Origin of the sequence: Salinivibrio sp. IB872, from assembly GCF_001995345.1 — a bacterium.
GTDB lineage: Bacteria > Pseudomonadota > Gammaproteobacteria > Enterobacterales > Vibrionaceae > Salinivibrio > Salinivibrio proteolyticus.
This window is the reverse complement of the sequence record NZ_MUFO01000004.1, coordinates 57,672-115,342: the sequence shown is the minus strand read 5'-3', so window position 1 is coordinate 115,342 and position 57,671 is coordinate 57,672. Positions and strand designations below refer to the sequence as shown.

General features: G+C 50.3%; 51 protein-coding genes, 5 tRNA genes, 1 other RNA gene, 1 pseudogene and 1 other annotated feature (2 of these 59 cut by a window edge). Of the genes and pseudogenes, 30 read left to right on the top strand and 28 right to left on the bottom strand.

The features are described from left to right. Together BZJ18_RS03280 and BZJ18_RS03275 are read right to left on the bottom strand one after the other, a co-directional pair. Window positions 1-374 carry the start of an HD-GYP domain-containing protein gene (locus tag BZJ18_RS03280; RefSeq protein WP_077455321.1) on the bottom strand. The gene continues 889 nt to the left of window position 1, outside the view, so 374 of the gene's 1,263 nt are visible here — the first part of the coding sequence; it begins with the start codon at window positions 372-374; its stop codon lies off the left edge, out of view. A gap of 415 nt (window positions 375-789) precedes the next feature. After that, window positions 790-865: transfer RNA gene (locus BZJ18_RS03275), tRNA-Phe, on the bottom strand. Between the two features lie 367 nt (window positions 866-1,232). Between BZJ18_RS03275 and BZJ18_RS03270 the strand changes: the two genes are divergently transcribed. From BZJ18_RS03270 to BZJ18_RS03215, 12 genes and pseudogenes are all read left to right on the top strand, one after another. After that, window positions 1,233-1,490 (top strand): STAS domain-containing protein, encoded by a 258-nt coding sequence (locus BZJ18_RS03270; protein WP_077455320.1) that lies wholly within the window; start codon window positions 1,233-1,235, stop codon window positions 1,488-1,490. A 22-nt stretch (window positions 1,491-1,512) separates the two neighbouring features. Next, window positions 1,513-1,824: pseudogene (locus BZJ18_RS03265) on the top strand (response regulator); the annotation flags it as partial. Between the two features lie 44 nt (window positions 1,825-1,868). Further along, a complete protein-coding gene (locus BZJ18_RS03260; protein WP_077455318.1) occupies window positions 1,869-3,983 on the top strand; it encodes a chemotaxis protein CheA in 2,115 nt (704 codons plus the stop codon). A gap of 9 nt (window positions 3,984-3,992) precedes the next feature. Continuing rightward, on the top strand, window positions 3,993-4,490 hold the full coding sequence (locus tag BZJ18_RS03255; protein ID WP_077455317.1) for a chemotaxis protein CheW: 498 nt from the start codon (window positions 3,993-3,995) through the stop codon (window positions 4,488-4,490). A gap of 11 nt (window positions 4,491-4,501) precedes the next feature. Beyond that, complete coding sequence (locus tag BZJ18_RS03250; RefSeq protein WP_069588433.1) at window positions 4,502-4,972, top strand: chemotaxis protein CheW; 471 nt, start codon at window positions 4,502-4,504, stop codon at window positions 4,970-4,972. A 3-nt stretch (window positions 4,973-4,975) separates the two neighbouring features. Next, complete coding sequence (locus BZJ18_RS17680; RefSeq protein WP_077455316.1) at window positions 4,976-7,375, top strand: methyl-accepting chemotaxis protein; 2,400 nt, start codon at window positions 4,976-4,978, stop codon at window positions 7,373-7,375. Between the two features lie 2 nt (window positions 7,376-7,377). Continuing rightward, complete coding sequence (locus BZJ18_RS03240) at window positions 7,378-8,223, top strand: CheR family methyltransferase (protein ID WP_241824905.1); 846 nt, start codon at window positions 7,378-7,380, stop codon at window positions 8,221-8,223. 1 nt (window position 8,224) lies between these two features. Next, window positions 8,225-8,875 (top strand): chemotaxis protein CheD, encoded by a 651-nt coding sequence (locus BZJ18_RS03235; protein WP_077455315.1) that lies wholly within the window; start codon window positions 8,225-8,227, stop codon window positions 8,873-8,875. Then, window positions 8,875-9,927: a protein-glutamate methylesterase/protein-glutamine glutaminase gene (locus BZJ18_RS03230; protein ID WP_077455314.1), complete on the top strand. Its 1,053-nt coding sequence runs from the start codon at window positions 8,875-8,877 to the stop codon at window positions 9,925-9,927. The genes BZJ18_RS03235 and BZJ18_RS03230 overlap by 1 nt, the downstream gene beginning before the upstream one ends. Next, complete coding sequence (locus BZJ18_RS03225) at window positions 9,917-11,080, top strand: methyl-accepting chemotaxis protein (protein WP_077455313.1); 1,164 nt, start codon at window positions 9,917-9,919, stop codon at window positions 11,078-11,080. The genes BZJ18_RS03230 and BZJ18_RS03225 overlap by 11 nt, the downstream gene beginning before the upstream one ends. 8 nt (window positions 11,081-11,088) lie before the next feature. Next, window positions 11,089-11,388, top strand: a complete 300-nt coding sequence (locus BZJ18_RS03220) for an STAS domain-containing protein (RefSeq protein WP_077455312.1) — start codon at window positions 11,089-11,091, stop codon at window positions 11,386-11,388. A gap of 7 nt (window positions 11,389-11,395) precedes the next feature. Beyond that, entirely contained in the window at window positions 11,396-13,087 is a 1,692-nt protein-coding gene (locus tag BZJ18_RS03215; protein ID WP_077455311.1) for an ATP-binding SpoIIE family protein phosphatase, read from the top strand. A gap of 117 nt (window positions 13,088-13,204) precedes the next feature. Here BZJ18_RS03215 and BZJ18_RS03210 read toward each other — a convergent pair. The 7 genes from BZJ18_RS03210 to mutY all read right to left on the bottom strand — a co-directional run bounded on the left by BZJ18_RS03210 (window position 13,205) and on the right by mutY (window position 16,299). Further along, a tRNA-Asn gene (locus tag BZJ18_RS03210) sits at window positions 13,205-13,280 on the bottom strand. Between the two features lie 4 nt (window positions 13,281-13,284). Then, a tRNA-Phe gene (locus BZJ18_RS03205) sits at window positions 13,285-13,360 on the bottom strand. Between the two features lie 2 nt (window positions 13,361-13,362). Next, window positions 13,363-13,438, bottom strand: a tRNA-Thr gene (locus tag BZJ18_RS03200). 45 nt (window positions 13,439-13,483) lie between these two features. Beyond that, window positions 13,484-13,559, bottom strand: a tRNA-Phe gene (locus tag BZJ18_RS03195). Window positions 13,560-13,695: 136 nt separating this feature from the next. Then, a complete protein-coding gene (gene mltC / locus BZJ18_RS03190; protein WP_077455310.1) occupies window positions 13,696-14,838 on the bottom strand; it encodes a membrane-bound lytic murein transglycosylase MltC in 1,143 nt (380 codons plus the stop codon). 97 nt (window positions 14,839-14,935) lie between these two features. Continuing rightward, window positions 14,936-15,214 carry an oxidative damage protection protein gene (locus BZJ18_RS03185; protein ID WP_069588452.1) on the bottom strand — a complete coding sequence of 93 codons (279 nt, stop codon included), beginning with the start codon at window positions 15,212-15,214 and terminating at the stop codon, window positions 14,936-14,938. After that, the gene (gene mutY, locus BZJ18_RS03180) at window positions 15,211-16,299 is read right to left on the bottom strand and encodes an A/G-specific adenine glycosylase (RefSeq protein ID WP_077455309.1); all 1,089 of its coding nucleotides are present in this window, start codon (window positions 16,297-16,299) and stop codon (window positions 15,211-15,213) included. Before mutY ends, BZJ18_RS03185 begins: the two co-directional genes overlap by 4 nt. Window positions 16,300-16,505: 206 nt before the next feature. Between mutY and trmB the strand changes: the two genes are divergently transcribed. Beyond that, window positions 16,506-17,222 (top strand): tRNA (guanosine(46)-N7)-methyltransferase TrmB, encoded by a 717-nt coding sequence (gene trmB / locus BZJ18_RS03175; RefSeq protein ID WP_077455308.1) that lies wholly within the window; start codon window positions 16,506-16,508, stop codon window positions 17,220-17,222. A gap of 94 nt (window positions 17,223-17,316) precedes the next feature. Beyond that, the gene (gene glsB / locus BZJ18_RS03170) at window positions 17,317-18,237 is read left to right on the top strand and encodes a glutaminase B (protein WP_069588473.1); all 921 of its coding nucleotides are present in this window, start codon (window positions 17,317-17,319) and stop codon (window positions 18,235-18,237) included. 116 nt (window positions 18,238-18,353) lie between these two features. Here glsB and hemL read toward each other — a convergent pair whose 3' ends face one another. Continuing rightward, window positions 18,354-19,646 (bottom strand): glutamate-1-semialdehyde 2,1-aminomutase, encoded by a 1,293-nt coding sequence (gene hemL / locus BZJ18_RS03165; protein ID WP_077455307.1) that lies wholly within the window; start codon window positions 19,644-19,646, stop codon window positions 18,354-18,356. A 214-nt stretch (window positions 19,647-19,860) separates the two neighbouring features. Between hemL and erpA the strand changes: the two genes are divergently transcribed. Next, window positions 19,861-20,202 carry an iron-sulfur cluster insertion protein ErpA gene (erpA, locus tag BZJ18_RS03160; protein WP_069588460.1) on the top strand — a complete coding sequence of 114 codons (342 nt, stop codon included), beginning with the start codon at window positions 19,861-19,863 and terminating at the stop codon, window positions 20,200-20,202. An 87-nt stretch (window positions 20,203-20,289) separates the two neighbouring features. Here erpA and BZJ18_RS03155 read toward each other — a convergent pair whose 3' ends face one another. Beyond that, entirely contained in the window at window positions 20,290-21,615 is a 1,326-nt protein-coding gene (locus BZJ18_RS03155; protein WP_077455306.1) for a peptidoglycan DD-metalloendopeptidase family protein, read from the bottom strand. A gap of 244 nt (window positions 21,616-21,859) precedes the next feature. Here BZJ18_RS03155 and tyrS point away from each other — a divergent pair, with 244 nt between their 5' ends. Next, complete coding sequence (gene tyrS, locus BZJ18_RS03150; RefSeq protein ID WP_077455305.1) at window positions 21,860-23,047, top strand: tyrosine--tRNA ligase; 1,188 nt, start codon at window positions 21,860-21,862, stop codon at window positions 23,045-23,047. Window positions 23,048-23,142: 95 nt separating this feature from the next. Here tyrS and BZJ18_RS03145 read toward each other — a convergent pair whose 3' ends face one another. The 7 genes from BZJ18_RS03145 to gltB form a co-directional block, all read right to left on the bottom strand. After that, window positions 23,143-23,703 carry a flavodoxin family protein gene (locus BZJ18_RS03145; protein ID WP_077455304.1) on the bottom strand — a complete coding sequence of 187 codons (561 nt, stop codon included), beginning with the start codon at window positions 23,701-23,703 and terminating at the stop codon, window positions 23,143-23,145. Window positions 23,704-23,778: 75 nt separating this feature from the next. Further along, entirely contained in the window at window positions 23,779-24,390 is a 612-nt protein-coding gene (locus BZJ18_RS03140) for a TRIC cation channel family protein (RefSeq protein WP_069588476.1), read from the bottom strand. Between the two features lie 20 nt (window positions 24,391-24,410). Further along, complete coding sequence (gene btuF, locus BZJ18_RS03135; RefSeq protein ID WP_077455303.1) at window positions 24,411-25,247, bottom strand: vitamin B12 ABC transporter substrate-binding protein BtuF; 837 nt, start codon at window positions 25,245-25,247, stop codon at window positions 24,411-24,413. 10 nt (window positions 25,248-25,257) lie between these two features. Then, complete coding sequence (locus BZJ18_RS03130) at window positions 25,258-26,235, bottom strand: cobalamin biosynthesis protein (RefSeq protein WP_077455302.1); 978 nt, start codon at window positions 26,233-26,235, stop codon at window positions 25,258-25,260. 21 nt (window positions 26,236-26,256) lie between these two features. Then, the gene (mtnN, locus tag BZJ18_RS03125) at window positions 26,257-26,949 is read right to left on the bottom strand and encodes a 5'-methylthioadenosine/S-adenosylhomocysteine nucleosidase (RefSeq protein WP_077455301.1); all 693 of its coding nucleotides are present in this window, start codon (window positions 26,947-26,949) and stop codon (window positions 26,257-26,259) included. 100 nt (window positions 26,950-27,049) lie between these two features. Then, window positions 27,050-28,462: an FAD-dependent oxidoreductase gene (locus BZJ18_RS03120; protein WP_077455300.1), complete on the bottom strand. Its 1,413-nt coding sequence runs from the start codon at window positions 28,460-28,462 to the stop codon at window positions 27,050-27,052. An 11-nt stretch (window positions 28,463-28,473) separates the two neighbouring features. Beyond that, on the bottom strand, window positions 28,474-32,940 hold the full coding sequence (gltB, locus tag BZJ18_RS03115; RefSeq protein ID WP_077455299.1) for a glutamate synthase large subunit: 4,467 nt from the start codon (window positions 32,938-32,940) through the stop codon (window positions 28,474-28,476). Between the two features lie 626 nt (window positions 32,941-33,566). Between gltB and BZJ18_RS03110 the strand changes: the two genes are divergently transcribed. After that, window positions 33,567-35,345 (top strand): GGDEF domain-containing protein, encoded by a 1,779-nt coding sequence (locus BZJ18_RS03110; protein WP_077455298.1) that lies wholly within the window; start codon window positions 33,567-33,569, stop codon window positions 35,343-35,345. A 20-nt stretch (window positions 35,346-35,365) separates the two neighbouring features. After that, window positions 35,366-37,714: an aerobic respiration two-component sensor histidine kinase ArcB gene (gene arcB / locus BZJ18_RS03105; protein WP_077455297.1), complete on the top strand. Its 2,349-nt coding sequence runs from the start codon at window positions 35,366-35,368 to the stop codon at window positions 37,712-37,714. A gap of 64 nt (window positions 37,715-37,778) precedes the next feature. On the opposite strand, the gene arcA is transcribed toward arcB, so the two are convergent. Then, window positions 37,779-38,498 carry a two-component system response regulator ArcA gene (arcA, locus tag BZJ18_RS03100; RefSeq protein ID WP_069589785.1) on the bottom strand — a complete coding sequence of 240 codons (720 nt, stop codon included), beginning with the start codon at window positions 38,496-38,498 and terminating at the stop codon, window positions 37,779-37,781. A 435-nt stretch (window positions 38,499-38,933) separates the two neighbouring features. On the opposite strand from arcA, the gene BZJ18_RS03095 reads away from it, so the two are divergent. Continuing rightward, window positions 38,934-39,365, top strand: coding sequence for a DUF3293 domain-containing protein (locus BZJ18_RS03095; protein WP_077455296.1), 432 nt, complete (start codon window positions 38,934-38,936; stop codon window positions 39,363-39,365). Window positions 39,366-39,375: 10 nt separating this feature from the next. After that, entirely contained in the window at window positions 39,376-39,873 is a 498-nt protein-coding gene (locus tag BZJ18_RS03090; RefSeq protein ID WP_069589782.1) for a putative 4-hydroxy-4-methyl-2-oxoglutarate aldolase, read from the top strand. A gap of 25 nt (window positions 39,874-39,898) precedes the next feature. Here BZJ18_RS03090 and BZJ18_RS03085 read toward each other — a convergent pair whose 3' ends face one another. Further along, on the bottom strand, window positions 39,899-40,372 hold the full coding sequence (locus tag BZJ18_RS03085; protein ID WP_069589780.1) for a hypothetical protein: 474 nt from the start codon (window positions 40,370-40,372) through the stop codon (window positions 39,899-39,901). Between the two features lie 185 nt (window positions 40,373-40,557). Beyond that, window positions 40,558-42,276: a bifunctional isocitrate dehydrogenase kinase/phosphatase gene (gene aceK / locus BZJ18_RS03080; RefSeq protein ID WP_077455295.1), complete on the bottom strand. Its 1,719-nt coding sequence runs from the start codon at window positions 42,274-42,276 to the stop codon at window positions 40,558-40,560. Between the two features lie 156 nt (window positions 42,277-42,432). Further along, window positions 42,433-42,558, top strand: a sequence feature (Thr leader region). A gap of 24 nt (window positions 42,559-42,582) precedes the next feature. Between aceK and thrA the strand changes: the two genes are divergently transcribed. The 3 genes from thrA to thrC are packed head-to-tail and all read left to right on the top strand — an operon-like array spanning window position 42,583 to window position 47,284. Then, a complete protein-coding gene (gene thrA, locus BZJ18_RS03075) occupies window positions 42,583-45,042 on the top strand; it encodes a bifunctional aspartate kinase/homoserine dehydrogenase I (RefSeq protein ID WP_077455294.1) in 2,460 nt (819 codons plus the stop codon). A 2-nt stretch (window positions 45,043-45,044) separates the two neighbouring features. Then, a complete protein-coding gene (thrB, locus tag BZJ18_RS03070; protein ID WP_077455293.1) occupies window positions 45,045-46,004 on the top strand; it encodes a homoserine kinase in 960 nt (319 codons plus the stop codon). Continuing rightward, window positions 46,001-47,284, top strand: coding sequence for a threonine synthase (gene thrC / locus BZJ18_RS03065; RefSeq protein ID WP_077455292.1), 1,284 nt, complete (start codon window positions 46,001-46,003; stop codon window positions 47,282-47,284). Before thrB ends, thrC begins: the two co-directional genes overlap by 4 nt. Before the next feature lie 47 nt (window positions 47,285-47,331). Here thrC and grcA read toward each other — a convergent pair whose 3' ends face one another. Beyond that, window positions 47,332-47,709, bottom strand: a complete 378-nt coding sequence (gene grcA / locus BZJ18_RS03060; RefSeq protein ID WP_069589774.1) for an autonomous glycyl radical cofactor GrcA — start codon at window positions 47,707-47,709, stop codon at window positions 47,332-47,334. A 411-nt stretch (window positions 47,710-48,120) separates the two neighbouring features. Between grcA and BZJ18_RS17675 the strand changes: the two genes are divergently transcribed. Together BZJ18_RS17675 and ung are read left to right on the top strand one after the other, a co-directional pair. Beyond that, window positions 48,121-48,246, top strand: a complete 126-nt coding sequence (locus tag BZJ18_RS17675; protein WP_268794307.1) for a hypothetical protein — start codon at window positions 48,121-48,123, stop codon at window positions 48,244-48,246. 53 nt (window positions 48,247-48,299) lie between these two features. Continuing rightward, a complete protein-coding gene (gene ung / locus BZJ18_RS03055; RefSeq protein WP_077455291.1) occupies window positions 48,300-48,983 on the top strand; it encodes a uracil-DNA glycosylase in 684 nt (227 codons plus the stop codon). Between the two features lie 102 nt (window positions 48,984-49,085). Here the strand turns inward: ung and BZJ18_RS03050 are convergent, their stop codons facing one another. Further along, on the bottom strand, window positions 49,086-49,265 hold the full coding sequence (locus BZJ18_RS03050; RefSeq protein ID WP_069589769.1) for a DUF3545 family protein: 180 nt from the start codon (window positions 49,263-49,265) through the stop codon (window positions 49,086-49,088). A gap of 237 nt (window positions 49,266-49,502) precedes the next feature. Between BZJ18_RS03050 and BZJ18_RS03045 the strand changes: the two genes are divergently transcribed. Together BZJ18_RS03045 and yaaA are read left to right on the top strand one after the other, a co-directional pair. Beyond that, the gene (locus BZJ18_RS03045) at window positions 49,503-50,927 is read left to right on the top strand and encodes an alanine/glycine:cation symporter family protein (protein WP_077455290.1); all 1,425 of its coding nucleotides are present in this window, start codon (window positions 49,503-49,505) and stop codon (window positions 50,925-50,927) included. Between the two features lie 72 nt (window positions 50,928-50,999). Beyond that, complete coding sequence (gene yaaA, locus BZJ18_RS03040) at window positions 51,000-51,773, top strand: peroxide stress protein YaaA (RefSeq protein ID WP_077455289.1); 774 nt, start codon at window positions 51,000-51,002, stop codon at window positions 51,771-51,773. 93 nt (window positions 51,774-51,866) lie between these two features. Here the strand turns inward: yaaA and serA are convergent, their stop codons facing one another. The 5 genes from serA to zapA form a co-directional block, all read right to left on the bottom strand. Beyond that, complete coding sequence (gene serA / locus BZJ18_RS03035) at window positions 51,867-53,096, bottom strand: phosphoglycerate dehydrogenase (RefSeq protein ID WP_069589766.1); 1,230 nt, start codon at window positions 53,094-53,096, stop codon at window positions 51,867-51,869. A 351-nt stretch (window positions 53,097-53,447) separates the two neighbouring features. Beyond that, the gene (gene rpiA / locus BZJ18_RS03030; RefSeq protein WP_077455288.1) at window positions 53,448-54,107 is read right to left on the bottom strand and encodes a ribose-5-phosphate isomerase RpiA; all 660 of its coding nucleotides are present in this window, start codon (window positions 54,105-54,107) and stop codon (window positions 53,448-53,450) included. 54 nt (window positions 54,108-54,161) lie between these two features. Beyond that, window positions 54,162-54,764 (bottom strand): 5-formyltetrahydrofolate cyclo-ligase, encoded by a 603-nt coding sequence (locus BZJ18_RS03025; RefSeq protein WP_077455287.1) that lies wholly within the window; start codon window positions 54,762-54,764, stop codon window positions 54,162-54,164. A gap of 29 nt (window positions 54,765-54,793) precedes the next feature. Continuing rightward, window positions 54,794-54,976, bottom strand: a non-coding RNA gene (gene ssrS, locus BZJ18_RS03020) — 6S RNA. 4 nt (window positions 54,977-54,980) lie between these two features. After that, window positions 54,981-55,286, bottom strand: a complete 306-nt coding sequence (gene zapA, locus BZJ18_RS03015) for a cell division protein ZapA (protein ID WP_077455286.1) — start codon at window positions 55,284-55,286, stop codon at window positions 54,981-54,983. Between the two features lie 419 nt (window positions 55,287-55,705). Between zapA and BZJ18_RS03010 the strand changes: the two genes are divergently transcribed. From BZJ18_RS03010 to BZJ18_RS03000, 3 genes are all read left to right on the top strand, one after another. Next, the gene (locus tag BZJ18_RS03010; RefSeq protein ID WP_077455285.1) at window positions 55,706-56,281 is read left to right on the top strand and encodes a UPF0149 family protein; all 576 of its coding nucleotides are present in this window, start codon (window positions 55,706-55,708) and stop codon (window positions 56,279-56,281) included. Between the two features lie 63 nt (window positions 56,282-56,344). Then, entirely contained in the window at window positions 56,345-57,535 is a 1,191-nt protein-coding gene (ubiH, locus tag BZJ18_RS03005) for a 2-octaprenyl-6-methoxyphenyl hydroxylase (protein WP_077455284.1), read from the top strand. Beyond that, on the top strand, window positions 57,532-57,671 hold the beginning of the coding sequence (locus tag BZJ18_RS03000) for an FAD-dependent 2-octaprenylphenol hydroxylase (RefSeq protein WP_077455283.1). Its footprint extends 1,093 nt past the window's final position; only the first 140 of its 1,233 coding nucleotides appear in the window; the start codon lies at window positions 57,532-57,534; its stop codon lies beyond the right edge, outside the window. Before ubiH ends, BZJ18_RS03000 begins: the two co-directional genes overlap by 4 nt.

The following is a 57,671-nucleotide window of genomic DNA, read 5'->3' as shown; positions in this document are numbered from 1 at the left end:
GCGCGAAGCTGTGCCATAGAACGTTGATAGTGTTGCTGTACTTTCTGAATACGGGCGCGAAAACGGCGCTGCTCTTCTATCCGTTTCTGCTTTTCTTGCTCCATGGCTGCTTTTTCACGGTGCACGGCGTTGGGATCCACCTCGTCAGGATTTTCCGTTTTCTCAGCAAGTGCAGGGAGAGGCGTCGAAATGCTTTTATCTGGGTAGTAATACACGAAACTAATCGGGAGCGAGCGAATCACCTTGGCTTGTGCATCGCTCTCAATTTGAAAACGATTCAGCATAAAAGGGTGATCACGCCACTTCAGTGGGAGTTTTATATATAAACCGGCTTGTAGCCGTTCGGTCGAAAGCTTAATGCTACCTGCTGCCATGCTCACTCTGGGAGATTTGCGCCTGTTTGGTCCGTGAATGAATGTGGTGTTACGCCATACTACCAGTACAGTATGTGGTTTAATGCGGGGTGCCACACAGACTATTGATATCTCTGATATCCCCACTCAATCATGTTGCCACTGATGTATTACAAAGATAGCCGACTTTAATTGATTCGGCGGGCGCTTTTCCCTAGCTAGATAGGAAAACCAACATGAAGCGTGATGGACAGATGATAAACGTGAGTGTGGAGATAACGAGATAAAAAACAGATAAAAAAATCCCCACTCGTGAGAGCAGGGATTCTCATAAACATGGTGCCCGGAGGCGGAATAGATTGCGGCCTGCAAGGCCACCGACACGGTGTCGGCATAAAAAAATCCCCACTCGAGAGAGCAGGGATTTTCATAAACATGGTGCCCGGAGGCGGAATCGAACCACCGACACGGGGATTTTCAATCCCCTGCTCTACCGACTGAGCTATCCGGGCTAAGGAGCGCTATTTAATAGTATTAACTGCATAATGTCAAAGTAAATTTCAGCTTAAACGCCTAACAAACAATATTCATTACTGATTACACCCTGTTTTGTACGAAGTGTGAGCATTCTCGCTAATTTCAAATCCGGCATGCGGCATGCATTTCTTCATACGCCTTTCTTTCGTCGTCCCATCCAATGTTTAAGCGACTGTATTTTTTGTCTTTGCTGTCCAGCTTTCTTGTTTTAAATGAACATCTTCCTGAACATCCTCTTTTTTTGCTATGGCTAAAAAATCATCACTTGGTAGATAGTTGCTACACTTATAACGCGAAACAAAAAACATGTTTTTTTAAACAAACAGTTAGAGCAGCTTTGTGATGGAAATTACCCTTGGAGAGTCATTAGATATCACCCAGATTCAATCAATTAAAGAAGAAATCGCAAACAAAATCGGCGACGAAAAGCAGTGCACCCTAGACGCGGGCAGTGTCAATCGGATTGATGGGGCGGGCTTGCAGTTATTACTTTGTTTGGTTCGAACCCAAGAGGAACTGCAGTGGCAAAATGTGTCTGAAAGCCTGTATAGCGCCGCGCAAACCGCAGGCATGGTCGAGCTACTAAAGCTCAATCGTTAATACATGGAGTTGGGGTAAGAGGATGGCAAATATACTTGCAGCAGATGATTCAGTATCCATTCGGCAAATGGTGAGTCATACCTTGAAAGAAGCCGGTTACCAAGTTGAAACGGCAAACGATGGCGCAGACGCATTGCGCAAAGCGAAGACTAAAAAATTCGACCTCATTATTTCAGACGTCAATATGCCAGTGATGGATGGGTTGGAGTTTGTGCGACAAGTGCGCGGCGTGCCGCAGTACAAATTTACTCCCATCTTGATGTTGACCACCGAAACATCAGCAGAGAAAAAGTCGGCCGGTAAAGCTGCCGGAGCGACGGGCTGGATCGTTAAGCNACACTACAGCGCGTGTTGTAAGGCGCATCGACGGAGGATTCTATGGCCATGGACATGGACCAGCTACGGCGTATTTTTTATGAAGAATGCCGCGAGAATCTGGAAGTGCTGGAGCGAGAGTTATTGGCTCTTGACCCTGAAGCCACTGACCTAGAATCAATTAACACCATATTCCGCGCAGCCCACTCGATTAAAGGGGGGGCCGCGACATTTAATCTCGATGATATCAGTCATTTCACCCATGACATGGAAACGCTGCTTGATGAAGCGCGTGAAGAGAAGCGGCAGCTAGATAGTCACACTATTGATGTGCTGCTGCGTGGTGGGGACTGCATTTTGTCTATGTTGGAGTCGTATGAAAACGACACTGACTACGACAGCTCTGAACGTGATGCGGTGACCGAAGCGCTAAACGCCATCATGGGAAATGAGGCCGCAGCGCCCTCCGAAGCGCAAGCACCTGACGTCGCTGATGTCCCGGCTGTCTCGGTAGCGGGCGAATGGCTGGTTGGTTTTGAGCCTCACCCAGATATGTTGTTTTCCGGCAATGATCCGGTACGTATTCTTCGAGAGCTTGAAGCACTCCCCGGTGGGGCGGATATTGTGTGTGATCCCTCTGCTCTGCCAGATTTTACCGAACTCGATCCCGAGCAATTGTTTTTAAAATGGCAAGTGCGCGTTGATGGGCATATTCCCCGTGAAGATATCGAAGCGATTTTTGATTGGGTCGAAGATGAGTGTGAGCTGAGTATTACGCGCAATGAGGAAGCATCGGCAGGATCTTCTTCTGCGGCAACGGCTTCAGCTTCAGAGAATACAGTGGCTTCTGATAGTGCGCTTGTGGCATCAGCGCAACCTGCTGAGGAACAAACATCGGACAAGGCTCAGACAGCCAGCAAATCCAGTGGCAAAAAAACGGCGCCCAAACCTGCAGCGAAAAGTGATGCTAGCGTTTCCTCCATTCGTGTTGAGATCGACAAAGTCGATAACCTGATCAATTTGGTCGGCGAATTAGTGATCACACAATCTATGCTGGCTGAACTCAGTAGTAACTTTTCTCCAGAAAAACTTGAGCAACTCCAGTCAGGTCTCGAGCAGTTGATGCAAAACACTAAAGAGCTACAAGAGAGTGTGCTCGATATCCGCATGTTGCCGATTAGTTTTGCCTTTAACCGTTTCCCTCGTTTGATTCGCGACCTGTCATCACAGTTAGGTAAACGTGTAGAGCTGATGATTGAAGGGGAAAGCACTGAACTGGATAAAACGGTTTTAGAGCGTATCTCCGACCCGCTGGTGCACTTGGTAAGAAATGCGGTCGACCATGGCTTAGAGTCCCCCGAAGAGCGAAAAGGAAAAGGCAAACCCGAAATCGGGTTAGTGCATTTGAATGCCTATCATCAAGGCGGCTCTATTGTGATTGAAGTTAGCGATGATGGTGCCGGACTGAACAAAGAAAAAATCTGGCAAAAAGCGCTGGATAAGGGCCTCATCTCAGATGACTTACCGATTGATGAGTTGATGGACACGCAAGTGTTCAATCTTGTGTTCGCACCGGGCTTTTCAACCGCTGATCAGGTATCAGACGTATCAGGGCGTGGTGTGGGGATGGACGTCGTACGCCGTAATATCGAGCAGTTGGGCGGTAATATCGATGTGCACTCAGCACCCGAAAAAGGCAGCATATTCAAAATCAGTTTGCCATTAACGCTGGCGATTTTGGACGGACAACTCGTCAAGGTGGCGGGCCAAGTTTATGTGGTGCCACTTATTTCTATTATCGAATCCATTCAAATTGATAGCCAACAAATTAAAACCGCGTCTGGCGTACAGCTTTATCGCCTACGCGATGAAAACATCCCTATTTTGCGCTTAAAAGAAGAATTTGGGTTAGGGCACTGTGGCGAGGATCTCGATAAGCAATTGCTTTGCTTGGTTGAAGCGGGCGATAAGAAAGTCGGGCTGTTGCTCGATGAATTACTGGGTCAGCAGCAAGTCGTGATCAAAAGCTTAGAGTCTAATTATACCCGCGTGGCAGGTATTTCCGGTGCCACTATTTTGGGTGACGGCTCGGTATCACTCATCCTCGATATCCAAGGACTCATTACGCAATTCTTGTCGCGCGTCAGTGACGCTAGCGGTCATATCGCCGCGGCATAAGGAGAGGCCATGCAGAATCTGATGCAGTCGGAAGACGTGGTGGACATTGACGACCGCGTCGATCGTTTACAAGGCAGCGATTACCTGAGCTTCGATTTAGCGGGTGAGCTTTATGGCGTGGATATCCAAACCGTCGAAGAGATCCGAGTTTGGGAGCCGCCAACACTATTGCCGCGTTCTCCGGAATTTATTCTCGGCGTCATTAACCTGCGCGGCATGATTGTGCCTGTCATGGATCTACGTGTGCGGTTTAACACCAAAAAAGCGGACTACCACCGTGAAACGGTCGTGCTGATTTTACGCGCCAGTGAAGCCGCGAACCACAAGGTCATGGGCGTTGTGGTGGATGCGGTATCAGATGTGGTGGATCAAGGTGAAGGGCAGATTATGCCACCTATCGGTGATTCCCAAGTGATTGCCTACGTAAGTGGCCTGCTCAATGTTGACCAGCGGGTAATGTCATTAATCAATGTTGATGAGTTGCTGCGTATCGAGCACTGGATATAGGTGAAATAAATATGGAGCAATCACGAGAGTATTTGAGTTTTTTACTGGAAGACGAAGAGTACGGCGTGCACATCTTGGATGTGAAAGAGGTTCGCGGTTGGTCACAGGTGCGACGTATTCCTAATTCGTTGCCGCACATGTTAGGTGTGCTGGAGTTACGGGGAGAATACATCCCCATCATGGATATTCGCCAGTGTTTTGGTATGCCGCCAGCCACGCTGACCTCAATGAGCGTAATTATCATCGTAAGAGACAAGCAAGGTATCTCATTGGGCATCGTGGTCGACGCCGTTGCAGAGGTACATAACTTGAGTACAGAGCAAATTAAAGCCCCGCCTGGGCTACATCGACGCGAAGAGTGGTACATGGAAGGGATCGCCTCGGTGAATGATAGGCATGTGGTTCTGATTAATTTAGAGCAGTTATTTGACTTTGATCAGTTACAGCAAACAGCACAACCCGAGATCGCGAACGAGGACTAGAATATGGCGTGGTTTAAAAGGGAAGTACAGCAAGAGCAACAAACCCAACAAACAAAGCAGAATGTGCAGCTTCTTGCGGCACTCAATGTCGCGCCTGCTGCACTCATTATGCTCGACAATCAACTGCAAATCACACTGATTAACCGACGGGCATTGCAGTTGTTGCAATGTTATCAAGCGGCGATTCGAGAGCGTGGTAATACCGAATTCACTGCCCAAAGTGACATGCTTTTTGGCAAACCAATGAGTGCAGTATTGCCGTCAGACTTGGTCGATTATCAGCAATGGCAGCAGCTATTAGACGACAAGCCCTCGGTACAAAACATTGAAATTGGCGCTGGGAAGCTGCGCGTGTCTGCCAGCAAAGTGACGGATGGGCAAGGCTTTAGTGTTGAGCTTAGTGATATAACCGCACGCGCTCACCAGAGCGAAGAGCATAGCTTGCTAAAAGGCGCATTGGATAATACCCACAGTGCGTTTGTTATTTTAGGAACGCACGGCGAGATCACGCATGTGAATGAGCAAACCGTCCGCTTATGTAAGCAGCATGAGCAGACATTTCGCAGTAAAAACAATGCGTTTGTCGCGAATCGTGACGATATTATCGGTAAGCAAATCGATTATCTGTTTCCACAGCTTCAATGTGACATATTCCTGTCGCCGAATAACTTACCCATAAACCGTGATATTCGCTTTAAATCAGCCCGTTTTGAGTTTCATGCGACGGCAAGTTACGACCGACATGGTAGCCATATCGGCACTACCATAGAGTGGCGTGATGTGACAGAACGTCGCAAGAAAGAAGCTGAGCGTTCGCTACTGGCGGCTGTGGTAGAGGGCATGACAACTAATGTGATGCTGGCGGATAAAGACGGCATTATTCGCTACCTCAATCCTGCAGTTACTGAGCTGCTTAAGAGCCGCGAGGATGAGATGCGCGAGGTCTTCCCTGGCTTCTCTGTAGACAAGCTAGTCGGTACTAGCATTGATCAATTCCATAAAAACCCGTCGCACCAACAGTCTGTGATTGCCAACCCAGACCGGATGCCATTGAAAGCTGAAATTAAGGTCGCAGCGCTCGAATTTGCGCTCAATTGCATTGCCCTTTATGACGATAACGGTGAATACATGGGGGCAGGGTTGCAATGGGAAGACATTACCGAACAAATGGATAGCCTGCGTCAGGTAGAAGACCTTATCGAAAAAGCGGCCGATGGTAACCTTAGTGATCGAATGAATACCAGTAAGTACAGTGGTTCGATGGCCAAATTGGGTAACGGAATTAACCAATTACTCGATAGTGTTGTCGACCCATTGAATGAGTGTATTCGCGTGATGCGTGGCGTATCGAAAGGTGATCTGAAAATCAATATGCCCGAGGATTACAAAGGGGACTTTGAAGATCTGAGCCAAGCGGTGAATGCTTCAATCAACAACTTGCGCAATATGGTAGAGAAGATCACCCATTCTTCAGGACGTGTGGCGTCTGCATCCGCTGAAATTGCCGAGGGTAATAACGATCTGAGTGAACGTACTGAAGAGCAAGCGGCCAACTTACAGGAAACCGCGGCGAGCATGGAGCAGATGACGGCTACGGTGAAGCAAAATGCGGAAAGTGCCGCCTCTGCGAACACCCTAGCGTCTAAAACCAGCGAAAAAGCACACAAAGGCGGTGAAGTGGTCAAAGAAACCGTTGAAGCCATGGCCGAAATCAATGATGCGAGCAAGAAAATTGCTGACATCATTGGCGTGATTGATGAAATCGCCTTCCAAACCAACCTATTGGCGCTGAATGCGGCCGTTGAGGCGGCGCGAGCGGGCGAGCAAGGTCGAGGTTTTGCCGTTGTCGCGGGCGAAGTCCGTAATTTGGCGCAGCGCAGTGCTGGTGCAGCTAAAGAAATCAAAGAACTGATCAAAGACAGTGTCGAGAAAGTCACTCAAGGCTCGAAACTGGTCGATGAATCTGGGGAGATGTTGGAAGAAATTGTCTCTTCGGTGATGGAAGTATCTCAGCTTATCGACAAGATCAATGCGGCGAGCCAAGAGCAGGCAACTGGAATCGACGAGATCACCCGTTCGGTGGCGCGTATGGACCAAATGACGCAGCAAAACGCAGCTTTGGTGGAAGAGGCCGCAGCATCTAGCCAGTCAATGCGCGATGAGAGTGCTGAATTGATTAATCTAATCGGTTTCTTCCAAATCGATATTGATGCCGAAAAGTTAGTCGATAAGCAACTTGCACAATCGAATGCGAAACCCGCTTCACCCCGTTCATCGGTCGCGGCTAAGAAAGAACCAGCGCCTTATCGCAATGGAGAAGCCGCGCCAGCAGCACGGCTAAAAGCGGTGAATTCGGGAAAAAGCGCGGCGTCTGAAGTCAGTGATGAGTGGGAGGAGTTTTAAGCGTGAGTGCGCCGGTGAGCTCGTCATCTGCGAGTGCATACTCGTTCAGCCAAACGCAATTTAAGTTTGTGCAGACATTTATGCTGAATGAAACCGGTATTTCGTTGGCGGACAAAAAGAAAAGTATGGTGTATAGCCGTTTGGCGCGCTGTTTGCGCCGAACGGGCGTGGCAACCTTTGATGATTATTTTGCGTTGGTGGAGAAAAGTGCTGACGAGCGAGTGGCTTTTATCAATGCACTCACCACCAATAAAACGCAATTTTTTCGCGAGCGTCATCACTTTGATTTCCTCGCCCATCAGTTGATCCCCCTGTGGCAACAACGTAAGCAAAAGCGGGTGAGGATTTGGTCGGCAGGGTGTTCCACCGGTGAAGAGCCTTACACCATTGCGTCAGTATTGGCGGGTCACGGCATGATTGGTGGTCAAATGGATGTTCATTTATTGGCAACGGATCTCGACACCCAAGTACTAAACACAGCGAGTAACGGCACCTACAGCTTGGATGTTGTTAACACCATCCCACCGGAGTATCTCAAACCGGGATTTCTAAAAGGAAAAGGGATTAAGCAGGATTTATTTAAAGCCAAACGAGCGCTACGCGACATTATTAGCTTTAAGCAACTTAATCTAAAAGGTGACTGGCCTCACAAGCATGCAATGGATGCGATTTTTTGTCGTAACGTGATGATTTATTTCGAGCGCGAGACGCAGCAATGGTTAATTGAGCGCTTTTGGCGCCAATTAGCGCCGGGCGGCATTTTATTTATCGGCCACTCTGAAGGCATTGGAAAAATGGCGGATAAATTCGACAACCTCGGCCATACCATGTATCGCAAACGGGAGTGATATGCACCAAGCACTAGAACTGCACCATCATGCCCAAGAAAAAACCGTAAAGCGTTTTTTTAGTCCAGAGCATGACAGGCACATGGTGAAATTGAAGCCGGGAGAGATTTACGTCAGCTCGGACGACGAGCTTATCGCGACAGGATTAGGGTCGTGTATTGCTGCATGTATCTGGGATCCTCTCGCCAATATTGGCGGCATGAATCACTTTATGTTGCCACTTAAAGATGACCAAGCGGCGAAAGAATGGAGTGCAGAGCAATACATGTCTCATGCGGCCCGGTACGGCAACTATGCCATGGAGATCCTCATCAATACCTTGTTGCAACAAGGGGCGATAAAAAACCGTTTACGCGTCAAGCTCTTTGGTGGGGGCAATATCATGGGGCAGAACATCGCTATAGGGCGCAAAAACATTGAGTTTGTTCGTCGCTATGTTGCCAATGAAGATCTGACCTTAGTCTCGGAAGACCTTGGCCAGTCTTTTCCTCGCCGCGTGTTGTTTGATCCCAGAACTGGAAAAGCTTGGGTGAAGAAAATTCAGTCTCTCAGTCAAAAAGAGCTGGTGGCAGAAGAGGCCCAATACAATCAACGCTTGCTGCAAGAATCTCGAGATGACAGCGCTGATAATCAAGATGTGGAGCTGTTTTGATGAGTAAGTATCGCTATAAAGTACTGATCGTTGATGACTCACCGCTCTATCGAACATTGATTCGGGAGTGTCTTGAGAGTGATCCTGCCCTTGAGGTCATAGGGGCGGCGGAAGATCCTTATGAAGCACGGGAAAAAATTAAGAAGCTAAATCCGGATGTGATTACGTTAGACATTGAAATGCCGAAGATGAACGGTATTCAATTTCTTAAAAACTTGATGCGCTTACGGCCAATGCCTGTGGTGATGGTGTCGACCTTGACCCAGCATGGGGCTGAGGTCACTTTAACGGCGCTGGAGATTGGTGCGGTCGACTATGTGCCTAAACCGTCTGCCAACATTGCCACCGCCATGACCCAAGAGCGGGATGAGCTGGTGAGTAAAGTGAAAGCGGCGGCCCAAGCCAACATTGGTCAACCTCTGTGGGGTAAACAAGCAGCACCCGTGCAGGTCAATCGCCATCATTATAATCGCAAAGGATATGAAGTTATTGCGCTGGGTGCTTCCACTGGCGGTACGGAGGCGCTAAGAGGGGTGCTTGAACGACTGCCCGAACACATGCCGCCCATCGTGGTTACCCAGCACATCAAGGCGGCTTTTTGTGGGCCTTTCGCTCAGCGGTTAGACCGAGCTTGCCGTTTATCCGTCGAAGAAGTAACGGCTGATCGCATGCCGCTTATTCAAGGGCATGTTTATGTAGCGCCAGGCGATCGCCATCTTACGGTGGTCAATCGACAAGGTCATTTATATTGCCAACCGACGGATGAAGCGCCGGTTGAGCGTCACCGCCCGTCTGTTGATGTGATGTTTTCCTCTGTTGCAGAAGCCGTCGGTGCTAAATCGGTGGGGGTCATTTTAACTGGCATGGGGAGAGACGGAGCATCCGGTCTTCTAAAAATGCATCAAGCCGGTGCATTAACCGCGGCGCAGGATCAAGCCAGCTCTGTGGTGTGGGGGATGCCACGTGTCGCAATTGAACTCGGGGGCGCATCACAAGTCCTTCCGCTCTCTAATGTGGCAAATTTCTTAGTGGAGACAGTCTATGGCAAGTGATTCTAAGTCCCTAATATGGCCACCGATATTGACGTTACTTCTTACGATTGGTTTTGCGTTATGGTCGATGACGTGGCAAGTCGGTGTGTTTGCTGTGCTGGTCTTGGTATTAATGGGTGGACAGCTTCTTCATTTATCGAAAAAGCGCGCTTCGGTTGGTATGGAAGAAGGGGCCGACATGGTGGAAAAGGATGCCCCTGAACAACTGCTACGCCGTATTCATCATATTTTATCGATTGAGTTGGTACCAATCCGTGAGCAGTTAGCGCGTCAACGTGAGGTGATTGATGAATCGGTTGAAAGCCTAAATGGAAGTTTTTTTAGTATGCAAAGTGCCTGTCAGGAGCAGGTTGCGACTGCGACCAGTATGGCAAATGAACTGCTGCATAACGAAGAAAGTGAGTATAGCCTGACCAAAGTGTTACCCGAAACTGAACGTGCGATTGATGCTTACATCGACATTATGGTCAAGGTCAGTGATAAAAGCGTGTCGTCCATTTATACCATTGAAGAAATGTCGAGCAAACTCAATGAGGTATTTGAGCTGTTGGATGATGTGCAAGCCATGTCCGATCAAACCAACTTGCTCGCATTGAACGCGGCCATTGAAGCGGCGCGCGCTGGCGAAAATGGACGCAGTTTTGCGGTCGTTGCCCAAGAGGTTCGTTCGCTCGCGATTAAAGCAACGGATCTCAATACTGAAATCCATAAGCATATCGATCTCGCCCAAGAAAGTGTCGATAAAACCAAGGATACCGTAGGGGAAATTGCTTCTTTAGATATGACCGAGTCAATTCGGTCGAAAGAATACATTGACTCGTTACTCGAAGGGGTGAAATCGGTCAACGATCAGGTCGGCCAGGAAATAGAACGGGTCTCCATGCTCGGGGAGCAGGTCCAGCAAGAAATTGGCTCGTGTATTAAGAACCTACAATTTGCAGACATTATCACGCAACAAGGTGGGCACATACTCGACAATCTGCATATTTTGGAAGAATTGAACGCACTGATTATTGAAACCATGTCGGAAAAGGATATCGATTGGCATGCGCTAAATGAAAAGGTCAATGCCATTGAAGAAAAAGCAGGCTCTGCCAAACGTGCCCCTGCAAAACAACAATCCCTTGATGAAGGTGAAATTGAATTATTTTAGAGGTGCCAATGAGAATTCGACGGGACGAACAAAAGGATGGGAAACAGGTGATCTTGCATGTGAAAGGCGAGTTCAACTTTACGATGGTGCAAGAGATCCGAGATGCTTATGCCGATCTGACTGATCAGGAGGTGATTGTCGACCTCCGAGAAGCGACCTATATGGACAGTGCGGGGCTCGGCATTCTTTTGAACATGCAGGACTATTTAAACAAATCTGATGGTTCAATTCGGCTAATCAACTGTCCGGATGCGATTAAGCGTGTGTTGTTTATCGCCAAATTTGAGAAAAAATTCAAAATAGAGTGAGTCGCCTATGAACGTGTTGGTGGTCGATGATGAGCCGGCGTTGGTGCACTATATTGCAGCAGCCTTAAAGGACGAAGCTGATAATATCAGCATGGCGATGAATGGTAGCGAGGCGCTTCAACTGTTGGGATCTATCTCGCCGGAAATGTTTCCAGACTTGATCATCTCTGATGTCAATATGCCGACGCTTGATGGGTATCAAATGGCGCAGGAAATACGTAGGCGTTTCCGGCAAAAGTTGCTACCTATCATATTTTTAACGGGTGTTGATGACCAAGATATTTATGCAAGCTGCATGCAATACGGTGATGACTTTTTGAGTAAGCCGGTGAATGTTGCGACGCTTATCGTTAAAGTCCGGACCCACTTTCGTCATACCTGTCTGTTCCGCGAAGTCACTTTCCAACGCGACCAGTTGAAACAATTTCAAGAGGCTACCGTCTATGAGCACGAGATGGCAAGCCAAATTTTTGAACGTTTAATGTCATTTAGCTTATCGGGTGTATCAGGGATTGATAGTTACTCAGGCTCATACAGTTTGTTTAATGGCGATGTCACCATGATATTACCCAGGCCTTTGGGTGGGCTATATATCCTGATTGCAGATGCCACAGGGCATGGACTTCCTGCGGCAATAAGTACTATTCCCGCAGTGAAAACCTTTATCACAACCGCTCAACGAGGCTTACCGGTGGGCGATATTGCCAGTGAAGTTAATACTCACTTACGCAACTTTATGCCCGTTGGCACTATGCTCGCTGGTGCGGTTTTGGAAGTGATGCCAGATGGATTAACTGTAAATATGTGGAGTGGTGGGATGCCGGATGCTTACAGTCTTGATCAATATGGGCAAGTGTTAGAAACCCATCACGGCCGACACATGGCACTAGGGGCGCAAGACAGGGCGAGCTTTGATGCGACTATCACGCGGTTACAGTTTAGAGAAGGGCAGCGTCTATTCTTAGCCACAGATGGCGTAATTGAAGCGAGAAATCAGTCTGATAAGCCGCTGTCTGAAATTGGACTTATTCGTGCGCTAAGTGGTTGCCAAGGCAGCTTAATTGAGCAAGTAAAGCGTACACTTTCAGCCTTCGCAGGGGATGCTGGCGTTACCGATGACATTTCCATGTTAGAGCTTTCTTTTCCGATTGCTTGCCCTGAAAGGCAGGACAATACAGTTTCACTGCAACCTTATTCTGTCGTCCCATCGTGTACTCAAATTCGTTTTGATACCGAGTTACTGAAAAAAGCCGATTTAATCGCTGATTTAAGGGAGCGAGTAAAAGGCATCGTGGGAGAAAGTACTGATCTTGATTTAATTTGCACTGTGATATCAGAGCTTCTCAATAATGCGCTCGATTATGGTATTTTGGGCCTCGAGTCCGTATCGAAAAACGATGTGGATGGTTTCTTTAATTACTATCTATCACGGCAAGAAAAACTCGATGCGCTAAGTGGTGAGCATTACATTGAGTTGGAGTTAGCTTTTCAGCCCAAGGTACAGCGTTTTATTTTGAAGATGGCGCACTCAGGGAAGGGCTTTGATTATGAACGTCAAATCCGAGAAACCAACTATGATGCGGAGAGCTTGTCTGGGCGAGGGATTACGTTGATTAAATCGATATGCGAGCAGTTTAGCTACAGTGATCAAGGTCGAGCCGTTGAAGCGGTTTTTAAGCTTAACAATGGCCAAGCGTAACGGATAGGCCTGTAACTGGGGAGGGACGCCTAGTCGGGGGCGCCTAGCCCAGTGACATATTTGGCGATAGCCAAACAAAAAAAGCGCCAACCTTTCGGTTAACGCTTTCTTTAAATGTGGCTCCCCCAACTGGACTCGAACCAGTGACATACGGATTAACAGTCCGCCGTTCTACCAACTGAACTATGGGGGAATAATGGTGCCTCGAGGCGGAATCGAACCACCGACACGGGGATTTTCAATCCCCTGCTCTACCAACTGAGCTATCGAGGCAATGGTGCCGGCTGCCGGAGTCGAACTGGCGACCTACTGATTACAAGTCAGTTGCTCTACCAACTGAGCTAAGCCGGCACACAAATTGCGAAATACTGTGTGTCACACCATTATTTCATTATATGGTGCCCGGAGGCGGAATCGAACCACCGACACGGGGATTTTCAATCCCCTGCTCTACCGACTGAGCTATCCGGGCCAACGGGGCGCTATTAAACGGATTTTCCGTCTCACCGTCAACTGTTTTTTTGAAAAAAGTGCGCTAATCGTGTTGTTTGGATAAAAAGGCAGCGAAATGCCATAAAAGTGCACAATTTTCAGGGTTTCATCAGGGCTTATTGGGGTAAATTCGCAAACTCTTTTTGGTAACGCGTTACCTTTTGTAGGTAGCGCCGAGACTCCGAAGAAGGGTGGCGGTGGGTAAGCGCCCAAAACACCTGATTAGGTTTTAGACTATTTAAGTCTCGCATGGCGCGATCGCGATTGCGATCAAAGGTTCGTAGCACATTTCCCGTTCCACCGTTGTAGGCGGAAATCATACTGTAGTGCAAAGAGAGTGGATCGCGTACGGCTTTAAGATACCGGTTTTTAAGGATGTAGAAGTACGCAGTGCCAGTATCAATATTTTTCTCTGGGTCAAAAAGGTATTTCGGGGTGGGCTGGCCAGGACGCTTTTTCACTAATTTAAACACATCGCGTCCTGCGGTTTTGGGGACAACTTGCATTAACCCGTAAGCATTCGCCCAACTTACCGCATAGGGGTTGAAGCTGCTTTCCGTTTTGATAATCGCATAGATAAGCTGTTCTGAAATATCATAGCGCTTGGCGGCGCGGCGGACGATATCAGCATACTGATAACTTCGCTTCGCGACGTGATCACTCACCATAGGGATGGTGACGTAATACATATTCTGAAAACGGACTTGTTTTTTCTTCAGACGGTGGTCGAGTAAGTATTCGGCAAAGCGATTCGCGCGCCACTGCCAGCTAATGGCTTTACCTTCGTGGTCCACCACTTGTCCTTCCAAAAAGGGGCGACCTTCGAGCGGCACCTCAGCCGCCGAGTAAAGATCGACAGAGGCAGGGTCTTGAGGTGTGAGTAGGGTGGTGATAATTGCCTGTTTTAAATGCGATTTTGGATTGTCTGTGGCGACGGTTTCAACTTGAATAACACCGCGTTCAAAATCAATCCGAGCCCGACTTTTATAGTTATCTGTGTATTTAACGTAGTCGCGTTTGCCCGACACAAAGACTTGATTCTCACCCCAGCGCACTTCAATGTTGCCAGTAAACTGACCGATTAATTGGTTGAGCGCGTCAATGTCTTTTTCAAATTGACCGGGGAGAGGAGCGAGGTTTTTCGCAAATCGGTTGGTCGTTTTATAGCTGACGCCCACGTACTGCTCGACGCTTTCGCGGCTACAACCTGTGATCAGTAAACTTAGACAGCAAATCAGTAAACAGATTAATCGCGTCATCTTTCATCGCGTTAGCATAAAAAAACACCCGCATTTAGCCTAACACAATGCGGGTGATTTGCAGTGATAACGCAATCTGCTTGTGGCGCAGCGCGCGTTATTGGTTATCTTCCGGTGGCACGTAACCATCGATCTGCACGTCTTGGCCTTCGAAAAGGAATTTCACCATCTCAGCCTCGATCAATTTACGGTGCTCGGGATCCATCATATTGAGCTTTTTCTCATTGATGAGCATGGTTTGCTTTTTCTGCCAGTCAGCCCACGCTTCTTTTGAGATGTTATCGTAAATACGCTTACCCAGCTCACCGGGATAGAGTTGAAAATCAAGGCCATCAGCTTCTTTCTGGAGGCGTTGGCAAAATACGGTACGGCTCATAATCTAGGTTCCTCATTATCGCCTGTTTGGGGGCGTTGGCGTTCGTGATTAAGCAAGGTTAACAGCTTTTTCACCGGGGCCGCCAATCCAACTTTTGCGGGTTGTGACAAGTTATACCAAAGCCCTTGATTGGCTTCCATGACGATTTGAGGGCGTTGCGATACCGTGACGCTGATCGGCACGATATCTAAGTGAAAGTGGCTAAAGGTATGGCGAAACGCAGTTAATACTTCGGTGCGTAGCGGGACGAGGCCTTGTAGCTTCTCTTGAATTGCTTGCTCGGCGTGTTGCTCTTCAGCTTGGGGTAAACACCATAGTCCCCCCCAAAGGCCACTGGGTGGGCGCTGCTCTAGCCAGATTTCGTCTTGATACTGAATCAGTAAAAAACTGGTCTGTTTGACCGGTAGCGTTTTTTTCGGTTTTTTTCCGGGAAAATCGAGTTGGCGTCCTTGCGCACGCGCTTCACACCGCTCCGCGACGGGGCAAAGCTCGCACTTCGGCTTGCTGCGGGTACAGATCATAGCGCCCATATCCATCATGGCTTGATTGTACTTATCCGTGTCTGTTGTGGGTGTCAGTGTTTCTGCCAACGCCCAGAGCTTGTTTTCAACCGGTTTTTTCCCCGGCCATCCTTCGACGGCAAAGCAACGCGCGAGTGTGCGTTTTACATTGCCGTCGAGTATGGGATGTGGCTGTTTAAGCGATAGGGAAAGTACCGCACCTGCGGTGGAACGTCCCACCCCGGGTAAGGCCATCACGGCCTCTAATGTGGTAGGAAAAACGCCGTCGTATTGCTCGGCAATCACCTTTGCGGCCTTGTGTAAGTTGCGTGCCCGCGCGTAGTAGCCAAGCCCTGTCCACAAATGGAGAACCTCGTCTTGATCCGCGTTCGCCAAGTCCGTCACAGTTGGGAAGCGCGCCATAAAGCGCTCAAAATAAGGAATAACCGTACTGACTTGTGTCTGCTGAAGCATGATTTCACTTAGCCAGACTTTATAAGGCGTCTTGTTTTGCTGCCACGGCAAGGTTTTACGTCCATATTGGTCGTACCATGCCAAGATGGCGTCTGAAAAGGATTGACTCACTGCGATCTCTCTTATTGTTTTGCTCACACGTGCACGGATGCAGGGCACAGGGTACACTAACGACAGGGATCACCAATAGGATCACTTGATCCCAACTTGCGCTGGCGTGAAAACTTTGCATAATGCGCAGTCCGTTTAGATTTCCAACAATCTTGGGTCTTGCGCGAACCATTGAGTCCCAATCACTGCATCACAGGCATACAATCATGACTGAAGTCACTAAAACCGAACTGACCGAGGATGGAAAAGTCATTCGCAAAATTCGCAGCTTTGTGCGTCGCGAAGGCCGGTTAACCAAAGGCCAAGAACAAGCGCTGAATGAATGCTGGCCAACCATGGGCATTGATTTTGAGGCCACTGAATTGGATTGGCAGCAGGTGTTTGGCAATGGCAATCCTGTGGTGTTAGAGATTGGCTTTGGTATGGGGGCTTCCTTGGTTGAAATGGCGAAAAACGCGCCAGAGAAAAACTTTATTGGCATTGAAGTACACACCCCGGGTGTGGGTGCATGCCTGATGGCAGCGCGTGAGGCCGGTGTGACTAACCTGCGTGTGATGTGCCATGATGCGGTGGAAGTGTTTGAACAAATGCTGCCGAAAGAAAGCTTGGATACGGTGCAACTCTTCTTCCCCGACCCGTGGCATAAAAAGCGCCACCACAAACGCCGCATTGTTCAGCTCCCGTTTGCTGAAATGGTCCGAGATAAGCTTAAAGTCGGTGGTGTATTCCATATGGCAACGGACTGGGAAAACTACGCCGAGCATATGATTGAAGTAATGGACGCTGCGCCACACTATCAAAACATCGCCCAAGAGGGGTATTATGTTCCGCGCCCTGATGATCGTCCGCTTACCAAATTTGAGCAACGCGGTCATCGACTCGGTCATGGTGTGTGGGATATTAAATACACACGCACGGCGTGATTGACTGACGCCTTGTGGGCGCCACTTTTCGATGTGCACTGAAAGCCAACCTTGGGTTGGCTTTTTTGTCCCAAGCTGTAAAGGGAGCAAGCAAGTGAAACCCAGTTCTCAATTATTATCTGACATCCTGGATGATGTGCGTCCGCTGATCGGCAAAGGCAAAGTTGCCGACTATATTCCCGCACTGGCCGACGTGCCGAATCATAAGTTAGGCATCGCGGTATGTTACAACGACGGTGAGATCATTCGCGCCGGGGATGCAGATGAAGCCTTTTCGATTCAATCGATCTCCAAGGTGTTGAGCCTAACCCTTGCGATGCAAAACTACAAAGCGGATGAGATTTGGGCACGTGTTGGCAAAGAGCCCTCTGGACAAGCCTTTAACTCGCTTATTCAGCTTGAGATGGAACAAGGTATCCCGCGTAATCCATTTATCAATGCAGGGGCACTGGTGGTCAGTGACATGCTGCATACGCGTCAATCGGCACCGCGCCAGCGGATGTTGGAGTTTGTTCGCGCGCTGGCGGCAAACCCTCATATTTGCTATGACAAAGTGGTCGCGGACTCGGAAATGCAGCACAGTGACCGCAATGCCGCAATCGCCTATTTGATGCGAGCATTTGGTAATTTTGAAAACGAGGTCGTGCCGGTACTGACCAATTATTTTCATTATTGTGCGCTGAAAATGAGTTGTGTGGACTTGGCGAAAGCGTTTTTCTATCTTGCCAATCAGGGTAAGCCGTTGGGGCGCGCGCGCGCGATCCTCACCAAAACCCAGAGCAAACAATTGAATGCGCTACTGGCTACGTGTGGCTTGTATGATGGTGCGGGTGAATTCGCCTACCGTGTTGGGATGCCGGGCAAATCCGGCGTGGGCGGCGGCATTATTGCGGTCGTTCCCGGTGAAATGTCGATTGCAGTATGGTCGCCTGAGCTTGACCCTTCCGGCAACTCGTTGGCAGGAACGGCTGCCCTTGAGCTCCTATCAGCACGAATTGGGCGCTCGATATTCTAGTTTTTGGCGGTGATGAGGCCTAACACCATCAGCGCAAGTGAAAAAAAGCCCCGCGAGATCTCGCGGGGCTTTTTGCTTGTGACTCAAGCACAGATGTCATCCAAGGTTGCGCGTGCTTATGCCTCAGCGGCTAGGGTAGCAAAGGCATGGTCGGCCGCCGACAAGGTGGCGTCGATCTCTTTTTGCCCGTGCGCTAAGCACGTGAAGCAGGCTTCATAAGCGGACGGTGCAAGATAGACACCTTGCTCTAGCATTAAGTGGAAGAAGCGCTTAAAGCGTTCTGTATCACATTGCTGTACGTCTTTGAAACATGTGACCGTGTCGTTATCGGTGAAGAAGAAACCGAACATTGCACCGGCTTGGTTGGTGGTCAGTGCAATGTCGTGTTTGTCCGCAAGGGCTTTAAAACCATCGGCCAGTTGCTTGGTGATACTGTCCAGATAATCATGGTTGCCTGGCTGACGCAATGCGCTGAGACAGGCGAGGCCCGCTGCCATAGCCACAGGGTTACCCGCGAGGGTACCGGCTTGATAGACTGGGCCAGTCGGCGCGATATACTCCATTACATCGCGACGACCACCAAACGCTCCCACAGGCATACCACCCCCGATGATTTTACCCAGTGTGGTGAGATCGGGTTTCACCCCATAGTAAGCTTGAGCGCCGCCGAGTGCCACGCGAAAGCCGGTCATCACTTCATCAAAGATCAGCAGAGCGCCGAACTCGTCGCAAAGGGCGCGTAGTCCTTCCAAAAAGCCTGGCTGTGGCGGGACGCAGTTCATGTTCCCTGATACAGGCTCAACGATGATACAGGCGATATCGTCTGGATAGGTTTCAAAGGTCTGACGGACAGAGTCGAGGTCGTTATAGGTACATGTCAGCGTGTGTTTCGCAAAGTCAGCAGGCACCCCCGGTGAGTTAGGCTCACCCAAGGTGAGAGCGCCAGAGCCCGCTTTAACCAACAGGCAGTCGCCATGACCGTGATAGTTTCCTTCAAACTTGATGAACTTATCCCGCTTGGTAAAGCCGCGCGCCAAACGAATCGCACTCATGGTCGCCTCTGTGCCTGAGTTGACCATGCGGACCATTTCCATCGACGGCACCAGCTCTGCCACTAATTCTGATAATGTGATTTCACTTTCTGTCGGGGCGCCAAAACTTAGGCCACGATGAGCGGCATCAATCACAGCCTCACGAATAGCAGCATGGTTATGACCCAAGATCATCGGGCCCCATGAGCCGACGAAATCAATGTAGGCTTTACCGTCGGCATCGAAAATATAAGCGCCATCGGCGCGCTCCATAAAGACAGGGTCGCCGCCGACGCCGGCAAAAGCACGTACGGGAGAATTCACGCCACCTGGAATGGTGCGTCTTGCTTGTTGGAAAAGTTGTGCTGATTTGGTCATGACATATCCTGTTATGTAAGGCGTAAGCCTAAATTGCGTTGGGGCATTTTAACCAAAGATACGGATCACTGGCGAGATGGAGTATGATTTGATTGACCCCTGAGTGGCAATTTATACGTACTGATCACACCCTCGATCAATCGGGTAATACTTGAACACTTTACTCAGGTATTAGATAATTCAACGCTAAGCACGATGAGCATGTGAGGTAACAATGAGCGATGCACCTTTGCCGTTAGAGTTCTCAGAAGCAGCGGCGACTAAGGTTAAAACGCTGATTCAGGAAGAAGAAAACCCAAATCTGAAACTGCGTGTTTACATTACAGGTGGTGGCTGCAGCGGCTTTCAATATGGCTTTACCTTCGACGAAAACGTGAATGAAGGCGATATGGAAATCGAAAAAAGCGGCGTGAAGTTAGTGGTTGACCCCATGAGCTTGCAATACCTAATGGGCGGTGTGGTGGACTATACCGAAGGGCTCGAAGGCTCACGTTTCTTTGTTAATAACCCGAATGCGACCACGACGTGTGGGTGTGGCGCATCCTTTAGCGTATAATGGGTTCACGAGACGTCTATAGCGGATAGTTTTGGCTATCAAACACAAACGGCGCCGACAGGCGCCGTTTGTGTGTGTGCAGCTCGGTTATCCGCCGTTATTGGCGTGATAGCTGAGCGGTCCGACTGAGGCAAGCAGTTGATTAAACTTACTTAGCTGCGCCATGCGTGACTCAGCGAGGCGTACAAAGGCTTGTTTTTCTTGCCCTTGCAGTGATTTAGCTTCGGGTAATTGCACCGTGCGCGGGTTTTTATGGACACCATTCACCAAAAACTCATAGTGCAGGTGCGCCCCTGTTACCCGGCCTGTAGCTCCCAAGGTACCAATGATATCCCCTTGTTTGACTCGCTGACCCGTTTTCACTTTGCGTTTGGTCAAATGCAAATACTTGGTGATGTAGGTTGAGCTGTGGCGAATAAACACATAATTACCATTAAAGCGGTTGTATGAGGCTTTCATGACCACGCCATCCCCCGCGGCTTTGATAGGGGTGCCAACCGGAGCGACATAATCTGTCCCTCGGTGGGGCTTTACGCGTCCTGTCACTGGGTGTAAGCGACGCGGATTAAAGTTCGAACTGACATAACGGAAGTTCACAGGAGAGCGTAAGAAGGCTTTTTTCATCGCTTTGCCCGTGGGGGTATAATATTTGCCATTCTTGGCACGTACTGCGGTGAACGTATCCCCTCGGTTGGTAAAGGTGGCAGCCAAGATGTTACCACTCCCAATATGTTCACCTTCAACAAACTCTTCTTCATAAAGCACAGAGAAGCTATCGCCCTCTCGAATATCGAGTGCAAAGTCTACGTCCCAGCCAAAAATCCCGGCAAGCTGCATAATCTGATTCGGATCTAACCCCGCATCGGTAGCGGCCTGCCAGAAATTTGATTTGATGGTAGCGCGGGCGAAGTTCAGTTGTGTATCAATGTTTTTTGTCTCGATGCGTGACTGATATTTATCATCGACCTTGCTCACGATCAGGGTTTCATTGGTGCCGCGTGGCTGAATGAGTTGCACCAGTTCACCGCTTTCATCAACGCCCAAACGCACTTCATCTCCTGGCTTGAGATAGGCCAAGCTTTTGGTACCTTCATCCGCGTTAACCAGACGATAGAGTGTGGTTGGACTCAAACCGGCGCGATTAAACAGCAAGGCCATGCTTTCACCATGCTGGACTTCATAACTTTGCCAGTTGATATGGCGTTTAAACTGCGCTGGCATTTCACCTTCAGGCGGCAGCAGAGAGACGGCATCGACGGGTAAGGGGTAATGTTTGCCAAGTTCGAAGTTTGGCTCAGGGCGTGGCGTGCTTGCGCCATCAGGGACAAGGATGAGTAATACCACGAACGCGCTTAGTGCACCTATCGTGAGTTTATGTAATTTAGGTAAAGCTGCGAGTTTTTTTAACGGCATGAAAACTATGTTGAATCACTGCGAATACAAAATATGACAGTCAGATTCCCAATCGGTTTATTGGGGATGATGCCCTGATAATAATTTGACACGGTTAACACAAAGACCACAAACATCTGTTGCCGGCAGCCACTGTGCACACCTTGCACACTGGCTATAAGTCTAACTGGTTTCAAAAACTGTCGCTATTCGAGTAGTATGTCGGTTTATCACATTTTTGCCTATTTTGTAGGAGCGAGAGACTATGGCGAGCCTGGAAGCCGCGCTAGCAGAACTAAAACGTGGCGTTGATGAAGTAATCCCTGAAGACGAGCTGGTTGCCAAGCTTAAAGAAGATCGTCCTCTGCGTATTAAATTGGGTGCAGATCCGACGGCACCGGATATCCACCTTGGGCACACAGTGATCCTAAATAAGCTGCGCGCGTTTCAGGAGCTCGGCCATGAAGTCATCTTCTTGATCGGAGACTATACCGGCATGGTCGGTGATCCGAGTGGTAAAAACACGACCCGTCCACCGTTGACGCGTGAGCAAGTGCTGCAAAACGCAGAAACCTACAAAGAGCAAGTGTTTAAAATTCTCGATCCGGCCAAAACCCGCATTGAGTTTAACTCGACGTGGCTTGGTGAGTTGGGCACTGATGGCATGATCCGCCTTGCGGCAAGCTCAACCGTGGCCCGTATGCTAGAGCGTGATGATTTTAAAAAGCGTTACAGCAGCAACCAACCCATTGCGATCCACGAATTTATCTATCCGCTGCTACAAGGGCATGACTCTGTCGCGTTGGAAGCAGACGTAGAACTGGGCGGTACGGATCAGAAGTTTAACCTGCTGATGGGACGTGAGCTACAAAAGCAAGCTGGACAGAAACCGCAAGTTGTTATGACTATGCCGCTGTTGGTGGGGCTGGATGGCGTGAAGAAAATGTCCAAGTCCGCCCATAACTACATCGGTGTGAGCGAACGTCCGGATGATATGTTCGGTAAGATCATGTCTATCTCTGACGATTTGATGTGGGATTACTACGAGCTGTTGTCATTCCGTCCTTTAGAGGAAGTGACTCAGTTCAAGAAAGATGTCGAAGCGGGCAAAAACCCACGTGACATTAAAATCTTGCTAGCGAAAGAGATCATCGCGCGTTTCCATTCAGACGCGGATGCGGATGCGGCCGAGCAGACCTTTATCAATCGTTTCCAAAAAGGGGCGATGCCTGACGAGATGCCAAGCTTTAGCTTTGAGCAAGGCATTGCGATTGGTAACCTTTTGAAAGATGCCGGCTTGGTTAGCTCAACATCAGATGCGCTGCGTATGATACGTCAAGGCGCGGTGAAAATTGACGGCGAAAAAGTCGAAGATACTAAGCTGGTGCCTGCGGCAGGCGAAGCCGTTTACCAAGTGGGTAAACGTAAGTTCGCTCGGGTGACGCTAGGTTAATTATCCGTTGAATCGACAAGCCCTCGCCATGTATGCGAGGGCTTTTTTTATACCTGCATGATCCTGATGCGCATCATGCTCGGTGTGAGGCGCGATTAAATGTGCCACACCCCTTTCAAGGCGCGAACCATGTGTTGGCCCAGATAGAAGGCGGTTTGTAAGCAGGCTTCACTCAGTCCTTCTCCGGTTTCATGGGCGGTGACACCATGTGTTGTGCCGGTTGGGTTGATGTTTTCGACCCCGATATTGGCACGACCTAAGCTAAGCCATAGCATATCGTGTTGACTGGCTAACGTTTGGAAGTAGCTGAGGGTGGCTGATTGGTCTCCTCCCGTGTGGCTTCCTACCGTAAACCCGGCAGCTAGCTTACCACGCCAATCTTGCTGCTCCCACGTTGGGCTGGATGCATCGGCAAACGCTTTAAATTGTGCGCTTGGCCCGCCCATGTAGGTGGGTGCACCAAAAATAATCGCATCCACATCTTTAAGCTGAGTAAAGACCTTTTCGTCGATAAAACGGCCATGTTTAATCACATCAGGCTCAATACGATAGACGAGGGGATCGGCATCGCCAGCTTGGATCCCTTCTGCAATCGTGGTGGCGAGTGCGTGTGTATGGTCACTGACCGAATGATAAATGATCGCAATACGTAACATTGTGGCTCCTTGCTGGTGGCTGTCTAACAGTCCTTAGGGTAGAGGTGCGATCTTTCAACCCCCAATCTTTTATCCTTAGCGATCAAGGGCAAAAGGGGGCAAGGATAAATGCCAGCGAATCGCCGCCAATCGGATCAGCAAGGTGGTGATCATGCCTGCGATTGAGGCGGTGACGGCATCTGGCCCTACTTCAACTGCGAGTGTATGAACGATCCCGCCAGCAATACATGCGGTGGCATAGACCTCGGTTCTCAGCACCATAGGCACTTCTCTGGCCAACACATCACGAATAATGCCGCCCCCACACGCGGTAATCACACCCATGATCACCGCGACCAGCGGAGAAGTCCCATAGCTTAACGCTTTATCGACACCGATACCGACGAAGACGGCTAAACCGACGGCATCGGCGCAGGGGAGTACGTACCAAGGGAGTCGGCGGGGGTGGCGAATAAGCAGCATGGTGGCAACACAGGTGGCGAGGATCACCCAAATATATAGTGTGTCACTGATCCAAAAAACGGGTGTTGCTCCCATCGCCATATCGCGTACTGTTCCGCCTCCAATCGCGGTGGCGCAGGCAAGGACCACGACGCCAAAAGGGTCCATCCGTAAACGGCCAGCCATGAGTACACCTGAGATGGCAAATACTGCCGTGCCAAATAAATCAAATAAATACAAAATCATGGTTTGGGTCATCATGGGTCCTAGGTTGCGCGGCGCACCGTATCAAGTGCTTCACAGATTTGGGTTGCAGCCTGCAATGCTCGGGGCGTTGCTCGCGTTAGCCAGTCTGGGTTTAATTGAAACGCATAGTGCTGAGCAAGGCTGGGGAGTAAGTCTTTCATACTTTGCCAGCTAGCAGGCAGTTCACCACCGGTATAAAACACAGTGTGCGGTTTGCGGGTGATCACTTGCTCCATATTCACTTGCGGATAAGCCGCGGGGCTATCGGCAAAAATGTTTGCGCCGCCACATAGCCTAAAAAGCTGGCTTGGCCAGGCATGATCACTGGCTGTCATTAGTGGCGCACCACTTAATAAATAAAAGTAAGGTACTGACGTTGCGTCTTGATAGCGGGTGCGCAGTGCACGCAGTTTTTGGTCGAAAGCGGCTGCATTTTTCTGTGCTATCTCGGGGTGGCGGCCATAACGGCCCAGTTCGCGAATAAAGCTGCTGATGTCGTCGAGTTTTTCGACATCAAGGTAGCGGATCTCGATACCTAGTTGCGCCAATGTTTCCAGCGGTTTAGGTGGGTTACCGCCTCGCCACGCCAAGATTAAGTCGGGCTTAAGCGCCACAATACGCTCCAGTTTGATGCCCCGATAGTTCGATACGCGCTCAAGCGTTTTTGCCTCATCGGGGTAATCACTGTACGCACTGGCGGCGACGAGTTGTTCACCGAGACCTGCAGCATAAGCGAGCTCAGTGGCATGAGGTGCCAGACTGATCACACGAGGTGGGGCAGAGTGTGCATAAGCGGCCGTGGTAAAGAGAAAAGCGGCAACCAAAAGTCCGACGCCGCGAGGAGAGAGACCGAGCATTTTTTTATCCTTACACGATGAGCAAGCATAACGCGCTAAAGGCGATCCAAATGAGCATGCTCACTCTGAGTTTTTGACGTAATAACAAAAGGTGGTAGCAGGCCGGTGTCACGCCACTGCCGATTTTTGTGCGCAATGTTTTGGTGCCTTGATAAATGGCAGGGCCTCCGAGAGAGAGCTGAAAGCGGCTACTGGCGCAGGCCAATAGCCAGCCCGGCCCCGGCGTGCGCCAGCGCTTTCCCTGTTGCCAACACGCTTTAAGGTGCGTGAGTGGGGAACGATCCAGTGCGAACAAGAGGGCAAATAGACGCATAGGAACGTAATCGAGTCCGTTGAGAAGGCGTGCGACCGCTAAGCCAAATGGGTAGAAGGTGAGACGGCTTGGCGACCACACGCGCGCAAGACGGACTAAGCTGGCATACAGCAGGGCGCCGACACCACCAAACAGCACAAAATAAAAAATTACACAGGCGCCATGACGTGCGGTGCCAAGCAATAGCGTTTCTGCGCCTGCCTTACCCAGACCGACAATCGATAAAGATTCAGTTTCTCGGTTGACGCGGTTGGCCAAAAGCGCGCGTGCTGTCCCTTTATCGTGTTGTTCAATGGCATCGGCAAATGCTTGGGAAAACGTATCAATATTGCGCCAATCGAGGGCAAGCCACAGCAGTAGCGCATCAAATAAAGGGCGAAACCAGACCAGCTCTCGGGTGGCAATCAGCAAGATCGCCAGTGTGCCACACATGAGTGCCAGTGCCAGCCCACCAGCGAGCTTTCTCTGCCGTTTCGGATCGGTCGGTTGGTTGACTTGGTCGGCTAAAATGAGCGCGTACTGTTGCCAATACTGAAACGGAGAATAATTGGCGGATAAGGGGAGTAACCAATGGATTAATAGCGCCAACCACAGCGCCCAGAAGCTTGGGTGGTTGGCGGCCATAGTCAGCCAATATTGCGGGTTAAGCAGTGCATCCATAATGGCAAGGTTCATCCATGATAAGCGTTCGAAGGGTTAGTCGAAAAGCGCAACCATTTTTTCAACCATGGCGGACGAGCTTTTCGCAGCCAGCGGCAAAAACTCTTCAAACGTCATCGGTGATTCTTTTTCTGCCACCACATCAGAGATGGCGCGCACGACCACAAATGGGATCTTAAACTGGGCGCACACTTGTGCAATCGCCGCCGCTTCCATCTCTGCCGCTACCGCTTTAGGGAAGTAGGTGCGAATGTGTTGACGGTGTGCATCTGTGTGCACAAAGGTATCCGCGGTGCAGATTAACCCGCGTACCACGTGTGTCTCGTCATCAATGGCTTTCTCGGCCAGTGCCATCAGTGCGTCGTCGGAGTCAAAGTGAGCCGGTTGCTGAGGAACTTGACCCATCTGGTAGCCAAATGCGGTTGCATCCGCGTCGTGGTAACACACTTGCGAGGAAATAACGACGTCACCGAGGTTTAATGAGGGTTCAAAAGCGCCGGCTGATCCGGTGTTAATCACGCAATCTGGCTTAAACTGTGACAGTAACAAGGTGGTGCCGACTGCTGCCGATACTTTACCAATGCCTGATTGGAGCAATACCACATCACGACCCTGTAGTGTGCCAGAGTAGAAGGTGCAACCTCCTTCGTGATGAGTGGTAAGGTTCGCGAGCTTATCACGCAGCAGGGTAATTTCCTGCTCCATAGCGCCAATAATGCCGATTTTCATCTTGATGATCCTGTTAGCACATAGAATGGGGTTAGTGTACATGAGGCAATAAAAAAGTGCCTCCTTTGAGGCACTTCTATTCAGTCCGGGTGGGAGAGGATCAGACTTCGAGGTAGTCCATGATCCCTTCGGCCGCTTTCCGCCCTTCATCAATGGCGGTGACCACTAAATCTGACCCGCGCACTGCATCACCACCGGCAAAAATTTTCGGGTTGGTGGTTTGATATAAGATGTCCCCTTTGGCTGGCGCTTTGATGCGACCACGCTCGTCAAGGGCCACATCATAGGGCTCCAGCCACTCCATGGCATGAGGTTGGAAACCGAACGCCATGATCACGGCGTCTGCTTCTAGCACATGCTCACTGCCCTCAATCGGCTCTGGGCGGCGGCGACCTGCAGCATCAGGCTCACCGAGCTGGGTTTTTACCACGGTAACCCCGCGCACGTTGCCGTTTTCGTCGACTTCAATGCCAAGAGGCTGAAGGTTGAACATAAAGTTGACACCTTCCTCACGCGCGTTTTTCACCTCGCGGCGCGAGCCGGGCATATTCGCTTCGTCACGACGGTAGGCACAAGTCACACTGGCGGCTTGTTGACGAATGGAGGTACGGACACAGTCCATCGCCGTATCGCCTCCCCCGAGGACCACCACTCGCTTACCTGCCATATCGATGAAGGGTGGCGCGTTCTTCAGCTCCATCACTTTGTAGGTGTTGGAGACTAAGAATGGCAGTGCATCAAACACACCGGGTGCGTCCTCGTTGGCAAGACCAGCACGCATGTACTTGTACGTCCCGACACCGAGGAAGACCGCATCAAACTCATCAATCAAGGTTTGCATGGCCACATCTTTACCGACTTCGGTGCTGAGACGAAACTCCACGCCCATTTCGGTGAAAATCCGTTGGCGGTTGCGCATCACCTCTTTTTCCAGTTTGAATGACGGGATCCCGAAGGTAAGCAAGCCACCAATTTCCGGATAGCGGTCAAACACCACGGGTTTGACGCCATTGCGTACCAACACATCGGCACACGCAAGCCCTGCTGGGCCGGCACCGATTACGGCCACTTTTTTGTCTGTCCACTCAACATGTGACATGTCGGGCTTCCAGCCCATTTCAAACGCTTTATCGGTGATGTACTTTTCGACATTACCGATGGTCACAGCGCCAAAGTCATCATTGAGCGTACAGTCACCTTCGCAAAGCCGGTCTTGAGGACACACGCGGCCACAGACCTCAGGCAGACTATTGGTTTGGTGCGATAGCTCAACGGCCTCTAAGATGCGTCCCTCATTGGCTAGCTTTAGCCATTGTGGAATGTAGTTATGCACGGGGCACTTCCACTCACAATAGGGGTTACCGCAATCTAAGCAGCGATCGGCTTGTGCCGACGCTTCTTTTTCGGTGAACGGCTCGTAGATTTCCACGAACTCTATTTTGCGGGTATCAATCGGCTTTTTTCGCGGGTCGATACGCAGCACATCGATAAACTGATATACGTTCTGGCTCATGGATCCCTCCTTTACTGCGCCTGAACTCGCAGCTCGGCAGCGCTGCGACTCTGGTGGCCTAACAAGGTGCTGACATCAGCGGCTTTAGGTTTGACTAAATAGAAACGGTGTACCCATTGGTCAAAATCAGCCAGCAGTTGTTGCGCACGATCTGAACCTGTCAGCTCTAAATGTTGCGCGATCAGTCCGCGTAAGTGCTCTTGATGAATGGCCAGTGATTCTAGCGACAGCGCTTCAACCAACTCTGGATTGATGCGGCCGTTAAAATCGCCTTCCTCATCGAGCACATAGGCAAAGCCGCCGGTCATTCCAGCGCCAAAGTTGACGCCAGTGCGACCTAAAATCGCGACGATACCGCCCGTCATATACTCACAGGCGTTATCTCCTGCGCCTTCGACGATCGCATGGGCCCCTGAGTTACGCACGGCGAACCGTTCGCCTGCTTTCCCTGCCGCAAACAGCTTGCCACCAGTGGCACCATACAGGCAGGTATTGCCCATGATGGTGGACTCATGACTGGCAAAGGCGGATCCCACAGGAGGACGGATCACGATCTCACCGCCACTCATCCCTTTGCCGACATAGTCATTGGCATCGCCGACAAGGGTGATATTAACCCCTGCCGCATTCCACACCCCGAGAGATTGACCCGCTGTGCCTTGCAATTGAATATCCAGAGGATTGGCTGCCATGCCCGTGTTGCCATAGCGTTTTGCAATCGCGCCAGAGAGGCTAGCACCGACTGAACGGTCGGTATTGCGTACCGATTTGTAGATGCTGGCTCGTCGGTTAGCGTCAATCGCCTCCCCTAGCTCACTGAGCAAGGCTTGGTTAAGCGGTGCATTATCAAAAGGCGTATTGGGCTCACTACAATATAAGGTTTTGCCCGGCCAAGGTGTGGGCGCCTCTAGAATATGGCTCAAGTCGAGCTTTAGTTGCTTGGCGGTAAAGCCATCAACTGCTTCCAGCAAGTCCGTTCGGCCAATGAGATCGGTGAGCTTTTCGACACCAAGCTCAGCGAGTAGCTCGCGGACTTCTTCGCCTAAGCCTTTAAAGAAGTTCATCACCTGCTCAGGTAAGCCTTTAAAGTAGTCGCGACGAAGCGTGTCATCTTGGGTCGCCACACCGGTTGCACAGTTATTCAGGTGGCAAATACGCAAATATTTACAGCCCAACGCCACCATAGGCGCGGTGCCAAAGCCGAAGCTCTCTGCACCTAAAATGGCGGCCTTTACAATATCGAGGCCAGTTTTGAGGCCGCCATCGACTTGTAAGCGAATTTTGTGGCGTAAGCCATTTTCCACGAGGGCTTGCTGGGTTTCGGCAAGGCCTAATTCCCAAGGGCTACCGGCGTATTTCACCGAGGTCAATGGGCTTGCCCCTGTGCCGCCGTCATACCCTGAAATGGTGATCAGGTCGGCATAGGCTTTTGCCACACCGGTGGCAATGGTGCCCACGCCCGGTTCGGAGACCAGTTTGACCGATACCAATGCGCTTGGGTTGACCTGCTTTAAATCAAAAATCAGCTGCGCCAAGTCTTCAATCGAGTAGATATCATGGTGTGGCGGTGGCGAAATCAAGGTGACACCGGGGACTGAGAAACGCAATTTGGCGATCTCTGCCGTGACTTTATGGCCGGGCAATTGTCCGCCTTCACCGGGTTTCGCCCCTTGTGCAACTTTGATTTGCAGCACATCGGCATTGGTGAGGTAGTGGGGAGTGACCCCAAAACGGCCCGATGCAATTTGCTTGATTTTGGAGTTACGCTCGCTATTGAAACGTCGAGGGTCTTCGCCCCCTTCACCGGAGTTCGAGTGGCCGCCAAGGCGGTTCATCGCAATGGCTAACGCTTCGTGCGCTTCAGGACTCAAAGCACCAATAGACATGGCCGCGGAATCAAAGCGTTTAAATAGCTCGGTGGCGGGCTCAATGCGTTCAAGTGGTAATGGTGTATCGGCTTTTTTCAAGCGCATTAGGTCGCGCAAGGTTGCCACCGGACGTTCATTCACCGTTTTCGCGTAGGTTTTGTAGTCCATCGCTTCCCCAGAGCGCACTGCACTTTGCAGATTTTTTACGACATCTGGGTTGTAAGCGTGATACTCGCCATCGTGGACGTATTTGAGTAACCCACCATGCTCTAGCGGCTTACGTTTAATCCAAGCACGACGAGAAAGGTTGACTAAGTCTTGCTGGAAGTCATCAAAGTGCGCCCCTTGAATGCGGCTTGCGACACCTTTAAAGCAAAGCTCTACCACATCGTCATGTAGGCCGACCGCTTCAAACAGCTGCGAACAGCGGTAAGAGGCAATGGTCGAGATCCCCATTTTCGACATGATTTTATAAAGGCCCTTGTTGATGCCATTTCTAAAATTCACCATCACATCGCGATAGGGCTTTTTGATTGCGCCAATGTCGACTTGATTGGCTAGCGTTTCGTAGGCGAGATACGGGTAGATAGCCGTGGCACCAAAGCCGAGTAATACAGCAAATTGGTGCGGATCGCGTGCACTCCCGGTTTCAATGATGATGTTGGCATCACAGCGCAAGTTTTCGCGGACCAGACGCTTTTGCACCGCCCCGACTGCCATAGCGGCAGGGATAGGGAGTTTGTCTTTGTTGATGCTACGATCAGACAGAACTACCAGTACCGTGCCATCGCGCACGCAGCGCTCGGCTTGATCGCAAAGATCTAAGATGGCCTGCTGCAGATCTTTCTCGTTCGGATCGTAGTTAGTATCGAGAATACTGTTGCGATAATAGGTATCGTCGAGCTCGAGTAACTGCACCATGTCTGAGAATAAGAGCACGGGCGATTTAAACGCGACGCGCTCGGCGTGGCCATCGGTCTCGCAGAAGACGTTCATTTCCCGGCCGATACAGGTGGCCAGTGACATCACGTGGTTTTCACGTAAGGGATCGATGGGTGGGTTGGTAACCTGAGCAAACTTCTGACGGAAGTAGTCACTCACACAGCGGGGACGAGAAGATAATACCGCCATTGGCGTATCATCGCCCATCGAACCGGTCGCCTCTTGACCGATATCCCCGAGCACCTTGACGACTTGCTCGACTTCCTCGTTCGACATCCCAAACAGCTTTTGGTAAACCTTCAGTTGGGTGTCTTGCAAGCTCCGGCTGCCTTCGCTGGCATCATCATCAAGTTCTTCAAACGGGGTCAAGCGACGCACGTGAGCATCGAGCCATTCCCGATAGGGGTGGCGACTTTTCAGTTCATTATCGATTTCCGCTGAGTGCCAAATTTTGCCTTCTCGGGTATCGATCACCAGCAATTCACCCGGGCCAACACGCCCTTTTTCAGCGACCTCATCAGGCGCGTAATCCCAAATGCCAATTTCAGAGGCGAGGGTGATGAATTTATCTTTAGTGACCACATAACGCGCAGGGCGTAAGCCGTTGCGGTCGAGATTACAAGCCGCATAACGGCCGTCAGACATCACAATACCGGCAGGACCATCCCATGGCTCCATGTGCATGGAGTTAAAGTCATAGAATGCACGCAGCTCATCATCCATATCCGGATGGTTTTGCCAAGCGGGCGGCACAAGCAGACGCATGGCGCGGAAGAGATCCATACCACCGGACAAAAACACTTCAAGCATGTTATCGAGGCTCGATGAGTCCGACCCTGATTCATTGACAAAAGGCGCGGCCTGATGGAGGTCTGGCAATAAGGGCGAGTTAAATTTGTATGCCCGTGTGCGTGCCCATTGGCGGTTACCTTCAATGGTGTTGATTTCACCGTTGTGTGCAAGGTAACGGAACGGTTGAGCGAGCGGCCAGCGTGGTTGCGTGTTAGTACTAAAACGCTGGTGGAATAAACAGATCGAAGACTCGAGGCGTAAATCGGCCAAATCAGTGTAAAAGCGCGGCAAATCTGCCGGCATACACAAGCCTTTGTAGACGATGGTTTGGGTCGACAGACTGGTAATGTAGAAGTCTGTGTCGTCAGCTAACGCTTTTTCTGCGCGGCGGCGCGCAATATGCAGGCGACGCTCTAAATCGCGTGCGCGCCAACCGGCTGGGCCGTTAATAAAGACTTGTTCGATAACGGGGAGTGACTGCTTGGCGATTTCACCCAGCACGTCAGGGTTGGTTGGTACCGTACGCCAACCAACCACGGAGAGTGTTTCGGCACCAATTTCTTGTTCAAACACCGCGCGGGCGCGCTGCGCCTTCACCGGATCTGTGCTCAGGAAAAGCATTCCTACCGCATACAAACGGCTTAGGTTCCATTGGTTTTGTTCGGCAATAAGGCGAAAGAAACGGTCGGGCTTTTGGAGCAATAACCCACAACCGTCCCCGGTTTTACCATCGGAGTTAATCCCTCCACGGTGGGTCATGCGATCAAGTGCGGAAATGGCGGTACGAACCAACTTGTGGCTGGGCTCACCTTCTTGATGGGCGATCAAACCAAAACCACAGTTATCCTTTTCCAACATTGGGTTGTACAGCGACATTGCAATTCTCCCTTGCTACTGCGTCACTCGCAGTGATTGCATTTATTGTCGTGATCCTCCTGACCACTCTGAAAGCGTCTAGGACTGTGACAGCTCACCCGTTATGTTGTGTTTTTTTAACGGGAAAATCGCGTGCTTGTAAGTAATTAAATTACTGATTTTCAACGCGATGCCTAGCCTGCCGTATCCAGAAAGCGCTATTCAGCGACCTTTCAAATTAACGGCAAAGCAGTTAAAGGTCAAATTTTATTATGCAGCCTTTATGCACCATGAAGCTTGGTGTGATGTCAATTAAACACCTGATATTTTCAGGTTTTGTGTCAGTTTTTTCAGGAATAATAGCTATTCGCGTTTATGCTATTTTGTTAAATAATTATTAATTTAAGGCCAAATTCGAGCATAAATTCTAACCAAATAAAGAAATAAAGCAGGGTGCGTTTTATGTCTTCAGTTTCATAGCAAGATACGCTGTGATTTGATGTAAAAAAATGACAACTGACAGTAAAAACCTGTGAGGCACGTAGCCATGTATTTTGAGAAAACTGTGGCAAAATAGCCGTTACATAAGCGGCGCAACGGAAAAAGATGTCGCGAATCAAGGATGGTTGTGATCACACAGGAGCCGCATGGCATTTTTCATTTTATTTGCATTTCTTGTTTTAGGTGCGGTGCTTGGCTACGCGTGGCGTGCGCGACAAGAAACCGTCGCGTTAACCCATTGGCGTGTGTATATGGCTGATCTCGATACACCTCATGCCATTGTTACCGCCGATGAGGGTGACATCTTGTATGCCAATGCTGCCTGTGTGGAGGCATTTTCATTGGTGGACAGCAAAAGCCACTTTAAAACGGCCAATGAGCACCAGCGACAAGCAGTACGAGCCTTCATTGTTGCGCAGCAGTGGCCACGTCCTTTCTCTAATGTCGAAGCTAAGGTCAAAGCACCCGGCGCGAATCGAGTACGCATTGGCGTGCGCTTGTCGGGCTTACCCATTCGTTGTCGGCGTAAAAAAGCATGGTTGGTGTCGCTAGCACCACTGGCGCGCCACGCGCAATGGCAGCTACAGCATCAAGAACATGGTGTTTTGCTTAGCGTGATTAATTCGTTGGCTGAATTGGTTTGCTTTCAAGATGTCGATGGCAATGTGGTGGGAACCAATGCGGCCTTTGACCGCTTTTGGCGAGGCCGCGAGCAAGAGGGCATTATGTGGCATGCCGATCAGCCTTTGTCTGGCTCAAAGACGGTGCGTACGTGGGCATCGCAACTAAACGGCGAAAGCTGTTTGCTCGAAACCAACATCACCGCGCTTAAAAATGATCAGCAACAGGTGGTTGGTACCTTGAGCATCAGTCATGATGTGACCGACTGGCATCAAATGCAGCAAAGTTTGCAACGCGAGGTGCATCATCGCCAATCGGCCGAACAAGCGCTTCAGCAACGGAGCAATTTATTGAGCGCGATTTTTAATGCCAGTGTGGATCCGATTGGGATCTTTGATCAGGACTATTACCACCTTGCCTGTAATCAAGCCTATGCCGATGCGCTTGGGGTCTCCATTGAAGCGCTTGAAACCTCTCCAGCGCAAGAGGTCGTCGATGCAGATATTTTTGATCAGCATCGTCAGCGCGATCAGCATGTACTGGATACTGGGGAAACCGTGACCTATGAAGATGTGATTTGGCGGCCCAGCGGCGAGCAAACTTGGTTTGAAATGACTAAATCGCGTATTGATGATCCGGTGACTGACAGCTTTGCAGTACTGGTGATGGCACGCGATATCACCGAACGTAAGCACACCCAACAACAGCTGGCGGATGCGATCATGTCATTCCAAGAAATGAGCTTCGTGGATAGTTTGACCCAAGTGGCGAATCGGCGCAGCTTTGATGAGCAACTTCGCAAGTTGTGGCGCTCACACGCCCGAGAGCAAACGCCGCTTGCCTTGATCCTCTGTGACATCGACCATTTCAAACTTTACAACGATAATTACGGCCATCAACAAGGCGACTGGGCCTTGCAGCAAGTGGCGAACGCTTTTAAATCGGCGATTAATCGACCACTTGATGCGGTCGCGCGTTATGGGGGAGAAGAATTTGCTATTGTATTGCCTCACACTGAGCTTGATGGGGCCGCCTTAGTTGCCGAGCGGGCAAGAGCTGCGTTGGCCGAGCGTGAAATCGCGCATCAGTATTCGCCGGTCGCAGCGGTGATGACCGCGAGTCTCGGCGTTGCGTGTATGATCCCCTCACCCGAAGGGGATTATGGGGAGCTTATCCATCAAGCCGATTTAGCCATGTACCAGGCGAAGCGACTCGGGCGTAATCAAGTCAGCTTAATGGGACCCACGTCTCGCGTCACAGAAAATGATGCGCCTCGCCCTGAGCCTGAACACTTCCACTCTTAACTGGCGTGTAGTAAGCCTTTATGAAACAACTCAAAGTATTAGCGCAGTATTATGTTGATTTGCTGGTCAAGCTGGGCATTGTCCGCTTCAGCATGTTACTCGCGCTAGCGCTTGTGGCACTGGCCGTGGTGGTGCAAGTGGGCATCACCTTGGTGCTGGAAGGCACGGTGCAAAATATCGACATTATCCGCTCGATTTTCTTCGGCCTGGTGATTACCCCTTGGGCGGTTTATTTTTTGTCCGTGGTGGTGGATCAGCTTGAAGAATCGCGGCAGCGCTTATCTAAGCTGGTGTCTAAATTAGAAGAGATGCGTGCGCGAGACATGCGTCTTAACCGGCAGTTGACCGAAAATATTGAGCAACTGAATTTAGAAATCGAAGAGCGTAAAAAAGCTGAGAGTGCGCGCCAAGAGGCGATCAAGGATCTAGAAAACGAGGTGTATCAGCGGGAAAAAGCTCAGCTAGAGCTAGCCGAGCAAACCGCATTGCTGCGCTCGTTTATTGATGCGTCGCCGGATCTGATTTATTACCGCAATGCCAAGGGGCAGTTCTCTGGTTGTAACCGCGCGATGGAAGAGCTGACCGGCTATAAAGAGAAGGCGCTGAAGGGCCTGACGCCGTGGGATGTCTATCGCGAGGATATCGCCGCTAAAGTGGTAGAGACCGATCAGCAAGTCTTTGATAACAACGTCTCCATTACCTACGAGCAATGGCTTGAGTATAAAGATGGACGCAAGGCCTATTTTGAACTGCGCAAAGTCCCTTTCTTTGCGCGAGACGGGCGCCATCTGGGATTGCTTGGCTTTGGCCGTGAAATCACCGAACGTAAGCGTTATCAAGATGCATTGGAGAAAGCGAGCCGAGATAAAACCGCCTTTATCTCCACCATCAGTCACGAGCTGCGCACACCGCTGAATGGGATTGTCGGATTGAGCCGCATGCTATTGGACTCGCCGCTGGATGATGATCAACGCAATTACTTACGTACCATTTACGTCAGTGCCATCACCTTGGGTAATATTTTCAACGATATTATCGATTTAGATAAATCCGATCGCAACCGACTGTCCTTGTACCCCACCAGCATCGATCTGCGTGAATTTGTTACTGAGATTGAAAACATCTCTGGCCTGATGGCGGAGCAAAAAGGGCTGCGGTTTGAACTTGAACGGGTGACAGACTTGCCGGAATTTGTCGCCGTGGATGCGACACGATTACGTCAAATTTTGTGGAATCTGGTCGGGAATGCCGTCAAATTCACCAAGCAAGGCTGTGTGATCATCACTGTTAGTGCAGATGTGGAAGATGACCACGCGCATCTTTGCTTTGAAGTCGAAGACAGCGGGGTCGGGATCCCTGCAGATGAGCAAGATAAAATTTTTGCCATGTACTATCAGGTAAAACAAGGCGAAGAAAACTTGCATGCTGTGGGAACAGGGATTGGACTCGCCGTGTCTCGCCAGTTAGCGCGCATGATGGGAGGCGACATTACCGTCGATAGCGAAGAAGGTGAAGGGAGTACCTTTACCGTGACGGTTTCCGTGCCTTTGAGTGAGCCTGCGGATGATGAGGTCCAACTGCCCACGCGCAGTGATAGCCGCTTGCGAATTTTGCTCGTCGAAGACATTGAGCTAAACATCACGGTCGCTACCAATTTATTGGAAAGTCTAGGCCATGAGGTGACCGTTGCTCGAGATGGTCAGTCGGCGCTAAACACCTTTATGCCCGGAGCGTTTGATTTATTGCTGTTAGATATTCAATTACCGGATATGACCGGCTTTGATATTGCAGCAACATTACGCGAAATACAGTCGAGCTTACCACCACTTGTCGCATTAACCGCCAATGTGATCAAAGACAAAGGAGAGTACATCGACAAAGGCATGGATGATGCAATCAGCAAGCCGATCAGTGTCGCGGCACTTAGCCAAGTGATTGAGCGTTATGCGTTGGCGGAGGGGCAAGAAGCGGTGACTGACGAGAGTGCGTCGACACGGCCAGTCGCAAGCGAGCAAGCGGAAAAGCTGTTGGATATGGACATGCTCACCGGCTATGTCGAACTGGTTGGCACCGAGCCTGTGCGAAAAAGCATTGAAATGTTTGAACAATTGATGCCGGAATACATCGCGATTCTTGATTCGAATATGACCGCACGCGACCAAGATGGCATTGTGTCGGAAGCGCATAAAATTAAAGGTGCGGCAGGCTCAGTGGGCTTAAAGCATGTGCAAAAAGTGGCTCAAAAAGCGCAGTCTCCCGAGTTACCTGCGTGGTGGGAGAATATTGCCGATTGGATTGATGAAATAAAAGTAGGCTATCAGCACGATCTGACGGTGTTAAAAGCATGGTTAGATGAGCAATCCTCCTAAACGCCACCCACAAGCTAAACAAAAAAGGCGCTATCAGGCGCCTTATTCATATTGGGTGTGCAGCTTATTGATCTTCGAGCTCACCGCAGAAGCGATAGCCTTCACCGTGAATGGTGGCAATGATCTCTGGGGTGTCGCTGTGTGATTCGAAGTGCTTACGAATACGACGAATTGTGACATCCACAGTACGGTCATGCGGCTTTAGCTCGCGACCTGTCATCTTTTTCAACAGCTCAGCACGGGTCTGGATTTTGCCTGGGTTTTCACAGAAGTGCAGCAGGGCACGAAACTCTGAACGTGGCAATTTGAACGACTCGCCTTCAGGGTTAATCAAAGAGCGACTGTTGATATCAAGAACCCAACCATTAAACACATACTGTTCAACGTTGCGTTTTTCTTCACCACCGTTCACGCTACTCATCGCACGGGTTAACAAGTTACGTGCACGAATGGTCAGTTCACGAGGGTTAAATGGCTTGGTAATGTAGTCATCGGCACCAATTTCCAGCCCTAGGATTTTGTCGACCTCGTTGTCACGGCCCGTCAAGAACATCAATGCCATGTCGCCTTGTTCGCGCAATTCACGCGCGAGCAGTAGGCCGTTTTTACCGGGCAAGTTGATGTCCATGATCACCAAGTGCACTTGATGATTGGATAGGACTTGATGCATCTCGTCGCCATCGCTGGCTTCAAAGACATTGTAACCTTCCGCTTCAAAGATACTTTTCAGCGTGTTACGTGTGACTTGTTCATCTTCTACAATCAGAATTTGCGGGGTTTGCATTGGCGATACCTAATATCTAAATAGAATCCGGTTGCGCTTCACAGTCTAGTTCCACTAGCCCATGAAAAAAATTTACAAAATTGCGAGAGGATGCCTTCCGCGAACCTCGCAATCAACATATGGCACGCCATCCATAGAGAGGTGTGTGTCGATGCTAGACAACGCACCGTGTGTTCCAGTTGAGGCGGGGCGTTATCGGCCCTCGTAAGCCTCAGAGGCAATCACTGTTACATCCATTGATTGCCGCTAATTGTATTCATTTAACAGCGCGCTAACAATATATTACGGTGAACGTTGATGATTTTTTTCATCCTTTATTGACCCCAATCAAAAGCATCTTTGTTGGTGATTAGGGTCAACTTCCCGTTTAACTTTATGAATACTAGCGCATAATTAGCAATTAAGCATAATGTTAGTAACGAACAGGTGTAAATAATGTGTGATCAGAATAACGCCAGCGATTTGTGGAAAACTTACCAGCAGATCGCATTTCGGGCACCCCAAGCACCCAGTGTCCGCTCTTTTGCCATTCTTACCGCATTTAACCCTCGTAGCCAACCTTTATCTGAGAAAGAGAATCAATTGCGTAATCGTCAGCTCGTGGATGAGATGGAGAAAGCGGGGATTCGCTATTGGGCAATGAATGGTGGGGCGCCTGATGGCAGCTGGTTTGAGCCGGGTTTTGCCGTTGCCCTGACTCAAGACGAAGCGATTGCATTGGCGAAAACATGGCAGCAAAACGCGATTTATTGGGTGGAGGACGATACATTATGGTTACTGCCTGCACTGATGACAGATTTTGCGCCGCAGTCACTAGGCGTGACGTTTTCATCACTTCTGGAGTTGACAGATTCATCAATGGACTAAGGAGAGCATCATGGACGATAGGCTACCTGATTTATGCGACAACCACCCAGACGCTGTGCGTTGGTTACCCATTCAGTGGCAAGATTTTGGCGCGGTGAGCGGCTTTGAAGGACGGATACGTACTGTCCGCTGTTATCACGATAACTCCAAAGTGAAAGCGCTCCTCGCAACGCCCGGCCAAGGTCAGGTTTTAGTGGTTGATGGCGGCGGCGCGATGGATCGTGCGCTATTGGGCGATATGATCGGAAAAAGTGCGGTCGACAATGGTTGGGCAGGGGTGGTGATTGCCGCGCCAGTGAGAGATGTGGCAACTCTCGCCACCTTGCCTATTGGCATTAAAGCACTCGGCGTCTGTCCGATTAAAACCCAAAAACGGGACTGGGGAGAGGTAGATGTGGTGCTAACGCTGGAAGGCGTGTTAGTGACCCCAGGTGATTACCTGTATGCTGACAAAAACGGTGTGCTGGTTTGTGCGCAGCCCTTGAACACAGTCAGCGACGTGGATTAAGCATTCACGCCGTCGTTACACGTTGTTAAAAGCGTAACCCGACGCCGAGTTGGTAAATAGACTCGGTGTCTTTTTCAGGATCGAACTCCACATCTAGCCCGGCATTGACATCGAAAGAATCACTTAATTGGTAGCGGCTGCTGACTCCCCATTGGTTAACGCTTTTATCACGTTGGTAGCCGTGGCTCAGTTGGCTTGAAACATGTAACTTGTCGGTAAATCGGTACTCGATGCCGCTGAGTAAGCCGCGTTGCGTGGGGGCTGTCTGGGTTTCGCTTTTCATTTGCGTGCCAAGGTAAACGGAGAGATTACTCAAGGGGTAGCGATAGCCTGACTCTATGGTCCAGCTATCAAATCCGTCTCCGGCCGAGGGCATCGACTGGATAAAAAAGCGATTGGAGTCGGCTATCGTTTCGGTCTCGAACGATAGCATTTGCTCGCCAAATGCAGGGGTTGCCACTAAATGCAAGGCGAGTGCGAACAATCCGAATTGTTTCACTCTAGGTTCCTTTGCGTTGTTATTTTTGTCGGTTTCGTCACCGCTGATGATCAGTGTAGACAAAAAAGTGTGCGCGGTCGCAACTTTGTCTAAAAAAACGTCATGCTATTGACGTATCTGATAGGTGCCAGCGTGTGATGGCGACGATTAAACAACAAGCAAAATTGACGCCAGGTTAAGCGTGTTTAGGCTTTGACTAACCGAAGCGCATCGCTGTAGGGACGCACATCATGGAAGTAGCCCTCTTGAACCTGATGCTGCAGTTGCTGCCAAAATTCGGCCTCAAAAAGCTCGGGATGCAGGCGCTCAAACTCATCACGTAGCGAAGGGTTGACCAACAAAAAGGTACGAAACTCTTCGGGAAACACATCATTTTCTCCCACGCTGTACCAAGGCTCTGCGGCTAGCTCATCTTCTGGATAACGCGGTGGCGGTATACGACGGAAATTGACCTCAGTGAGATAGGCGATTTCATCATAATCATAGAAAATCACCCGATTATGACGGCTGACGCCAAAGTTTTTAAACAACATGTCACCGGCAAAAATATTGGCAGCTGCGAGCTCTTTGAGGGCATCACCGTACTCTTGCACTGCTTGGGTTAAGGCGTCAGGACTGGCTTGCTCGAGGTAAATATTTAGCGGGATCATCCGCCGCTCCATATATAAATGGCGGATCCGTACTTCTGTGTCAGTGACGGACACACATGAAGGCGCCACGTTTAGCAATTCGTCAATCAGTGCATCGCTGAAACGGTGACGAGGAAAGATAAAGTTCCGATACTCCTGCGTGTCGGCCATGCGTCCCACCCGATCGTGCTCTTTAACGAGGCGGTATTTCTCGCGCACTTGGGCGTGCGTCATTTGCTTTTGCGGTGCGAATTTGTCTTTGATGATCTTAAATACAAAGCCGTATGAGGGCAGGGTGAACACCGACATCACCATCCCTTTGATCCCCGGCGCAATATCAAACAAGTCATCAGAATTATCCAAATGATAGAGAAATTCGCGGTATAGCTCGGTTTTACCATGTTTTTGACAGCCGATCGCGGTGTAGAGCTCTGCTGGGGTTTTATTGGGCATTAATTGATTGAGAAAGTCGACTAAAGCCGCTGGGACGGGGGCATACACCATAAAATAAGAGCGCGCGAAACCAAATACGATACTCACATCGTCGCTATCGGTAATACATGCATCAATATACAGCTCGCCGTCATCTGAGATAAGCAAGGGCAGCACGAGGGGGCGACGTTGGTTCGCCATATCCAGACGGCCAATTAAGTACGCTCCTTTGTTGCGAAAAAACGGCTGACGCACCATTTCAATGGTGAAGCTCATGGTTAACTGCGGGCCAAAGCGTTGCTGAAGGATTTGCGTAATGTGCTTAAGGTCGCCACTTTTATCTCGCCAAGGCAGGGTAAAGGGGGTGCTGTCTAGCATGCGCTCTAGCGTGGCATAAATGCCGGCTTGCGATTGAAAGCGTCGCAACAAGGGCGTTGGATACTTGGGAATGCGTCCGCCTTGCGAACTTTGTACAAACAGTTTGTCACGACGAATATTTCGGTGTTCGAAAATACGGCAATACACCGAATTGAAAAAACTCTCAGCGATATCGTAGCGCGGGTAATCATCAAGGAGTTTGATGTAGGCTGCTTTCACAGCCATCAAAAAGGAGCGTGTGGCGTGTTCTTTGCCCAGCATAGCGCGCAGTTGCTGACTCACTAAGCCGACATGGTGATCGTAAAATTGAATACGCGTTTTCAGTGCTTGCTGCACGCTTTTCCAGTCTTGCTGCTCAAAGCGCTCTTGAGCGCCTGACGTCACATCTAAAAAGCGACCATACATGGCATCCGAGCCTTGTAATATCGTATTTGCGACTAATTGCGCCATGGCGTCCTGTGTCATTCGCGTTCCCTGCTTCCATGCCGTTTTTGTTCTCTTCAACCTCTCAGAGTTTTGGCGAAAAAGCAATCAGTGTCACTTTTTTGTTGACCTCGGCGGCATGATTCGATAAACCTAAAGAGAACTCAACAAAACAAACGATAAACGCAACACACATGCAACTGACGATCAGCACCCTTACCACAACAACCACCATTATTACTGGCACAATGTGTGTTGGTGCGGGCTGATACGCACAGAATTTCCAAAAAAGCCCGTACCCTCACCGGTACGGGCTTTTTTTTATCTTAAGAGAGAGGTCCCAAACGGATGCGAGTTTTAAAATTTGGTGGCACATCGCTTGCTGATGCAGAGCGATTCAGTCGTGCCGCTGACATCATTGTTAGCAATCAGGGTCAGAGTGATGTCTCTGCTGTTTTGTCCGCCCCAGCGCGTGTTACCAATATTCTGGTGTCCGTGGTGGATAATACGGTTAAACATGGAGAGGCTGAGCTGCCACTCAAAGAGCTAGAAACCATTTTCACCGCGCTGTTCCAAGGCCTTGCCGAACGCCAGCCCAATCTCGATACCCAACCTTTGTTCGATAAACTTTCTCGCAGTCTCGGACAACTACGCCAATACGTACACGGTATGAACCTGCTAGGGCTTTGTCCGGACAGCACCTATGCGCGCGTGGTGAGCAAGGGGGAACGTTTGTCCGTAGCGGCCATGCAAGCGCTGTTAGTGGCGCGTGGCTATCAAGTCTTTGAGATTGATCCGGTCAGTTATTTTGCCGCTTCTGGCAGTTACCTGAGTGCTGAAGTCGACATTGAAACCTCCTCGCAACGCTTTAAACAGTCTCCCATTCCCGCTAATCATGTTGGCTTGATGCCAGGCTTTATGGCCGGCAATGAGCAAGGGGAGCTGGTGACCTTGGGACGCAATGGTTCCGATTATTCTGCGGCGGTGCTGGCCGCTTGTGTCCGTGCAGAGTGCTGCGAAATCTGGACGGATGTCGATGGTGTCTATAACTGCGATCCCCGCTTGGTGCCAGACGCGCGTTTACTGAAGTCGCTGAGTTATCAAGAAGCGATGGAGCTGTCGTACTTTGGTGCTAAGGTGCTCCACCCTAAAACCATCGCCCCTATTGCTCGCTTCCATATCCCTTGTTTGATTAAAAATACGGCCAATCCTCAAGGCGCAGGCACCTTGATTGGCGATGATACTGGTGAGGATAAGCTTGCCATTAAAGGGATCACCACGCTTAGCGATCTGAGTATGGTCAATATCTCTGGTCCTGGGATGAAGGGAATGGTTGGTATGGCTTCACGTGTGTTTGGCGCCATGTCATCCGCGGGCGTTTCCATCGTGCTGATCACCCAATCGTCGTCGGAGTACAGCATTAGCTTCTGTATTCAAGCGCAGGATAAAGTGAAAGCTGAGAAGGCGTTACGGACCCACTTTGAACTTGAGCTTAAAGATGGTTTGCTTGAGCCTGTCGAGTTTATCGATCACCTATCGATTGTCTCCTTAGTGGGGGATGGTATGCGCACTTCTAAAGGAATTGCGGCGCGCTTTTTCACCTCGCTAGCGGAAGTGAATGTCAATATCGTCGCCATTGCTCAAGGTTCATCAGAGCGTGCTATCTCGGCGGTTGTCCCCTCAGAGCGTGTCTCGGAAGCGGTGAAAGCCTGCCATGAAAACTTGTTTAACAGCCAACATCACCTCGATGTGTTTATCGTCGGTGTGGGCGGTGTCGGTGGCGAGTTGATTGAGCAAATTCGTCGTCAACAAGCGAAACTACAGCAGCAAGGCATTGTGATGCGTGTCTGTGGACTGGCAAATAGTAAAGGCATGTGGCTGAACAGCCAAGGCATTAACCTTGATAGCTGGCGTGATGAGCTGCCTAATCACCTTTCACCGTTTAGCCTTGCCGGTATGATTCAGTTGGTGCAGCGTAATCATATCATCAACCCAGTGTTGATTGACTGCACAGCAGAGCAACAAGTCGCGGATCAGTATGCGGACTTCTTACGTGCGGGCTTCCATGTGATCACGCCTAACAAAAAAGCCAATACCAGTAGCATGGCTTACTACCAACAGCTGCGTCAGGCGGCGCGCGCGACACATCGTAAGTTTATGTATGAAACCACGGTGGGGGCTGGCTTGCCCGTCATTGAAAACCTGCAAAACCTGATTGCTGCGGGGGACGAGTTATCACGATTTTCTGGGATCTTGTCGGGGTCGCTATCACACATTTTTGGCAAGTTAGATGAAGGCGTAAGCTTTAGTGATGCCACCAAGGTTGCGCGTGACAGTGGCTTCACCGAGCCCGATCCACGTGACGATCTATCTGGCATGGATGTGGCGCGTAAATTGTTAATTTTGGCACGAGAAGCTGGCATGCATTTAGAGCTGGAAGATGTCGAAGTTGAGCCCGCGTTGCCGCCAGGCTTTGATCAATCGGGTGATGTGGAGTCCTTTATGGCACGCTTGCCGGAGGCGGATGCTTACTTTAAGCAATGGTCAGAGCAAGCGGCTCAAGAGGGCAAGGTACTGCGCTATATCGGCGGTATTGAAGACGGTCAATGCTTCGTGAAAATTCAAGCCGTAGACAGTGACGATCCGATGCACAAAATTAAAGATGGCGAAAATGCACTCGCCTTTTACAGCCGCTATTATCAGCCGATTCCATTGGTCTTGCGCGGATATGGAGCAGGCACCGCCGTGACGGCGGCAGGGGTGTTCGCTGATTTGATGCGCACCTTGGGTTGGAAGCTAGGAGTGTAGTGATGACAGTACGCGTTTACGCACCCGCTTCGATTGGTAATGTGAGTGTGGGGTTTGATGTGTTAGGTGCAGCGGTCAGCCCTATCGATGGCAGCTTGCTGGGGGATGTGGTTGAAGTGAAGGCGGGCAGCGACCGCCCCTTTTCGCTGCGCTGTGAAGGGCGATTTACCGACAAGCTTCCTGCTGATGAAAAGGACAATATTGTCTATCAGGCCTACCAAGCGTATGCACATGCGCTGCAGGGTCAAGGGATCGCGGTAAAGCCGGTGGCGATGTTGCTGGAAAAGAATATGCCCATCGGCTCCGGATTGGGATCCAGTGCGTGTTCGATTGTTGCAGCACTTGATGCGTTAAACCGCTTTCACGGTAACCCACTGGATGAAACCACCATGCTAGCGCTAATGGGGGAGATGGAAGCCAGTATTTCGGGCAGCTTACACTATGACAACGTGGCGCCTTGCTACTTAGGTGGCTTGCAACTGATGCTGGAAAGCCAAGGCGTGATCAGCCAAGCCGTACCACATTTTGACAACTGGTATTGGGTGATGGCTTACCCCGGGATTAAAGTCTCGACTGCAGAAGCACGCACTATCTTGCCCGCACAGTATCGCCGTCAAGACGTTATTGCCCACGGGCGATATTTAGGCGGCTTTATTCACGCGTGTCACACTCAACAACCTGCTCTGGCGGCGAGCTTGATTTGTGATGTGATTGCAGAGCCCTATCGGCAAAAACTGTTGCCGGGCTTTGTTGAAGCGCGGGCGTATGCAGACAGCTGTGGCGTACTTGCGACAGGGATTTCAGGCTCTGGGCCGACCTTGTTTAGCATCTGTGATGATTTACAGGTTGCCGAGCGACTCGCACAATGGCTGCGCGAGCACTACGTACAAAATAATGATGGCTTTGTTCATGTATGTCGCATTGATGGACAGGGCGCAAAAGAAATAGGAAGTCAGGCATGAAGCTTTACAACATCAAAGATCACAGTGAAACCGTCTCGTTCGCGCAAGCGGTCAAACAAGGATTGGGGCGAGGACAAGGGCTGTTTTTCCCCGAGCACATACCGCAATTTGAGGATATCGATGCCTTGTTGTCGATGCCACTGGTAGAGCGTAGCACTGAGATCCTCTCGGCCTTGATTGGCGACGAACTGCCAAAAAGCCAAATCCATGAGCTGGTGGCGCAGGCGTTTACCTTTGAGGCACCACTCAAATCTGTCACTGAGCGCATTCATGCGTTAGAACTTTTCCATGGGCCAACGCTCGCCTTCAAAGATTTTGGTGGTCGTTTTATGGCGCAATCTCTCGCGGCAGTGTCAGACGGCAACAAGATCACGATTCTCACCGCCACATCAGGCGATACCGGTGCTGCCGTTGCTCATGCGTTTTATGGCATTGAAAACATCAACGTGGTGATTTTGTATCCGAAAGGCAAAATTAGCCCACTGCAAGAAAAGCTGTTTTGTACTCTCGGCGGCAATATTCACACCGTGGCAGTGAACGGCACATTTGACGACTGCCAGACGATGGTGAAGCAAGCCTTTGATGATCAAGAGCTGCGTCAAACCATTGGCTTAAACTCAGCAAACTCAATCAATATCAGCCGGCTGATGGCGCAAATTTGCTACTATTTTGAAGCGCTTGCGCAGATCCCTCAGCACAAGCGAGACCAAGTGGTTGTCGCGGTACCCAGTGGTAACTTTGGCAACCTGACTGCGGGCTTGATTGCCAAGGCGATGGGGCTGCCGATTAAACGCTTTATCGCTGCCACCAATGCCAATGATACGGTGCCACGCTATTTAGCCTCCGGGCAGTGGCAGCCGCAAACCACAGTCGCAACTTTATCGAATGCGATGGATGTCAGTCAGCCGAACAACTGGCCGCGTATCGAAGAGCTTTTCCGCCGTGAAGGGTGGGCGCTGAGCGAATTGGCATCAGGACGCGCAGACGATGCGCAAACCGCAGAGAGTTTGACGCAGCTTGCTGAGCAAGACTATTTATGCGAGCCGCATGGAGCCATTGCCTATCGTTTGTTAGCACAACAGCTTGGCGAGGAAGAAGAGGGGATTTTCTTGTGTACCGCGCATCCGGCCAAGTTTAAAGAGTCGGTCGATGCGATTTTACACAAGGATATTCCGCTGCCAGGGCCATTGGCAAAACATGCGCAGATGGATTTATTGTCGAGTGAGCAAGAGACCGACTTCTCGGTCTTAAGAGCGTACCTGCTTAATTTGAGCGCTTAACCAAAAACAGCCCGCCAAAGCGGGCTGTTTCTTTATAACCTGTGTGTTTACAGTGAGCTTGTAAACGTACGGGTGATCACGTCACGCTGTTGTTCAGGGGTCAGTGAATTAAAGCGAACCGCATAGCCCGAGACACGGATGGTCAGTTGCGGGTATTTTTCTGGGTGCTTGGCTGCATCTTCCAAAGTTTCACGCTTCAGCACGTTAACGTTCAGGTGTTGACCCCCTTCATTAACCGCTTGGGTTTCGATATTGACTTCACGGTAGTCAAACTCACCCAAAGAAGACAGCGCGACTTCTTGATCCGCCTCAAAGCCTTGTTTTGCACAGACACAGCGTGCTTGGTCGGTTTCTTTATCAATCAACCAAATAGAATTGATGAGATCATCATTGGCCGCTGAGGTTACTTGAATGCCGGTGATCATGGCCTATCCCCTTTTTCTGATAGTGACTTTAGTGATGTAAGATTTCATCACTTTCGACGTTCATATATACCTCTTTATCTGTAGGGTTATTTTGATTTAGGTCAATATTTAATCGTCTTTATCGTGAAGATAGTTATTTGATATCAATATTATTGTGAACAAAATCAATTTGATGATAAGAGCACAACGCGCAGCGATAAGCATTCGTATTTATAGCGCTATTTTGTTGTAAATTTACTACAAAAGTAAGGGCGAGATTGATCGATGGGTAGGCAGTTTTGCACCATATTGGTACATGGCTGGCGGAGTGTTCTTCTCGAATTTTATTAATCGTTTGAAATATATAGCTATTTAAACTTGGCATTGATTTTTCATGATGTTCTAGGCACACGCACAGATAAGGAGCGACCCATGACTAGAACATTATCGCCACGTTCACACGCGAGCTTACCGACCCCGAACCGAGCGGTACAAGGGCGCTGCCAACGTCATTACCATGCCCACACAGAAAGAACAAAAGATCGCGCCACACACTGATTTCATCTGTTTGTCTCGTTAAAATGGCGCCAGTGTGATGATAAGGAGCAACCATGACTCAGGCGCAAACGTGGCAGCAGGTGCTAGCCAACGAGAAGGAGCAAGCGTATTTTCGCGATACGCTAGCCTATGTGGAAAAGGTCCGGGCCAGTGGCGTCACGGTTTTTCCTCCCAAAGAGGATATATTCAACGCCTTTCGTTTTACTGAACTTGGCGATGTGAAAGTCGTGATTTTAGGCCAAGACCCTTACCATGGGCCCAATCAGGCCCATGGGCTCTGCTTTTCCGTATTACCCGGGGTAAAAACGCCACCTTCGTTGGTCAATATTTATAAAGAGCTAGCGACGGATATCGAGGGGTTTCAGATCCCTTCACATGGCTACTTGAAAAACTGGGCAGAGCAGGGCGTGTTATTGTTAAACACGGTACTGACTGTGGAACAAGGAAAGGCGCACTCTCATGCCAAGTTGGGGTGGGAGACCTTTACTGACCGAGTGATTGAGGCTGTTAATCAGCATGGTGACGGTGTGGTGTTCTTGCTTTGGGGTGCGCATGCTCAGAAAAAAGGTAAAGCGATTGATCGTACGCGCCATCATGTTTTAACTGCGCCACATCCCTCTCCACTGTCAGCGCATCGAGGCTTCTTGGGCTGCCGCCATTTTTCACAAACTAACGCATTATTGCGCGAGCAAGGTAAAGCGCCCATTGATTGGCAACCCACACTGGATGATGCGTAGAAAGCCAAGTGATTGAGGGGCAAAGCCGTCTTGGTCAGGTTTTATCTGACCAATAAAAAAGGTGCTCAGTGAGCACCTTTTTCGCATCCTTTTATCGGTGAGTTAATCAAGATCCAGTTGAGAGAAATCGCCATACATATCGATTTCTTCCAATTCTTTTCTCAGTCGCTGTTTGTCCTTCAGCGCTTCAATTTCTCTCCATTTACGTTTGACTGGTTTTGCGCGTCCGCTGCGTTGTGGCTTGTCTTGCTCGAACATGTCGTTAAAGGCAAAGTTATCCATAGTCACCCCTTGTTCACCTTGCGGTTAGGTTTTAAATACCACAGCTCGCCCTACCGTAAAATTGAAGTATTTCTCATTTGTGGCAGATTGATGAACTTTTTATGAGAACGTCATCACTGAATTTTTAAAAACAGTGATGACCAGCACAGCCAAGGGCGGCCATCAATTGATCTTACCGGTCAGACAAGCGAAGATTGCGCCGCAGACAGCAATCACGACACGACGAGGGACAGTCATTTGAGCCTTTTAACCTTTATTAACGACCTGATATGGGGCTCGGTGCTCATTTATGTGCTGATCGGCGGTGGCGTCTTCTTTTCGCTAAAACTCGGTGGCATTCAGTTCCGTCACTTCTCCCATATGTTTTCTGTGATGCGTCATAGTCGCCGCCGCGACATTTCGGGAATTTCGTCGTTTCAAGCCTTGTGTACTGGACTGGCTGCACGCGTCGGGACAGGCAATATGGCTGGTGTGGCGGTTGCACTCTCTCTTGGTGGACCAGGGGCGATTTTTTGGATGTGGCTGATGGCGTTTCTGGGAATGGCGACTGCCTTTGCGGAAAGCACCTTGGCACAGGTCTATAAAGTTCGCGATCCGGATGGCTACTTCCGAGGCGGTCCGGCTTACTATATGGAACATGGCTTGGGGATGCGCTGGATGGGAATATTGTTCTCGTTGCTGCTGATCCTTGCCTTTGGTTTGGTGTTTAACTCAGTTCAAGCGAATTCGATTTCACAGGCTGCCCAAGTGGCTTTTGGCTGGCCTCCCGCCTATGTCGGTGCAGGACTGGCACTGGTTAGTGGGTTGATTATTTATGGTGGCTTACGTCAAATTGCACGCACAGCTGAGGTCTTAGTCCCTGTGATGGCGCTGCTCTATTTATCTCTGGCGTGTTATGTAATGTTGACCCATCTCGAGCAAGTGCCCGCCGTGATATCGCTGGTGGTTAAAAGTGCTTTTGGTCTTCATGAAGCCGCTTCTGGCGCATTGGGTTACACCTTGGCGCAAGGGATGATTCAGGGGATTAAACGTGGCCTTTTCTCGAATGAGGCGGGCATGGGCTCGGCGCCGAATGCCGCCGCCTCCGCCACACCCTATCCGCCTCATCCAGTTTCTCAAGGCTATGTGCAAATGCTGGGCGTCTTTGTCGATACTCTGGTGATATGCACCGCAACCGTCGCGATTATTCTGCTATCGGGGGAGTATATACCCGGTGGCGAAGTCACGGGGGTGGAACTGACACAGCGTGCCTTAAGTGCACAGGTCGGCGATTGGGGTGAGCAATTTGTGGCGGTGGCGATTTTCTTCTTTGCGTTTACCTCCATCATTGCCAATTATTCGTATGCAGAAACCAATTTGTTGTTTATCAATGGTCGTTTGCGCCCGGCACTGCCTTATTTTCGAGCATTGGTATTGGGCATGGTGATGTTTGGCGCGCTGGCCGAGCTCCCCTTAGTGTGGACGCTTGCGGATGCATCAATGGGCATGATGGCCTTGGTGAACATGATTGCGATCTTATTGCTGTCTGGCATTGTTAAGCGCTTGGCCGCTGATTACCACACCCAACGTTCGTTAGGGCGAGTGCCTGTGTTTGATAGTCGCCGCTTCCCTGAGCTTCACAGCCAATTGGACGAAAAGGCTTGGCCTTTGCCCAAGCAGTGACCGTGATGCGGTGGCTTTTTTATGCTGGAATGATAGTCTTGGCAACAGACAGATAACATAAGGGTTAGCAAGATGCTGATTGTGGTCTCCCCCGCAAAAACATTGGATTATGAGTCACCATTGCCGACGCAACGTCATACCCAACCCATGCTGACTGAGCACTCTCAAGCATTGATCGAGGTATGTCGCCAATTAACGCCCGCCGATATCGGTGCGTTAATGAAGGTGAGTGATAAAATTGCCAGTCTGAATGCGGTCCGTTTTGCCGAATGGTCTCCAACCTTTACCACTGATAATGCACGCCCTGCGGTACTGGCGTTTAAAGGGGATGTTTATACGGGTCTGGATGCCACTTCAATGTCTGAAGAGGACTTTGATTGGGCGCAGGCACATTTCCGTATGCTGTCGGGGCTGTATGGCCTATTGCGGCCATTGGATTTGATGCAACCTTATCGCCTTGAAATGGGCACCAAGCTGGCGACATCGCGCGGTGATAACTTGTATCAGTTTTGGGGTGATATCATCACTGAGACATTGAATCGCACCTTGGCAGAGCAAGGTGATCGATTACTGGTGAACTTGGCCTCCAATGAGTATTTCAAAGCGGTAAACAAGAAAAAACTCGACGGCGACATTGTGACCCCTGTCTTTAAAGACTGTAAGAACGGTCAATACAAGGTGATCAGTTTTTACGCCAAAAAAGCCCGTGGCATGATGGCGCGCTATTTGATTGATCAGCGTGCGACATCCATTGAAGCTATCAAGACATTTGATGTTGGCGGCTACTATTTTAGCGAGGCACATTCCAAAGGGAATGAGTTGGTCTTTTTGCGTGAAGAACAGTAACGCACAGGCAATAAGGTTATGACAAGTATCAGCCGATGCGGCTCTGTGTCTCAATGAAAAAAAGCCCCAATGGGGCTTTTTTATCGCTTTCAGTTAGTGAAGAATGCGGGCGCGAATCGTGCCTTCAATCGCTTTCAGCTTTTTCAGTGCTTTATCAGCCTGTTCGGTTTCGACATCAATGACCACATAGCCAATTTTTGCTGAAGTTTGCAGATATTGTGCGGCGATATTGATGCCTTCATCGGCAAAGGTGGTGTTGATTTTGGTCAACACACCGGGACGGTTCGCGTGAATGTGGAGTAAACGAGAACGCCCTTGATGCTCTGGCAGTGACACCTCTGGGAAGTTGACACAAGAGAGTGTCGAGCCGTTATCAGAGTACTTGATCAACTTGCCTGCTACCTCAAGGCCAATGTTTTCCTGCGCTTCTTGTGTCGAGCCACCAATGTGTGGGGTGAGCAGCGCATTATCAAACGCCTGCAGCGGTGAGCTGAAGGGATCATTATTGGTTTTAGGCTCAACAGGGAATACATCAATCGCCGCTCCGGACAAATGGTTGCTCTCGAGCGCGCCACATAGGGCATCGATGTCCACCACTGTACCGCGTGAGGCATTAATAAAGATAGCACCGGGCTTCATGCGGGCGAATTCTTCACTGCCAATCATGTTTTGAGTACTTTCGGTTTCCGGGACGTGCAATGAAATCACATCACTACGGTTTAATAATTCGGTCAGCGAGTTGACTTGCACGGCATTTCCGAGTGAGAGCTTGTTATCGATATCGTAATAACAAACGTTCATGCCAAGGTTCTCTGCCAAAATACTCAGCTGCGTCCCGATGTGGCCATAACCGATAATCCCTAATACTTTTCCGCGTGCTTCAAACGAGCGTTCGGCGGATTTCTGCCACTCGCCACGATGTGCTTTGGCATTCTTTTCCGGAATACCACGTAGCAGTAGCAGGATCTCCCCAAGCACTAATTCGGCAACGCTGCGGGTATTTGAGAAGGGGGCATTAAAAACCGGGATACCACGTTGAGCAGCTGCGTCGAGATCAACTTGGTTAGTGCCGATACAAAAGCAGCCGACTGCGACCAATTTTTTCGCCTTTGCGAAAACCGATTCAGTCAGCTGGGTACGTGAACGCAAGCCGACAAAGTGAGCATCTTGAATCGCTTCTTCCAGCGCCTCACCGGTGAGGGAGCCTTTGTGATACTCAATATTGGTATAACCAGCTTGCTTGAAGGCCTCTAACGCCGTGGGGTGGACGCCTTCGAGGAGCAGAATTTTGATCTTATTCTTGTCCAGTGAATAGTGTGACATGCGGGCTGTTCTCTTCCTTAGAAACAATAGTGGTAGCAATGTTGCGCCTGAGTGCCGGGGCGCATCGTGACCCTGTGCCCTTAACGCGTCTGCTAAGAAAAAGCGGCTAGAAGCGCTGTCATTAGGCTGATCTCATTCGCGAAGCCGCAGGAGGGCGCGCGATGTGCCGGTATCAGAACAGTGACCAAGATAACAAAAATTTTGCGAAGGGGTAAGAATTATCCGTTCTAGACCATAAAAAAAGCACCTTAAAAAAGGCGCTTTTAACTTATTGATTACACTAAACGCAAACGTTTGGCTTTTGCGGGGGAGAATACGTTTCTCACCGACTATGCATGGTGGGTTATGCGTTTAGTCTGCAATTTTTTGCACGCCGTTTTCGGTGCCGGTCAAGACGACATCGGCACCACGGTTGGCGAATAGGCCGACAGTCACTACACCTGCGATACCGTTAATGGTATCTTCGAGCGCTTTTGGATCTTGGATTTTCATATTGTGCACATCCAAGATCACGTTGCCGTTATCGGTCACTACCCCTTGACGATAGCAAGGATCGCCCCCGAGTTTGACCAACTCGCGAGCCACATAAGAGCGTGCCATCGGGATCACTTCCACAGGAAGTGGAAACTCGCCAAGAACATCAACGTGTTTGGTGTCATCGATAATGCAGATGAATTTGTCTGCGATCGCCGCGACAATCTTTTCACGGGTGAGGGCCGCGCCTCCGCCTTTAATCATATGCTTGCGCGCGTTGATTTCATCTGCGCCATCCACGTATACATCAAGACTTGCGACGTCGTTCGCATCAAACACCTCAATGCCCAGTGCTTTCAAACGCTCGGTGGATGCTTCTGAACTGGAAACAGCGCCTTTAATTTGCGATTTAATCGGCTCAAGGGCATCGATGAAGTAGTTGACGGTCGAGCCTGTCCCTACGCCAACAATGCTGCCGGGTTTGACATATTCCACCGCCGCTTCGCCCGCTGCTCTTTTTTTATTGTCTTGGTTCATGATCACTCCTAATGGGGGGGTTGGCGGCGATTATAGCGAAGCGCGTCGACGCCGTCAGGATAGAGGTCGCGAATTCGTGGCTGACCAGTGCCAATGGTGACTGGGCGTTAATATGTGGGGAAGGGGCATGTCCCATTGCTCGGTGGGTAATTGGCCCCAATGCTGACAGTCATGAGCAAGGCCGACCGCCGTAGCACTTGGGTGTGCACAGAGCGCCAAGGTACGATCATAGTAGCCACCGCCCATGCCCAGCCGTTGACCGCGATCGTCAAAGGCAACCAAGGGTGTGGCAATCACCTCCAATTGGTGGGTGGGTAAGAGGTAGCGAATATCCAGTTTGGGCTCGGCGATCCCGTAGCGGTTCGACTGCATCGGGGTGGTCGGGGTGTAATGTAAAAACAGTAAGTGGCCCTGACTGAATGGATGAACAACAGGGAGATAGACAGACTTTCCGGCCTGCCAGCAGGCATTAATCAACGGCGCGGTATCAAGCTCACCATCAAACGATAAATATAAGGCAATATGCTGAGAGGCGATCACAGACGGCAAGGCCATAAAGCGTGTCATGACCGCGTGGGCGGCGCGCTCTTGCTGTTCAGCGCTCAGTTGCCGGCGGGCGTGTCGGACTTGTTGACGTATTTGCTGTCTGGGCTGCATAACTGTCCTTGATGCTAGCCTGTCTGGAAGAGGGCCCCGGGATGCCGTCGGGATCGAAGGCCCTTGAACCCGCTGGTTCAAGGCGGGCGGGCAGTACAAACCGTAGGCTTCTCGGTACGTGCCGAGCTTGCTCAGTAGCTTGTAACAACACACCCTTAGGTTTGCTTATCGGCTCAGGGACGTAGATCCGCTGACAAACACCCCAGGGAATTCGGGTTACTTACGCGGTCCTTGCGTGGCCATTGCTGTGTCCAACTTTGACGCCATCAGGGCGCTCCGTTGCTTAACCTGATCTTGGACGTCGACCAATGATTGCTTAGCTTCATTTAGCTCGTGGCAAACATTCAAAGCAGCAATGGCAATTAACTGCTCTGTGTTGGTTACTTTAGTGCGCYCAGCCAGTTGTTGCAACCGTTGATCGAACTCACTTGCTGCTTCTTTAAGCGCTTGTTCTTGTCCTGGTGGACAATTGACCCGAACAAAGCGATCAAGGATCTTAATTTCAACCGGTTGTGTGCTCATAATGGTTGGCTGGCTCCTCGTGCGGCCTCTTCTTCTTGGGCCAACGACACAGTAACAATGCCCGCTATTCTAGCAATTATTTTTAGTGATACACCACTTTGAAATACTTAAGCTGTGTATCTGCTGTCAATTTAGACATGGAAACGGGTGATGCATGCCCTGACAGGTTGGCAGGTGAGAGCTAAGCCGCAGTTTATTATGGCCAGTTGCCAAGCCGAGTATGAATTGATCTTTGTCATGCCCGTTGCGTAGCGCGTCGATTTACACTGCCAGCCACGATGAAACGATTTTATCCGTGCCTTCGTATCGGAAGAGGTATCAAAGTGTGTTTGCGTGCTTTTGATACGGGAGCGATTCAGCCACGCGGTGTGAAATGGTAGACTGTGGGTTTTATAACATGCACGACCAAGGGCAAGATTGTGACTGATACCCGTTTACCTCTTTATGCGCAAGCCGCGACGACTTTATCGGCAGATAGCCTTGCCGTCACACCCGCCGAAATGCATGGCTTAATCGCCGGTATGTTAAGTGGGGGTATGGCGCTGGAAGATAGGGGCTGGCTCACCATGCTTTACGACTATACCAACCAAGGTATGGGATGGCCGACTGAGGCGAAAACCCTCGCCATGCAAAGCTATCACCAGCTGAAAACACAATTGACCGGGGACGACTTAGATCTCGATATCTATGCCCCTGACGACGAGCAGGTTGGCGTAGTCGTTCGAGCAGAAGCCCTTGTCGAATGGATCAATGCGTTTTTAGCTGGGGTGGGGCTGATCGGTAAACAAGGCCGTCAACTCTCCAATGACGTCACCGAGGCGCTGAGCGACCTTAAAGCCATTGCCCAGCTTGGCATTGACGAAGACGGTGATATGCAAGAACAAGCGGAGCTGCTTGAGCAAGTTTGCGAGCATGTTCGTGTGTGCTGCATGGTAGTGCATGCTGAATTGGGTGCGCGTCCGGATGCGGATGAGACTCCAAAGACACTCCATTAATCAATGAATCAACATCGCTGACGTGCGATGACCCCATACAGTATGGGATTAGGGACAGGTGGGATGAAAGCCTACGATATAATCATTGCCGGTGGCGCGATGGCCGGTGCCACGGCCGCACTTGCGCTGGATACATTAAGTGGCGGTCAGCTGCGTATTGCCGTGGTTGAGGCGATGTTGCCTGATCATGCCAATCACCCTGGGTATGATGCACGCAGTATTGCCTTGGCACAGGGAAGCTGTGCTGCACTGGAATCGCTGGGGTTATGGTCGGCGTTAGCCCCATTTGGCACCCCGATTCAGCATATCCATGTCTCGGACCGCGGCCATGCGGGGCAGACACAGATTGATGCGAACGCTCAAGGTGTTCCTTATTTGGGGCAAGTGATTGAGCTTGCGGATGCTGGCCGTGTCTTTCATCAGCAGCTCAGTCATCGCAGCGCCATTGATCTTTATTGTCCCGATTACGTCGAACATATCCATAGAGAGCAAGCGTCGGTAACCGTTGAGCTCAAGCAAGGAGAGACCTTGCAGGCAAAATTGCTGGTGGCTGCCGATGGCGGACGCTCGCCATGCTGTCAACAGCTGAAGATCGCGCGTCAGCAGCACGATTTCCATCAGGTGGCGATCATTGCCAACGTGAGTACCGCGCTGCCGCATCAAGGGGTGGCATTTGAACGCTTTACTCGCACAGGGCCGGTGGCGTTACTGCCGATGTCGCAGGGGCGGTGCTCAGTGGTCTGGTGTGTGTCACCGGATGAGGTCGACCATTGGCTCTCGTGCGACGAGGCGACCTTCTTGGACGGTTTGCAGACTGCCTTTGGATGGCGCTTGGGTAAACTCCTTCATGTTGGCACTCGGCATGCCTATCCGTTGGTGCTTAATCAAGTGGTGAGTCCAGTCAGCCACCGTGTGGCTGTGGTCGGCAATGCGGCACAAAGCCTCCATCCGATCGCGGGGCAAGGGTTTAATCTCGGTCTACGAGATGTGATCACGCTAGCCGAGGTTCTGACGGCAGCGTCAGCACACGGCGAGGATCTGGGGGCAATGCCAGTCTTAACTCGCTACGCGCAACGTAGAGAAGCGGACCGAGAGACTACCATCGCCACCACATCCGGATTAGTGCACCTGTTCTCTAACCAAAATGCGGTGTTATCGGCCACTCGTAATCTCGGACTGGGGTTGATGTCAGCTCTACCGAGTCTTAAACAACCTCTTATTCAACGCACCATAGGATGGGTAGCGCGCACATGAAGATGATCAATGCAGATATTGCCATCATTGGCGGCGGCATGGTGGGGCTCACCTTGGCGGCAGCGTTGGAGCACAGCGCTTTACGTGTGGTGGTTATTGAAGGGAAAACCCCTGAGCCCAGCTTGGATACCATCCC

Coding starts and splice junctions, on each gene's coding strand:
- BZJ18_RS03185 (WP_069588452.1), bottom strand. CDS start 15,214: ATGAGCCGTACCGTATTTTGCCAACGCCTCCAGAAAGAAGCTGATGGC.
- BZJ18_RS03145 (WP_077455304.1), bottom strand. CDS start 23,703: ATGTTACGTATTGCGATCATTTATCATTCGGTCAGTGACCATACACAC.
- BZJ18_RS03120 (WP_077455300.1), bottom strand. CDS start 28,462: ATGAGCCAGAACGTATATCAGTTTATCGATGTGCTGCGTATCGACCCG.
- BZJ18_RS03090 (WP_069589782.1), top strand. CDS start 39,376: ATGGACGATAGGCTACCTGATTTATGCGACAACCACCCAGACGCTGTG.
- hemL (WP_077455307.1), bottom strand. CDS start 19,646: ATGACCAAATCAGCACAACTTTTCCAACAAGCAAGACGCACCATTCCA.
- thrB (WP_077455293.1), top strand. CDS start 45,045: ATGACAGTACGCGTTTACGCACCCGCTTCGATTGGTAATGTGAGTGTG.
- BZJ18_RS03215 (WP_077455311.1), top strand. CDS start 11,396: ATGAACGTGTTGGTGGTCGATGATGAGCCGGCGTTGGTGCACTATATT.
- mltC (WP_077455310.1), bottom strand. CDS start 14,838: ATGACGCGATTAATCTGTTTACTGATTTGCTGTCTAAGTTTACTGATC.
- thrC (WP_077455292.1), top strand. CDS start 46,001: ATGAAGCTTTACAACATCAAAGATCACAGTGAAACCGTCTCGTTCGCG.
- arcA (WP_069589785.1), bottom strand. CDS start 38,498: ATGCAAACCCCGCAAATTCTGATTGTAGAAGATGAACAAGTCACACGT.
- serA (WP_069589766.1), bottom strand. CDS start 53,096: ATGTCACACTATTCACTGGACAAGAATAAGATCAAAATTCTGCTCCTC.
- rpiA (WP_077455288.1), bottom strand. CDS start 54,107: ATGAACCAAGACAATAAAAAAAGAGCAGCGGGCGAAGCGGCGGTGGAA.
- BZJ18_RS03235 (WP_077455315.1), top strand. CDS start 8,225: ATGCACCAAGCACTAGAACTGCACCATCATGCCCAAGAAAAAACCGTA.
- BZJ18_RS03095 (WP_077455296.1), top strand. CDS start 38,934: ATGTGTGATCAGAATAACGCCAGCGATTTGTGGAAAACTTACCAGCAG.
- BZJ18_RS03230 (WP_077455314.1), top strand. CDS start 8,875: ATGAGTAAGTATCGCTATAAAGTACTGATCGTTGATGACTCACCGCTC.
- BZJ18_RS03250 (WP_069588433.1), top strand. CDS start 4,502: ATGGAGCAATCACGAGAGTATTTGAGTTTTTTACTGGAAGACGAAGAG.
- ubiH (WP_077455284.1), top strand. CDS start 56,345: ATGAAAGCCTACGATATAATCATTGCCGGTGGCGCGATGGCCGGTGCC.
- gltB (WP_077455299.1), bottom strand. CDS start 32,940: ATGTCGCTGTACAACCCAATGTTGGAAAAGGATAACTGTGGTTTTGGT.
- yaaA (WP_077455289.1), top strand. CDS start 51,000: ATGCTGATTGTGGTCTCCCCCGCAAAAACATTGGATTATGAGTCACCA.
- BZJ18_RS03025 (WP_077455287.1), bottom strand. CDS start 54,764: ATGCAGCCCAGACAGCAAATACGTCAACAAGTCCGACACGCCCGCCGG.
- BZJ18_RS03110 (WP_077455298.1), top strand. CDS start 33,567: ATGGCATTTTTCATTTTATTTGCATTTCTTGTTTTAGGTGCGGTGCTT.
- BZJ18_RS03140 (WP_069588476.1), bottom strand. CDS start 24,390: ATGATTTTGTATTTATTTGATTTATTTGGCACGGCAGTATTTGCCATC.
- BZJ18_RS03220 (WP_077455312.1), top strand. CDS start 11,089: ATGAGAATTCGACGGGACGAACAAAAGGATGGGAAACAGGTGATCTTG.
- btuF (WP_077455303.1), bottom strand. CDS start 25,247: ATGCTCGGTCTCTCTCCTCGCGGCGTCGGACTTTTGGTTGCCGCTTTT.
- arcB (WP_077455297.1), top strand. CDS start 35,366: ATGAAACAACTCAAAGTATTAGCGCAGTATTATGTTGATTTGCTGGTC.
- BZJ18_RS03155 (WP_077455306.1), bottom strand. CDS start 21,615: ATGCCGTTAAAAAAACTCGCAGCTTTACCTAAATTACATAAACTCACG.
- BZJ18_RS17675 (WP_268794307.1), top strand. CDS start 48,121: ATGACTAGAACATTATCGCCACGTTCACACGCGAGCTTACCGACCCCG.
- tyrS (WP_077455305.1), top strand. CDS start 21,860: ATGGCGAGCCTGGAAGCCGCGCTAGCAGAACTAAAACGTGGCGTTGAT.
- BZJ18_RS03130 (WP_077455302.1), bottom strand. CDS start 26,235: ATGAACCTTGCCATTATGGATGCACTGCTTAACCCGCAATATTGGCTG.
- mtnN (WP_077455301.1), bottom strand. CDS start 26,949: ATGAAAATCGGCATTATTGGCGCTATGGAGCAGGAAATTACCCTGCTG.
- ung (WP_077455291.1), top strand. CDS start 48,300: ATGACTCAGGCGCAAACGTGGCAGCAGGTGCTAGCCAACGAGAAGGAG.
- grcA (WP_069589774.1), bottom strand. CDS start 47,709: ATGATCACCGGCATTCAAGTAACCTCAGCGGCCAATGATGATCTCATC.
- erpA (WP_069588460.1), top strand. CDS start 19,861: ATGAGCGATGCACCTTTGCCGTTAGAGTTCTCAGAAGCAGCGGCGACT.
- thrA (WP_077455294.1), top strand. CDS start 42,583: ATGCGAGTTTTAAAATTTGGTGGCACATCGCTTGCTGATGCAGAGCGA.
- trmB (WP_077455308.1), top strand. CDS start 16,506: ATGACTGAAGTCACTAAAACCGAACTGACCGAGGATGGAAAAGTCATT.
- BZJ18_RS17680 (WP_077455316.1), top strand. CDS start 4,976: ATGGCGTGGTTTAAAAGGGAAGTACAGCAAGAGCAACAAACCCAACAA.
- BZJ18_RS03050 (WP_069589769.1), bottom strand. CDS start 49,265: ATGGATAACTTTGCCTTTAACGACATGTTCGAGCAAGACAAGCCACAA.
- BZJ18_RS03260 (WP_077455318.1), top strand. CDS start 1,869: ATGGCCATGGACATGGACCAGCTACGGCGTATTTTTTATGAAGAATGC.
- BZJ18_RS03270 (WP_077455320.1), top strand. CDS start 1,233: ATGGAAATTACCCTTGGAGAGTCATTAGATATCACCCAGATTCAATCA.
- BZJ18_RS03255 (WP_077455317.1), top strand. CDS start 3,993: ATGCAGAATCTGATGCAGTCGGAAGACGTGGTGGACATTGACGACCGC.
- BZJ18_RS03225 (WP_077455313.1), top strand. CDS start 9,917: ATGGCAAGTGATTCTAAGTCCCTAATATGGCCACCGATATTGACGTTA.
- aceK (WP_077455295.1), bottom strand. CDS start 42,276: ATGACACAGGACGCCATGGCGCAATTAGTCGCAAATACGATATTACAA.